General features: G+C 63.5%; 40 protein-coding genes. 21 read left to right on the plus strand and 19 right to left on the minus strand.

The annotated features are described in order from the left end of the window. On the plus strand, positions 1–976 hold a 976-nt coding region (locus AYR66_RS03825; protein ID WP_272938321.1), incomplete at its 5' end, for an acyl-CoA carboxylase subunit beta. After that, positions 976–1536, plus strand: coding sequence for a DNA-3-methyladenine glycosylase (locus AYR66_RS03830; RefSeq protein ID WP_088706426.1), 561 nt, complete (start codon positions 976–978; stop codon positions 1534–1536). The genes AYR66_RS03825 and AYR66_RS03830, both read left to right, overlap by 1 nt. Before the next feature lie 5 nt (positions 1537–1541). Here AYR66_RS03830 and AYR66_RS03835 read toward each other — a convergent pair whose 3' ends face one another. The 6 genes from AYR66_RS03835 to AYR66_RS03860 all read right to left on the minus strand — a co-directional run bounded on the left by AYR66_RS03835 (position 1542) and on the right by AYR66_RS03860 (position 7388). After that, positions 1542–2759, minus strand: a complete 1218-nt coding sequence (locus tag AYR66_RS03835; protein WP_088706427.1) for an MFS transporter — start codon at positions 2757–2759, stop codon at positions 1542–1544. Positions 2760–2826: 67 nt separating this feature from the next. After that, positions 2827–3531 carry an ABC transporter ATP-binding protein gene (locus tag AYR66_RS03840; RefSeq protein ID WP_088706428.1) on the minus strand — a complete coding sequence of 235 codons (705 nt, stop codon included), beginning with the start codon at positions 3529–3531 and terminating at the stop codon, positions 2827–2829. Between the two features lie 10 nt (positions 3532–3541). Then, positions 3542–4285, minus strand: coding sequence for an ABC transporter ATP-binding protein (locus tag AYR66_RS03845; RefSeq protein WP_088706429.1), 744 nt, complete (start codon positions 4283–4285; stop codon positions 3542–3544). Further along, complete coding sequence (locus tag AYR66_RS03850; RefSeq protein WP_088706430.1) at positions 4275–5255, minus strand: branched-chain amino acid ABC transporter permease; 981 nt, start codon at positions 5253–5255, stop codon at positions 4275–4277. Before AYR66_RS03850 ends, AYR66_RS03845 begins: the two co-directional genes overlap by 11 nt. Before the next feature lie 4 nt (positions 5256–5259). Then, positions 5260–6144, minus strand: coding sequence for a branched-chain amino acid ABC transporter permease (locus AYR66_RS03855; protein WP_088706431.1), 885 nt, complete (start codon positions 6142–6144; stop codon positions 5260–5262). A 29-nt stretch (positions 6145–6173) separates the two neighbouring features. Next, positions 6174–7388 carry an ABC transporter substrate-binding protein gene (locus AYR66_RS03860; RefSeq protein ID WP_088706432.1) on the minus strand — a complete coding sequence of 405 codons (1215 nt, stop codon included), beginning with the start codon at positions 7386–7388 and terminating at the stop codon, positions 6174–6176. Positions 7389–7569: 181 nt separating this feature from the next. Here AYR66_RS03860 and AYR66_RS03865 point away from each other — a divergent pair, with 181 nt between their 5' ends. From AYR66_RS03865 to AYR66_RS03880, 4 genes are all read left to right on the plus strand, one after another. Continuing rightward, positions 7570–8238, plus strand: coding sequence for a TetR/AcrR family transcriptional regulator (locus tag AYR66_RS03865; protein ID WP_088706433.1), 669 nt, complete (start codon positions 7570–7572; stop codon positions 8236–8238). 103 nt (positions 8239–8341) lie between these two features. Next, positions 8342–8803: a VOC family protein gene (locus tag AYR66_RS03870; RefSeq protein WP_088706434.1), complete on the plus strand. Its 462-nt coding sequence runs from the start codon at positions 8342–8344 to the stop codon at positions 8801–8803. A gap of 11 nt (positions 8804–8814) precedes the next feature. Continuing rightward, positions 8815–10017, plus strand: a complete 1203-nt coding sequence (locus tag AYR66_RS03875) for an FAD binding domain-containing protein (RefSeq protein WP_088706435.1) — start codon at positions 8815–8817, stop codon at positions 10015–10017. A gap of 30 nt (positions 10018–10047) precedes the next feature. Further along, on the plus strand, positions 10048–10641 hold the full coding sequence (locus tag AYR66_RS03880; protein ID WP_088706436.1) for a hemerythrin domain-containing protein: 594 nt from the start codon (positions 10048–10050) through the stop codon (positions 10639–10641). Positions 10642–10646: 5 nt separating this feature from the next. Here AYR66_RS03880 and AYR66_RS03885 read toward each other — a convergent pair whose 3' ends face one another. Continuing rightward, complete coding sequence (locus tag AYR66_RS03885) at positions 10647–11975, minus strand: MFS transporter (RefSeq protein WP_088706437.1); 1329 nt, start codon at positions 11973–11975, stop codon at positions 10647–10649. 141 nt (positions 11976–12116) lie between these two features. Between AYR66_RS03885 and cyoA the strand changes: the two genes are divergently transcribed. From cyoA to AYR66_RS03920, 7 genes are read left to right on the plus strand one after another with little or no spacing between them, the layout of a single operon-like run. Continuing rightward, the gene (gene cyoA / locus AYR66_RS03890) at positions 12117–13145 is read left to right on the plus strand and encodes a ubiquinol oxidase subunit II (protein ID WP_088706438.1); all 1029 of its coding nucleotides are present in this window, start codon (positions 12117–12119) and stop codon (positions 13143–13145) included. Between the two features lie 2 nt (positions 13146–13147). Further along, on the plus strand, positions 13148–15157 hold the full coding sequence (gene cyoB / locus AYR66_RS03895) for a cytochrome o ubiquinol oxidase subunit I (RefSeq protein ID WP_088706439.1): 2010 nt from the start codon (positions 13148–13150) through the stop codon (positions 15155–15157). Between the two features lie 22 nt (positions 15158–15179). Beyond that, positions 15180–15785, plus strand: a complete 606-nt coding sequence (cyoC, locus tag AYR66_RS03900) for a cytochrome o ubiquinol oxidase subunit III (RefSeq protein WP_234815006.1) — start codon at positions 15180–15182, stop codon at positions 15783–15785. Further along, entirely contained in the window at positions 15782–16165 is a 384-nt protein-coding gene (gene cyoD / locus AYR66_RS03905; protein ID WP_088706441.1) for a cytochrome o ubiquinol oxidase subunit IV, read from the plus strand. The genes cyoC and cyoD overlap by 4 nt, the downstream gene beginning before the upstream one ends. A 17-nt stretch (positions 16166–16182) precedes the next feature. After that, positions 16183–16947 carry an SURF1 family protein gene (locus AYR66_RS03910; RefSeq protein ID WP_088706442.1) on the plus strand — a complete coding sequence of 255 codons (765 nt, stop codon included), beginning with the start codon at positions 16183–16185 and terminating at the stop codon, positions 16945–16947. Between the two features lie 28 nt (positions 16948–16975). After that, positions 16976–18319, plus strand: coding sequence for an ATP-binding protein (locus tag AYR66_RS03915; RefSeq protein ID WP_088706443.1), 1344 nt, complete (start codon positions 16976–16978; stop codon positions 18317–18319). Next, entirely contained in the window at positions 18309–18845 is a 537-nt protein-coding gene (locus tag AYR66_RS03920) for a response regulator transcription factor (RefSeq protein ID WP_088706444.1), read from the plus strand. Before AYR66_RS03915 ends, AYR66_RS03920 begins: the two co-directional genes overlap by 11 nt. An 11-nt stretch (positions 18846–18856) precedes the next feature. On the opposite strand, the gene AYR66_RS03925 is transcribed toward AYR66_RS03920, so the two are convergent. The 7 genes from AYR66_RS03925 to AYR66_RS03955 all read right to left on the minus strand — a co-directional run bounded on the left by AYR66_RS03925 (position 18857) and on the right by AYR66_RS03955 (position 25462). Next, positions 18857–19651, minus strand: a complete 795-nt coding sequence (locus AYR66_RS03925) for an IclR family transcriptional regulator (RefSeq protein ID WP_088706445.1) — start codon at positions 19649–19651, stop codon at positions 18857–18859. Positions 19652–19725: 74 nt separating this feature from the next. Then, positions 19726–20586 (minus strand): shikimate dehydrogenase, encoded by an 861-nt coding sequence (locus AYR66_RS03930; protein WP_088706446.1) that lies wholly within the window; start codon positions 20584–20586, stop codon positions 19726–19728. 8 nt (positions 20587–20594) lie between these two features. Then, on the minus strand, positions 20595–21422 hold the full coding sequence (locus AYR66_RS03935; RefSeq protein WP_088706447.1) for a sugar phosphate isomerase/epimerase family protein: 828 nt from the start codon (positions 21420–21422) through the stop codon (positions 20595–20597). Between the two features lie 151 nt (positions 21423–21573). Next, positions 21574–22077 (minus strand): acyl-CoA thioesterase, encoded by a 504-nt coding sequence (locus tag AYR66_RS03940; protein ID WP_206047045.1) that lies wholly within the window; start codon positions 22075–22077, stop codon positions 21574–21576. A gap of 82 nt (positions 22078–22159) precedes the next feature. Further along, entirely contained in the window at positions 22160–23215 is a 1056-nt protein-coding gene (locus AYR66_RS03945) for a porin (protein WP_088706449.1), read from the minus strand. 124 nt (positions 23216–23339) lie between these two features. Then, positions 23340–24089 (minus strand): SDR family NAD(P)-dependent oxidoreductase, encoded by a 750-nt coding sequence (locus tag AYR66_RS03950; RefSeq protein WP_234814730.1) that lies wholly within the window; start codon positions 24087–24089, stop codon positions 23340–23342. A gap of 116 nt (positions 24090–24205) precedes the next feature. Then, complete coding sequence (locus tag AYR66_RS03955) at positions 24206–25462, minus strand: ABC transporter substrate-binding protein (protein WP_088706451.1); 1257 nt, start codon at positions 25460–25462, stop codon at positions 24206–24208. 210 nt (positions 25463–25672) lie between these two features. Between AYR66_RS03955 and AYR66_RS03960 the strand changes: the two genes are divergently transcribed. From AYR66_RS03960 to AYR66_RS03975, 4 genes are all read left to right on the plus strand, one after another. Then, a complete protein-coding gene (locus tag AYR66_RS03960) occupies positions 25673–26710 on the plus strand; it encodes a Gfo/Idh/MocA family protein (protein ID WP_088706452.1) in 1038 nt (345 codons plus the stop codon). A 25-nt stretch (positions 26711–26735) separates the two neighbouring features. Next, on the plus strand, positions 26736–27548 hold the full coding sequence (locus AYR66_RS03965) for a sugar phosphate isomerase/epimerase family protein (RefSeq protein WP_088706453.1): 813 nt from the start codon (positions 26736–26738) through the stop codon (positions 27546–27548). Next, positions 27545–28351: an SDR family NAD(P)-dependent oxidoreductase gene (locus AYR66_RS03970; RefSeq protein ID WP_088706454.1), complete on the plus strand. Its 807-nt coding sequence runs from the start codon at positions 27545–27547 to the stop codon at positions 28349–28351. Before AYR66_RS03965 ends, AYR66_RS03970 begins: the two co-directional genes overlap by 4 nt. A gap of 71 nt (positions 28352–28422) precedes the next feature. Then, complete coding sequence (locus AYR66_RS03975; protein ID WP_088706455.1) at positions 28423–29748, plus strand: MFS transporter; 1326 nt, start codon at positions 28423–28425, stop codon at positions 29746–29748. A gap of 257 nt (positions 29749–30005) precedes the next feature. On the opposite strand, the gene AYR66_RS03980 is transcribed toward AYR66_RS03975, so the two are convergent. The 5 genes from AYR66_RS03980 to AYR66_RS03995 all read right to left on the minus strand — a co-directional run bounded on the left by AYR66_RS03980 (position 30006) and on the right by AYR66_RS03995 (position 34716). After that, positions 30006–30935: an electron transfer flavoprotein subunit alpha/FixB family protein gene (locus AYR66_RS03980; protein WP_088706456.1), complete on the minus strand. Its 930-nt coding sequence runs from the start codon at positions 30933–30935 to the stop codon at positions 30006–30008. A gap of 38 nt (positions 30936–30973) precedes the next feature. Then, entirely contained in the window at positions 30974–31138 is a 165-nt protein-coding gene (locus tag AYR66_RS28710) for a hypothetical protein (protein WP_170942008.1), read from the minus strand. Positions 31139–31160: 22 nt separating this feature from the next. Further along, positions 31161–31922, minus strand: a complete 762-nt coding sequence (locus tag AYR66_RS03985) for an electron transfer flavoprotein subunit beta/FixA family protein (RefSeq protein WP_088706457.1) — start codon at positions 31920–31922, stop codon at positions 31161–31163. A 96-nt stretch (positions 31923–32018) separates the two neighbouring features. Continuing rightward, a complete protein-coding gene (gene pcaF / locus AYR66_RS03990; RefSeq protein ID WP_088706458.1) occupies positions 32019–33218 on the minus strand; it encodes a 3-oxoadipyl-CoA thiolase in 1200 nt (399 codons plus the stop codon). 19 nt (positions 33219–33237) lie between these two features. After that, entirely contained in the window at positions 33238–34716 is a 1479-nt protein-coding gene (locus AYR66_RS03995; RefSeq protein WP_088706459.1) for an aldehyde dehydrogenase, read from the minus strand. A 163-nt stretch (positions 34717–34879) separates the two neighbouring features. Between AYR66_RS03995 and AYR66_RS04000 the strand changes: the two genes are divergently transcribed. The 4 genes from AYR66_RS04000 to AYR66_RS04015 form a co-directional block, all read left to right on the plus strand. After that, positions 34880–36112, plus strand: a complete 1233-nt coding sequence (locus AYR66_RS04000) for an MFS transporter (protein WP_170942054.1) — start codon at positions 34880–34882, stop codon at positions 36110–36112. Positions 36113–36199: 87 nt separating this feature from the next. Beyond that, positions 36200–37354, plus strand: coding sequence for an acyl-CoA dehydrogenase family protein (locus tag AYR66_RS04005; protein WP_088706461.1), 1155 nt, complete (start codon positions 36200–36202; stop codon positions 37352–37354). 7 nt (positions 37355–37361) lie between these two features. Further along, on the plus strand, positions 37362–39458 hold the full coding sequence (locus AYR66_RS04010) for an acetate--CoA ligase family protein (RefSeq protein ID WP_234814737.1): 2097 nt from the start codon (positions 37362–37364) through the stop codon (positions 39456–39458). A 20-nt stretch (positions 39459–39478) separates the two neighbouring features. Next, positions 39479–41052, plus strand: a 1574-nt coding sequence (locus AYR66_RS04015) for a 3-hydroxyacyl-CoA dehydrogenase NAD-binding domain-containing protein (protein WP_141104149.1), incomplete at its 3' end; no start/stop codon positions are given.

The following is a 41052-nucleotide window of genomic DNA, read 5'->3' on the forward strand; positions in this document are numbered from 1 at the left end:
CGCGACCGAAAACGCGACCATCGGCATGGGCGGGCCGGCGATGATCGAAGGCGGCGGGCTGGGCGTGTTCGAGCCGGAACAGGTGGGCCCGGTGAGCATGCAGGCGCCGAACGGCGTGATCGATATCGTGGTGAAGGACGAGGCCGAAGCGGTGCGCGTGGCGAAGCAGTACCTGTCCTATTTCCAGGGTCCGCTGGCGCAATGGGAATGCGCGGACCAGCGCGAACTGCGCCGGCTGGTGCCGGAAAACCGGCTGCGTTCCTACGATGTGCGCACGGTGATCGATGCCATCGCCGATACCGGTTCCGTGCTGGAACTGCGCCGCAGCTTCGGCACCGGCATCATTACCGCACTGGTGCGCATCGAGGGCCGGCCCTTCGGCCTGATGGCGAACAATCCGATGCATCTCGGCGGCGCGATCGATACGGATGCGGCAGACAAGGCGGCGCGCTTCATGCAGCTGTGCGATGCCTTCGACCTGCCCATCCTGTCGCTGTGCGACACGCCGGGATTCATGGTCGGGCCGGATGCCGAGAAGACCGCGATGGTGCGGCATGTGTCGCGCATGTTCGTCACTGCCGGCAGCATCAGTGTGCCCTTCTTCACCGTGGTGCTGCGCAAGGGCTACGGGCTGGGCGCGCAGGCGATGGCGGGCGGCAGCTTCCATGCGCCCCTCTTCACCGTCGCCTGGCCGAGCGGCGAATTCGGCGCGATGGGACTGGAAGGAGCGGTGCGGCTCGGCTACCGCAAGGAATTGGAAGCGATCGAGGACCCGGTGCAGCGCGCCGAGATGTTCAACAAGATGGTGGCCGAGTCCTACCAGAAGGGCAAGGCGATCAACATGGCGTCTTTCCTCGAGATCGACGATGTGATCGATCCGGCCGAGACACGGCGCTGGGTGGTGCGCGGGTTGCGTTCGGCGCCACCGGTCGCGCCGCGCAGCGGCAAGAAACGTCCCTGCATCGATACCTGGTGATGAAGACGCGCAACAGGCTGCCCCGAAAATTCTATGCGCGTGCGACCGAGGAAGTCGCGCGCGATCTGCTGGGCAAGCACCTGGTGCATGTGGACGGTGGCATCGAACGCCGTGCGCGCATCGTCGAGGTCGAAGCCTACATCGGTGCGCACGACCTGGCGTCGCATTCGTCGAAGGGCGTCACGCCGCGCACCTCGATCATGTACGGCCCGCCCGGCCACGCCTATGTCTACCTGATCTACGGCATGCATCACTGCATGAACGTGGTGACGGAACCGGAAGGCAATGGCGCCGCCGTGCTGCTGCGCGCGGTCGAACCCGTTGCGAACATCGAGGGCAATACGCGCGGTCCGGGCCTGCTCTGCCGCGCGCTGGGCATCGACAAGCGGTTCAATGGACACGATCTCCTGAGCGAGGATTTCTACATCGCCGCGCCCCCGCGCGAAGAAGCATTTTCCATCGTCACCCGCCCGCGCATTGGCGTCGCCTATGCGGGAGCATGGGCGGAGGCGCCGCTGCGCTTCTACATCGAGGGGAACGGGTTCGTGTCGAAGAAGTGACAGGCTTACGCCGTCTCGCAGCAGTCCGCTGCCTGCCCAAGGTACTCGGTGACCCAATACGCCAGTGCGAGCGCGGGGAACGCCATGCCGACCAGCAGCGCCGCCGTCCAGCCGTAACTTGCAAACACCCAGGCACCCAGCGCCGAACCAAGCGCGCCGCCTGCGAAGAACAACGCGAAATAGATGCCGTTCAACCGGCTGCGCGCTTCGGCGCCGAGGGAAAAAATCGCACGCTGCCCGAGCACCAGGTTCGCCGCCACACCCATGTCGAGCAGGATGGATGCGATCACCAGCAGCGCCAGGGCGATGGTCCGTGACTCGGGCGCGATCATGGGCAGGGCGAAGCCGGCGATGCCGAGGACAAGCGCGGCAGCTGTAGCAGGCAAGGTATGGCCGCTGTCGGCGAGGCGCCCGGCGACGGGTGATGCGACTGCGCCCGCCATGCCGACCAGCGCGAAGATAGCGATGCCGGTTTGGGACAGGTGGAACTCCGGCCCCGCAAGCATCAACGGCACAACCGTCCAGAACAGGCTGAAGGCGCCGAACATGCCTGCATGGTAGACGGTGCGACGGCGCAGCACCGGCGTCGTTGCAAACAAGGTCCACAGCGAGCCGATCAGCACGGGATAGGACAGGCGCGAGGTCGGCACGCGCACAGGCAGCTTGCCGCGCAATACGAGCGCAAGCACGGCGATCATGAGCGCGGCACCGCCGAACACTGCATGCCAGCTGCTGAAATCCGCGATGAGGCTGGCCGCCGGCCGCGACAGCATGATGCCGATGAGCAGGCCGCTGACAACCTTGCCGACCGTCTGGCCTCGTGTCGATTCCTTCGACAGATGGGCAGCGAACGGCACCAGTATCTGCGCCGCGACTGAAGTGATGCCGATCGCCAGCGATGCCGCGAGGAACAGCCAGGCGCTGGAACTGACGGCGGCAATGGCCAGCGCGCCCGCCGCGAACAAGAGTGCGCCAACCACAAGGCGGCGGTTCTCCAGCAGGTCGCCGAGCGGCACCACGAACAGCAGGCCGAGGGTATAGCCGATTTGCGTGAGCGTTACCACCAGGCCGGCCGCTTGCGGCGGCAGGCCGGTGGCTTCACTGATCGGGCCGACCAGCGTCTGGGCATAGTAGAGGTTCGCGACAATCAGGCCGGCGGCGATGGCAAGCAGCGACACCATGCCGGGGGAGATGTCCGGTTGGCTTTCGTGTTGGGTATTCATGCGTTTTCCTCAGAAGATCAATGGTTTGGTGTGGCGAGCAGCCGAAACAGGTGCTTACTGCGCCCCATCACACCGCGCAGTAACGCTCCTGGATCACCGGATCCCTGAGCAGCGCCGACGCGGAATCGGCGTGCACCACCTCCCCCTGGTCGAGGATGTACGCACGGTCGGAAATGCGCAGCGCGGCTTCAACGTTCTGCTCCACGAGCAGGATGGTCTTGCCTGCCTTCCTGAGCCGCGAGAACAGCTCGAACATCTCCTGCACGAGCAGCGGCATGATGCCTTCCGACGGCTCGTCGAGCAGGATCATGTCGGGGTCCGACGCGAGCGCCCGCGCGATCGCCAGCATCTGCTGCTCGCCGCCGGACATGGTCACTGCGGTCTGGTGCAGGCGTTCCTTCAGGCGCGGGAAGGTCTCGGCGATCTGCTCGACGACTTCCTTTTCCCGCGCGCGCTTGTCGGACGCGACGATACCGAGCCGGATGTTTTCCAGCACGCTCAGGCCCGGCACGATGCGCCGCTCTTCCGGCACGTAGGCAAGGCCGAGCCCGAAGCGCTTGTGCGCCGGCAATCCCAGCAAGTCCCGGTCCTTGAACCGGACGCTGCCGTTCGCCTTGCGCAGCAGGCCCATCACGGTCTTGATGGTGGTCGTCTTGCCGGCGCCGTTGCGGCCGAGCAGGGAGACCACCTCGCCGCGTCTGACCTCGAGATTGATGCCCTGCAGGATGTGGCTGGAGCCGTACCAGGCATTGAGATTTTGGATGGACAGCATGGTTCGCTCCTTAGTGTTGTCCGAGGTAGACACGCTTCACCTCATCGTTGTTGCGGATCTCGTCCGGTGTGCCGGCCGCAAGGAATTCGCCGTGATGCAGCACGACGAGGCGGTCGCTGATGCCCATCACCATCTTCATCTTGTGCTCGACCAGGATCACCGTCCTGTCGGCGACGAGCCTGACGATGAGGTCCATCATGGCGCTGGTTTCTTCCGGGCTCATGCCTGCGGTCGGTTCGTCCATCAGCAGCAGCTTCGGGTCGCCGGCGAGCGCGACCGCGATTTCCAGCGCGCGTTGCTGCCCGTGCGCGAGTTCCTTCGCGAGCCTGGCGGCATGCCGTTCAAGGCCCACCATTTGCAGCAGGGAATGCGCCTTGTCTTCCAGTCCCAGTCGGCTGCGCGGGCTCCAGAAGTTGAAGCGCGAACAATGGGCCTGCAGTGCGATGCGTACGTTTTCGAGGACGGTGAAGGCCGGGAAGATGTTCGTGATCTGGAACGACTTCGATATCCCGATGCGCGGATACACATGCGGCTTGAGTCCGGTGATGTCGGCATCGCCGAAGACCACGCGCCCTTCCGACGGCGGAAACGCGCCCGACAGGATGTTGAAGAAGGTGCTCTTCCCTGCCCCGTTGGGTCCGATGATCGATGTCAGCTTGCCCTTTTCGAAGCCGACCGACACATTCTTCAGGGCCGTGAAGCCGCCGAAGCGACGGGTGACGGCTTCCGTGCGGATGATGATTTCACCGGACATGGCATTTCTCCAGGATGGTTCCCCAGACACCCTTCGGGAAGAAGAGGACGAAGATGATGAAGACGGCGCCGACATAGATCTGCCAGTGCTCGGTCCACAGCGAGAAGGTGTCCTGCACCAGGAGGAACAGTGCCGCGCCGATGAAGGGGCCGAAGAACGTGCCCATCCCGCCGAGCAGGCAGATCATCACGACCAGGCCGGACATTTCATAGTGCAGCGTTTCGATCGCCACGCTGGACAGGTGGATGGCATTGAGCGCGCCGGCCAGGCCGCAGATCGCACCGGACAGCACGAAGACGGCGAGCTTGGTCTGTTCGACGTTGTACCCGCATGCCCGCGTGCGCGCCTCGTTCTCGCGTATCGCTTCCACCACGGCCCCAAAGGGTGAATCGAGCAGGCGTGACAGCAGGAGCAGGACGAGCGCGGCGAAACCCAGGAAGAAGTAGTAGCGATTGGCCGGGTTCAGCAGGTCCACGTTTGCGCCGAACAGCGTCACCTGCGCCACGTTGACCCCGCGCAGGCCGTTCTCGCCGCCGGAAAGCGGAAACTGGTAGACGAGAAAGTACACGCACTGCGACAGCGCCAGCGTGACCATCGCGAAGTAGATGCCCCGCGTGCGGATCGCAAGCGCGCCGATGATGGCTGCGGCGAGCGCGGCTGCCACCACGGCCGCCGGGATCGCGATCCACCACGGCGCCCATCCTTGCGACACCAGGATGCCGGCGGTGTAGGCGCCCATCCCAAGGAATGCGGCATGCCCGAACGAAAGCATCCCCATGTAGCCGAAGAGCAGGTTGAAGCCGACCGCATACAGGCCGTAGACCAGGATATTGATCGCCACCGACTGGTTCGGCACGATCCAGGGAAAGACCAGCAGCAGGAGCACGACCGAGACCGCGCGGTGCGCGCGTATCCACTGGACGGGTGCCGGGCGCGACGGCGTGGCGAGAAGTTGGACTTGAGTATTCATGGCATCAGCTCAGCAGGCCGGAACGGCCGAAGAGTCCCTGGGGACGGATGAGAAGGACGAGTGCCATGATGACGAACATGGACACTTTCGCGGCTTCGGGATAAAAAAGGGCGGCAAGGCTTTCGGCGACGCCCACCAGGATGCCGGCTGCGATCGCTCCCGGCAGCGAACCCATGCCGCCGACCACGGTGACGACGAAGGCAACCGTCAGCACCGTCCCGCCCATTTCCGGACTGATGCCCTGCAGCGGCGCCGAAAGCATGCCAGCCAGTCCGGCGATGGCCGTTCCCGCACCGAATACCGCGAGCCATACCTTGGAGACATCGACACCGAGGATTTGCACGATCTGCGGATCGCGCGCGCCGGCACGGATGATCAGGCCGAACGAGGTCTTTTCGATGAAGAACCAGAGCACCGCCAGCACCGCCGCAGTCACTGCGATGACAAACAGCCGGTATGCGGGGAAATAGCCGATGCCGATATCCACCGCCCCCTGCAACACTTCTGGCGTTTCCATCGGCAGCCCTTGCTTGCCGAATACGATGCGCACCAGTTCGACGAGGACGTAAGCCAGGCCGAAGGTCAGCAGCAACGGGTAGTCGATGCCGCGGCCGTACAGGCGCCGCACCAGGAAGCGCTCGACGGCCATGCCCAGCGCGGCGGTGGCGAGCGGCGTGGCGACCAGTCCGATCCAGAAGCTGCCGGAATACTGGTACACCGAGTAACCGGCATACGCGCCCAGCATGAAGAACGCGCCGTGCGCGAAGTTGACGATGGTCAGCATCCCGAAAATCAGGGACAGCCCGACCGCCAGCAAGACATAGACAGCGCCCAGCGCCAGCCCGGTAAAGAGCTGCAACGCGAAGAGCTGCGGCGTGATTGCATCCATGATGATGTCTCCTCGTGAATGGAAGGTCTTCAGGACGCGTAGCCGAGTTCGCTGCAGCTGCGCAGCAAACCATCGGAGCCGGGCACGACGTAGGGAACCTTGAAGACATCGAAGGGATTGCGGGATTCCTTCGACTTCGATTCGATGATCAGCACCGACTGCACCGACTGGTGGTCGCAAGCGCGGTAAAACTGCGGGCCCTTGTAGGTGTCGTACTTGAGGCCGGTCAGCGTGTCGATCACCTTTTCGGTGTCGGTCGTGCCGGCGTTCTTGACGGCGAGCAGCAGGGACTTCACCGCCGAATACGCCATCGAGCCGTAATCGGACGGGTAGCTGCCGTCATGTGTGGACTTGTACTGCTCGTTGAAGCGCTTGGCGCTCGGCACCTGCGATTCGATTTCCCAGTAATACGAGGTGCCGCCGATGACGCCTTCGTAGACGGCGGGGCCGGCTGCGACGCGCGAGGTGTAGGTGAGGACTGGCGTGACGAACTTCATCGACTTCTTCATGCCGAAGTCGTTCGCCTGCTTGATCGAGATCTGGTTGTCGCGGCCGAAGTTGTTGAAGACGATCACGTCCGGCTTGAGCGACTGCAGGCGCGGCAGGAACGTCGAGTAGTCGGTCGCGCCGAGCGGATGCTTGAGTTCGCCGACAATTTCTGCGCCGACCTCCTTGGCGACACGGGTGAAGCCGCGCGTCATTTCATGGCCGTAGGCGTAGTCGGCGGTCAGGAACGCAATCCGCATTCCTTTCTTGAACGCGTACTTGCCCACTGCCTGGGTGGTCATGTGCGGATTCAGCGCTTCGTGGAAGGTATAGCGCGAGAAATCGGCCGGCTCGTTGATCGCGTCCGACTGGCTGATCGAAATGTAGATGGTCTTGCGCTGCTTGGTGACGTTGTTGATGGCCAGCTGCGTCGCTGCCGAGAGACCGCCGACGATGAAATTCACCTTGTCCTTTTCGATCAGTTCGAGCGCGCGCGTCGCCGCTTCGCCCGGGTTCAGGCGGTCGTCACGCACCAGCAGCTCGGCCTTGCGGCCGTTCAGTCCGCCCGCATCGTTGAATTCCTTCACCGCGAGTTCGGCGTTCCTGACCTGGTCCTTGGCCTCGGCACCATACGGGCCGGTCAGCGGCACCGGCAGGCCGATACGAATCGGCTGCGCGGTTTGCGCGAAGGCAGCAGGCGCGCCTGCGGCGAAGGCGAATGCCGCTGCGGCGCCAAGCAAGAGGACGGGGTTCTTCATGGTTGTCTCCTTTTCGGAAGTTGAACGCGGCTTTCCGGGCCGCGTATTGGAAATGCTTAATGATCGTGTGATAAATATTCGGATACGACTTCTTATTTGTCAAGTGATAAATTGAGGGTTATACTGCATGCATGGGTAATACGCTACCTGGCGCATAACTGGATTTCAGCAAGGAAATACGATGAAGAAAAAGACCGCGGAAACAGCCGCCCCGGCCCCGGCACGCCGGCTCAACCCCGAGGAGCGCGAGGAGCAGATCGTGCAAAAGGCGATCCGCTATTTCGCGGCGCACGGTTTTTCCGCCAGCACGCGTGAGCTCGCCAAGGAAATCGGCGTCACCCAGCCCTTGCTCTACCGCTACTTTCCCAGCAAGGAGGCATTGGTCGACCGCGTGTTCGACGAAGTCTATTTGTCACGCTGGAATCCGGACTGGGAAGACTGGCTGAAGGACCGCTCGCTACCCTTGAAGCAGCGCATGTTCCTGTATTACAAGGACTACGCCAGGATCATCCTGAAGAACGAGTGGATCCGGATCTTCATCTTCGCCGGCCTGACGCGGGAAGGCATCAACAACCGCTACCTGACGCGGATGCGCGAAAAGATCTTCGACCTCGTGCTGCAGGAATTGCGGCATGAATTCGGCATCGCCACGCCAACGCCGGAACAGAACGAACTGGAAGTCGAACTCGTCTGGTCCCTGCACGCGAGCATTTTCTATATCGGCGTCCGGAAGTGGGTGTACGGCTTGCCGGTACCGAAAGACATCGATGCGCTGATTGAACTCAAGGTTGCCTCGTTCCTGGACGGTGCCCCCGTCACGATGCGCGCCATGCGCAAACAATCCACCTGAATTAATGATCGACAGCCTGCTCCGGCAGGCGTCAATTTTCGCCTTGCTATTTATCGTTCGATAATCTATATTCGCCTTACGGCGCAACCATCGGGAGACTGGCATGACCATACGCAAGCTCGGGCATTATTCGATCCGCACCGCAGACCTTGAGAGTTCGAGGCACTTCTACACCGACGTCCTCGGCTTGACGGAAGGCTTCCGCCCGCCCTTTCCCTTTCCGGGGATCTGGCTCTACCTGCCCGGGGACCAGAGCGACTACGGGGTCGTCCACATCATCGGCATCGATCCCCACGACCAGCAAGGCCTGGTCGATTACCTTGGCGACCGCGATCCCGCCTCCCTGGCAGGCACCGGCACCCTGGACCACGTCGCCTTCATGGCGACCGGCCTGCGCGGCATGCACAAGAAACTGGCCGAACTGAAGTTGCCGTTCACTGAAAGAACCGTGCCCTCGCTTGGCCTGCACCAGGTGTTCCTGACCGATCCGAGCGGCGTCACCGTCGAATTGAACTATCCGGCCGAAGAGGCCCAGAGCCTGGCCGTGGCCGGCACAACCCACTGAAGGAGACACACATGAAAAAGGCAATCGTGATCGGCGGATCGCTGGGCGGCCTGCTGGCTGCCAACCTGCTGCAGAAAGCCGGATGGGACGTTCACGTCTACGAACGGGTCGCGGATGAGCTGGCCGAGCGCGGCGCGGGCATCGTCACGCATCCCGAACTATTTGCCGCCTTCGAACGCATCGGCATATCGAGCGAACAGATCGGCGTCGACGTCCCCGCGCGCGTCACGATTGACCAGGCGGGGGAAAGGATTTGCTGCCGGCCGCATCCGCAGACGCTCACCGCCTGGGGACGGCTTTATGTATTGCTGAAGAATGCCTTCCCCGCCGAGCGCTACACCTCGGGCAAGCAGCTGGCCCAGGTCGTGCAGACGCCGCACGCGGTCAACGCACGCTTTAACGACGGCACGGTTGTCCAGGCAGACCTGCTCATCGGCGCCGACGGCATACGCTCGACGGTGCGCGCGCAGTTCGCACCGGAAGCCAGGCCGCAGTACGCCGGTTATGTTGCCTGGCGCGGCCTGGTCGAGGAAAAGGACCTGTCGGCGCGGACACATCGCGACATCTTTTCGTATTTCGGATTCTGCCTGCCCTTGCGCGAGCAGATTCTCGGCTACCCGGTGGCGGGCGCGCACAACGCGATGGAACCCGGCATGCGCCGCTACAACTTTGTCTGGTACCGGCCGGCCGACGAGGATGAGCTGCGCCGCCTGTCGACCGACGACAGCGGCAAGGTGCACGAGAACGGCATTCCGCCGCCGCTGATCAGCAAGCGGGTGCTGGATGAAATACGCCGCACCGCTGCGGACATCCTGTCGCCGCAATTCGCCGAGATCGTTGAAAAGACACCGCAGCTGTTTTTCCAGCCCATCTTCGACCTCGAGTCATCCCGCATCGCCTTCGGGCGCGTCGCACTGCTCGGCGATGCGGCGTTCGTCGCCCGCCCCCACTGCGGCATGGGCGTGACGAAGGCGGCCGGCGACGCGATGGCGCTGGTCGATGCCATCAGCCGGCACGGCATCGAGGAAGGGCTGCTGCAGTATTCGGACGCGCGGGTCGACTTCGGGCGCCGGATCGTTGCCCATGCACGGCACCTGGGCGCCTACATGCAGGCGCAGTTGCGTACTGACCATGAGCGCGAAATGGCTGAGCGCTACCGCACCCCGGAAGCAGTGATGCAGGAAACCGCGGTGCCGCCGGCTTTCGCATCCTGAATTTCCAGCAACCGAACGGAGGAACACCAGATGAGCGCCAATGCCCAGAACAACGCAGTCAACACCATGCTCAACGAACATGGAAAGCTGTCCGCCATCATCCATGGCATGACCCACTTCGCGCGCCTGATCGGGCAGCCCGGCGCCAACGTCGACTTGAGGGTCTTCCGTGCGATGCTGTTCTACATCAGCGAGTACCCCGAAAAAGTGCACCACCCGAAAGAGGATGCCTTCCTCTTTCGCCTGGTACGGACGCGGTCGCCGGAAATCAACGCTACTCTCGCCGCCCTGGAAGAACAGCACCATGCCGGCGAGGCGATGGTTCGTGAACTGGAGCATGCGCTGCTCCGCGTCGAATTCGCCGGTCAGTCAGCGGTGCCGGTCTTCCAGCAGCAGGTGGAGCGCTATTCCCAGCTCTATCTGCAGCACATGCGGATGGAGGAAGACATCGTCTTTCCCACTGCAGACAAGCTGCTGACGCCGGAAGACTGGATAGAAATCGATGCAGCCTTCCGTGTCAACGTCGACCCGCTGGACGGCCATGATGCGAAGAGCGGTTTCGACAAGTTGTACTCAACCATCGTCAACATCACGCCGGCGCCGTACGGACTCGGACCGGCGTAGACGACTCAGTCCCGGATCTCCAGCGCCCGGTTCAGACTGAGCGCCGCGAGTGAACCGGCGGCGCCGGACAACAGGTAGAGGCTGACGTACGCCAGGCCGAAATGCGCGGAAAGACCGAGCGCGACCAGCGGCGCGAAGCCGGCACCGGCCAGCCAGGCGAGGTCGGACGTCAGTGCGGCGCCGGTGTAACGGAACCGTGTCTGGAAATTCGCGGTCACCGCCCCCGCCGCCTGGCCGTACGACAGGCCCAGCAGCGCAAAGCCGAGCAGGATGAAGACCGTCTGGCCGAAGTCACCGCCATCCATCATGAGCGGCACGAAACCGCTGAACACGGCGACGAAGCAGGCGAGCACCCCGAGCGTGGTACGCCGGCCGAAGCGGTCGGCGATCAGGCCCGAGACGACGATGCCGACCGCCGCGATTGCAGCGCCGACAATCTGGATCACGAGGAATTCACTCATCGAGCGTTCCGAATACAGGCTGATCCACGACAGCGGGAACACGGTGACCACATGGAACAGCGCATAACTCGCGAGTGCCGCCAGCGCGCCGATGAGCACATTGCGGCCCTGCGAGCGGATCAGCTCGGTGACGTCGGTCGGCTGCAGTTCGCGCTCTTCCAGCAATCGCGCATATTCATTGGTTGATACCAGGCGCAGGCGCGCGAATAGCGCAACAACGTTGATCGCGAACGCAACGTAGAATGGATAACGCCAGCCCCATTCGAGGAAGTCCGTCGATGACAGGTTGGCCAGCAGGAAGGCGAACAGGCCGGCGGCGATGCTGAAGCCGAGCGGCGCACCCAGTTGCCCGAGCATCGCATACCAGCCGCGCTTGCTCTCCGGCGCGTTCAGGGCCAGCAAGGAGGGCAAGCCGTCCCAGGAACCGCCAAGCGCGATGCCTTGCCCAATACGCAACAGCGACAACAGCACGATCGCCGTAAAGCCGAGGTGCTCATAGGTTGGAAGAAACGCGATGCCAGCGGTCGACAGGCCGAGCAGGAACAGCGCGGTCGTCAGCTTCGCTTCCCGGCCGAAATGGCGCTGGATGGCCATGAAGGCAACAGTGCCGAATGGCCTTGCAATAAATGCAAAGGAAAAAACCAGGAAAGCGTACAGCGTGCCTTCCAGCTTTTGCTCGAATGGAAAGAACACGGACGGGAACACCAGTACCGACGCGATCGCATACACGAAAAAGTCGAAATACTCGGAAGCACGGCCGATCACCACGCCGGTCGCTATCTCGCCCGGGGCAATGCTTGTATCGTCATGCTCGTTCCGCCCCGGATTTACTCCTACAGAATCATTTCCTGCGTAGACATAGCTGCTTGTCATATAGTCTGTCTCCTCTGATTGACACGCCAAACCCTGTTTTTTCCATATTCTGCCCATGGGTAGGACAATATGTCCAATCGCGCGAGGCCCTGGAGCGCTATAAAGTGCGGATTCCTTGATCTGGGATATTGACTTCCGCCCATGCTTTCACTCCAGAATCGCCGCACGCGGCTTTCTTTTCACTGGCTGGCCCTGCTGATTGTTGTCTTTCTGGCAGGTTGCGATACCGTGGTAATGAATCCTTCCGGGGACATTGCCCGGCAGCAGGCCAAGCTTGTCTGGGTTTCGACCCTGTTGATGCTGGTCATCATCGTTCCGGTCATCGCCCTCACCCTGTTCTTCGCGTGGCGTTATCGAAAGAGCAACACCAAGGCGACCTACACGCCCGACTGGGACCACTCGACCCAGCTCGAACTGGTGATCTGGGGCGCGCCGTTGCTGATCATCATCGCGCTCGGGCTGCTGACCTGGATCAGCACCCACCAGCTCGATCCCTACCGTCCGCTGCAGCGCCTCGACGCCGAGCGCCCGATTCCCGCCGATACCAAGCCGCTGACGGTGCAGGTGGTGGCAATGGACTGGAAATGGTTGTTCATCTATCCGGAGCAGGGCATTGCCACGGTCAATGAACTGGTCACGCCGGTCGATGTGCCGATCCGCTTCAAGCTCACGGCGTCCACGGTGATGAATTCCTTCTACATCCCCGCGCTGGCCGGCCAGATCTATGCGATGCCGGGAATGGACACGACCTTGAATGCTGTCCTCAACAAGCCCGGCCAATACGAAGGTTTTTCGGCGAACTACAGCGGCGCAGGCTTTTCGCACATGCGCTTCAAGTATCACGGTGTGTCCGCCGGCGAGTTCGACGAGTGGGTGAAGAAGATGAAGGCAGGCGCCGGCACGTTGGACCGCGCTGCATACCTCGCGCTGGAAAAGCCCAGCGAGCGTGAACCGGTACGCCGCTATGCCAAGGTCGCGCCCGCGCTCTATGACGCCGTCATCAACCGTTGCGTCGCACCGGGTAGCACCTGCATGAAAGACATGATGGCAGCCGATGCCAGCCGCGTCCGCAGCGACCTGGTGAGCAAGGAAATGACGACCCAGACCTGCACCGCGTCGAATGCCGGCCTCGTGACCGCCTCCCTCTATTCCAATACCCGCAACAACTGACCATGCAAGATCACACTGACCTGAAACAGTTGCTTTTCGGCCGCCTCGGCTGGGATGCAATTCCCTTGCACGAGCCGATCCTGATCGTCACCTTCGCGATGGTGGCGCTGGGCGGGCTCGCCGTCGCCGCCGGCGTTACGCGCTACCGGTTGTGGGGCCCGCTGTGGCGCGACTGGATTACCAGCATCGACCACAAGAAGATAGGCATCATGTACATGGTGCTCGGCCTCGTGATGCTGCTGCGCGGCTTTGCCGACGCGCTGATGATGCGCGCGCAGCAGGCGATCGCTTTCGGTGAGCACGCCGGCTACCTGCCGCCGCACCATTACGACCAGATCTTCACCGCGCACGGCGTGATCATGATCTTCTTCGTCGCGATGCCCTTCGTTACCGGCCTGATGAACTACGTCGTGCCGCTGCAGATCGGCGCGCGCGACGTCGCCTTCCCCTTCCTGAACAACTTCAGCTTCTGGATGACGACCTTCGGCGCCGCGCTGACGATGGTGTCGCTGTTCGTCGGCGAATACGCGAAGACCGGCTGGCTCGCCTATCCGCCGCTGTCGGGCATTCTCGCGAGTCCCGACGTCGGTGTCGATTACTACATCTGGTCGCTGCAGATAGCAGGCGTCGGCACGTTGCTGTCAGGGGTCAACCTGATCGCCACCATCGTGAAGATGCGCGCGCCCGGGATGACTCTGATGAAGATGCCGGTGTTCACCTGGACATCGCTGTGCACCAACGTGCTGATCGTGGTGACCTTCCCGGTGCTGACCGCGGTGCTCGCGATGCTGTCGATGGACCGCATGTTCGGCGCGCACTTCTTCACGAATGAGCTGGGCGGCAATTCCATGCTGTACGTGAACCTGATCTGGATCTGGGGCCACCCCGAGGTCTACATCCTGGTGCTGCCGGTGTTCGGCGTGTTCTCGGAAATCGTGTCGACCTTCTCCGGCAAGCGCCTGTTCGGCTACACCTCGATGGTGTACGCGACGGTGGTGATCACCATCCTGTCCTACCTGGTGTGGCTGCACCACTTCTTCACCATGGGCTCGGGTGCGAGCGTGAATTCCTTCTTCGGCATCACGACGATGATCATCTCGATCCCGACCGGCGCGAAGATCTTCAACTGGCTGTTCACGATGTACCGCGGCCGCATCCGCTTTGAAGTGCCGATGCTGTGGACCATCGGCTTCATGGTGACCTTCGTCATCGGCGGCATGACGGGCGTGCTGCTGGCGGTGCCGCCGGCCGACTTCGTGCTGCACAACAGCCTGTTCCTGATTGCGCACTTCCATAACGTGATCATCGGCGGCGTGGTGTTTGGCGTCTTCGCGGCGATCAACTACTGGTTCCCGAAAGCCTTCGGCTTCAAGCTCGATGCATTCTGGGGCAAGTGCTCGTTCTGGTTCTGGCTGGTGGGCTTCTACCTCGCCTTCATGCCGCTGTACGTGCTCGGCCTGATGGGCGTGACGCGCCGCATGAGCCACTTCGACGATCCTTCGCTGCAGATCTGGTTCCAGATCGCCGCGCTGGGTGCGGTGCTGATCGCCCTCGGCATTGGCTCCACGCTCGTCCAGTTCTATGTCAGCTTCAAGCGCCGCGAGGAACTGCGCGATGTCAGCGGCGACCCGTGGGATGGCCGCACGCTGGAGTGGTCGACCTCGTCGCCGCCGCCGGATTACAACTTCGCGTTCACGCCGCGCGTGTACGACAACGACACCTGGACCGACATGAAGCGCCGCAGCTATAGCCGTCCGCGCGAAGGCTTCATCGCGATCCACATGCCGAAGAACACGGCGGCCGGTTTCGTGATTTCCGCGCTGTCCGCAGTAACCGCCTTCGCCCTGATCTGGCAGATGTGGCTGGTGGCTGCCGTCGGCTTCGCCGCGACCGTCATCGCCACCATCGTCCATACCTTCAACTACAAGCGCGACTACTACATCCCGGCCAACGAAGTCGACCAGACCGAGAAAACGCGCACCCGCCTGCTGGAGGGCCACGCCCATGCTTGAGACGACCATTGATCCCCGCGCCATGGGCGCGACCGGCGGCGACATGCCCTTCCACGTGCGCGAGCACCATCCGGAAAACGGCACGCTGCTCGGTTTCTGGCTCTATCTGATGAGCGACTGCCTGATCTTCGCCTGCCTGTTCCTGGCGTACGCGGTGCTCGGCCGCAGCTATGCCGGCGGCCCCTCGGGCGCCGAGCTGTTCGACCTGCCGCTGGTGGCGCTGAACACCGGCTTCCTGCTGCTGTCGTCGATCACCTACGGCTTCGCGATGCTGGCCTCCCAGCAGAAAAAGCTCGGCTCGACGCTGCGCTGGCTGGCCGTCACCGGTCTGTTCGGCGCCGCGTTCATCGGCCTCGAACTGTACGAGTTCGCGCACCTGATCCACGAAGGTGCGGGCCCGCAGCGCAGCGCCTTCCTGACCTCGTTCTTCGCGCTGGTCGGCACGCACGGCCTGCACGTGTTCTTCGGCATCGTCTGGCTCGTGACCCTGCTGTTCCAGCTGAACCGCCACGGACTGATCCCGGAAAACCGCCGCCGCCTGATGTGCCTGTCGATGTTCTGGCACTTCCTGGACGTGATCTGGATCGGTGTCTTCACCTTTGTCTACCTGATGGGAGTCTTGCCGTGAGCGAGCATCACCATAACGCCGGGCATGGCCACGATGCCCACCATGACGACCATGCCGACCACGGCAGCCTGAAAAGCTATCTGATCGGCTTCCTGCTGTCTGTGATCCTGACCGCGATTCCGTTCTGGCTGGTGATGGACAACGTCATCGCCAGGCCGCAGGTTGCCGCCATGGTGCTGCTGGTCTTCGCCGCGATCCAGATCGTGGTGCACATGATCTACTTCCTGCACATGAACACGCGCTCGGAAGGCGGATGGTCGATGCTGGCGCTGATCTTCACCGTGGTGCTGGTGGTGATCGTGCTGAGCGGTTCGATCTGGGTGATGTACCACCTGAACCACAACATGATGCCGGGCATGAACCACGGCGCGCCGATGTGACCATAGGGACACTTGCCATGACCCCGGCCACCTCCGATGCGCCTGCGCCCCGACGCTCGCGCATCGCGTTGCTCGCGCTGGCCGCATGCGCGCTGCTGCTGTTTGCCGCCTTTGCCGCGCTCGGCACCTGGCAGCTGTTCCGCCTGCAATGGAAGCTCGACCTGATCGACCGCGTCGAGCATCGCGTGCATGCGCCGCCGGTGCCGGCGCCCGCTTCGAAGCAGTGGTCGCGGATAAATGCCACCGATGACGAGTACAAGCATGTGCAACTCGCCGGCACCTTCCTTCACGACCGCACCACACCGGTCCAGGCCACCACCGAACTCGGCTTCGGCTACTGGCTGCTGACGCCGCTCCGCGTCGAAGACGGCAGCCTCGTGCTCGTCAACCGCGGCTTCATTCCCGCCAACCGCCTGCGCGAAGCGCTGTCCCCGAAGCCGGACGAATCTGCTTCGATTACCGGGCTGCTCAGGATGACCGAACCCGGCGGCGTCTTCCCGCGCCGCAACGACCCGGCGGCCAACCGCTGGTATTCCCGTGATGTGCAGGGGATTGCCGCCAGCCGCGGCCTGTCCCGGGTCGCGCCGTATTTCGTCGATGCCGATGGCGCGGCGGAAAGCGCGGTCGCCCCAGGTCCGGTTGGCGGGCTGACAGTCGTCTCTTTCCACAATAATCACCTCGCCTACGCCCTGACTTGGTATGCTCTCGCATTGATGGTGGCTGGCGCCGCTTTCTGGGCGGTGCGCAAAGAAAGGCGCATGCATCCGCAAGCGGCAGCCTGAGCAACCGGCGGCAACCGGGACATGATGCATGGCGATCGAAAACGACACTGTTGAACAGCAGGACGGCATGAAGGAAGTCAATGCCGAGCGCGTCGGCTACGCCGCCGGGCACAAGAACATGCTGTACCTGATCCGGTTGCGCTGGATCGCGGTGGTCGGACAGATCACGACCATCACCGTGGTGTCGCTGGTCCTCGGCATCCATCTCCCGCTTCCGCAAATGATCGCGGTGCTGGCCTGCCTGATCGCCTTCAACATCGGCAGCCACCTGCGCTGGCACGAAAACGCCATCGTCACCAACCGCGAAATGTTCTTCGCGTTGCTGGTTGATGTCGCCACCCTGACCGCGCAATTGTATTTCAGCGGCGGCACGACGAATCCGTTCGCCTTCCTCTACCTGCTGCAGGTCATCCTTTCCGCCGTGCTTCTCGAAGCCTGGGCAACCTGGAGCATCGTGGCCATCTCCTGCCTCTGCCTCGCAGGCCTGTCGCTGTTTTCGCGGCCGCTGCAGATGATCGCCGAGCACAGGGAAACCTTCCCCACGCTATATGTGCAGGGCATGCTGATCTGCTTCCTGCTGGTCGCAGGCATCCTGGTCATCCTCATCATGCGCATCACCGGCAACCTGCGCACCCGGGACGAACAACTGGCGCGCCTGCGCCAGCGTGCGGTGGAAGAAGAGCATATCGTGCGCATGGGCTTGCTGGCGTCGGGCGCGGCGCACGAACTCGGCACGCCGATGGCGACGATGTCGGTGATCCTCGGCGACTGGCGGCGCATGCCGGAATTCGCCGGCAACGCGATGCTGCAGGAAGAGATCGCCGAGATGCAGGCGCAATTGCAGCGCTGCAAACGCATCGTCACCGGCATCCTGATGTCCGCCGGCGAAACGCGCGGCGAATCGTCGGCCAGGACCACGATCCGCACCTTTCTCAGCGACATGGCAAAGGAATGGCGCACCAGCCGGCCGGTGCTTGAATTCGTCTACGATGACCATATCGTGCAAGACATGCCGGTGGTGTTCGACTCGGCGCTCAAGCAAACCATCTTCAACCTGCTCGACAATGCGCTCGAAGCCTCGCCGCAGTGGATCAGGCTGGAGGCAGTCCGCGAAGACAGCACGCTGCGGCTGAGCGTGGCGGATGCCGGACCCGGATTCTCGCCGGCCATGCTGGCGAACTTCGGCAAGCCTTACAATTCAAGCAAGGGGCGGCCGGGCGGCGGCCTGGGATTGTTCCTGGTCGTCAATGTTGTGCGCACGCTCGGGGGCACCGCGGCGGCACGCAACCGCCCGGAAGGCGGCGCAATCGTCGAGATCACGCTGCCGCTGGCCGCCATCGCGCTGGAAGAGGAAAAGAACGATGTCACCTGACCGACTGCTGCTGATCGTGGAAGACGACGCCGCGTTCGCGCGGACGCTGGCGCGCTCGTTCGAGCGCCGCGGCTACAAGGTATTGTCTGCGTCCGGGCTCGAGGACGTTTCCGCCCTGCTCCAGCAGCACACGCCGACCCATGCAGTGGTCGACCTGAAGCTGGAGGGCAACGCCTCCGGTCTCGCTTGCGTGCAGGCGCTGCATCAACACGCTCCCGACATGCTGATCGTGGTGCTGACCGGCTTCGCCAGCATCAACACCGCAGTCGAAGCGATCAAGCTGGGCGCCTGCCAGTACCTGGCCAAACCCTCGAACACCGACGACATCGAAGCGGCCTTCGGCCATGTCGCCGGCACCACGGAGCTGGAACTCACCAACCGCTCGACTTCCATCAAGACGCTCGAATGGGAGCGCATCCATCAGACGCTGGCGGAGACCGGGTTCAATATTTCGGAGACGGCGCGGCGGCTAGGGATGCATCGCAGGACGCTGGCGCGGAAGCTGGAGAAGCAGCGGGTGAAGTAGCTGCAAAGACGCTACGCCCGCTTGAGATTACTCGTAAACGACGGCGACCCCAGGCACGCCACCGACAGCTGCCCTGCAGCATCCTGCAGCATCGCCGCCAGTTCCAGCATGCGCTGTTCAGTCAACCGGCTGGAAGGTCCGGCAATGCTCACCACGCCGATCGGCGCGTTGGTGGACGGATGACGGATCGGCGCTGCCATCGCCGACATGCCCGGCGAGGAGGATTCGATCACCATGCCGTAGCCGCGTTTGCGCGCGGCCTGCAGCGCCTTGAGTACCTGCGCCACGGTCTGCGGCGCATTCGGGCCGAACTCACCCTTCTTGCCGAAGCCCTGGCGCGAGAGGATTACCATCGCGTCTTCATCGCTGAGGCAGGACAGCCACGCATGGCCGCTGGCAGTGCAGAACAGTGCCGCTTCTTTCCCCATGTCCGGGTCATAGCGCAGGCCGGAACGCGCGCCCTGTGCCTTGGTAACGAAGATCAGCTTCTCGCCATCGATCACGCCGAGGCGGACCAGTTCGCCCGAGGCTACCGCCAGGCGGTCGAGGACGGGCTGGGCGACATCGACGACGCCGCTGGCCGACAGGTAGATCAATGCGATCGATGCCAGCTTCAGCGTCAGCTGGTATTCACCGTGATCGGCGTGCTGGCGGACGTAGCCCTGCTCGCTCAGCATCGCCAGCAGGCGGTGAGCGCCGCTGCGCGGGATGTTCAACCGGTCCGCGATTGCGTGCAGCGGAAGCGGGCCGCCGGTCATCGCGAGCAGTTCCATGATGGCGAGGCCGCGGTCGAGGTTACCGCTCATTTGCTTATCTCCGTGTCAATATCAAGGCAGCATGAGAACACGATTCCAATTTGGAATGCAACCTCACTTTTTGATCAACGTCCGAGCATAACCTGCAAGTGCCGGCCCATGCGCGCCGCATCGGGCTTCACGCCGGTGAACAATTCGAATCCGCGCGCCGCCTGCAGCACGACCATGTCGCCGCCGGTCGCATAACGGCAGCCCGCGCTCTTTGCGGCGAGGATCAATTCGGTCTCGAGCGGGAAATAGACGACGTCGGCTACCCACATCGCGGGACGCAGGTGCTGCAGCGGAACAGCCGAGCCCGGCACGCCCTGCATGCCGAGCGGGGTGGCATTGATCACGCCGTCCACGTTTGTCATGACCGCGGCGCCGTCCGTCACCGGCACGCATTCGCCCATGCCCAAGGCATTCAGGCGGGCGGCCAGGTCGGCGGCGCGGGCGGACTGTTCGTCGACGATGTACAGGCGCTTCGTGCCCATCTTGACCATCGCATAGGCAACCGCCGCACCTGCCCCGCCGGCGCCAAACAGCGCGACTTCGCTCAAGGGCACGCCGGGGCATTGCAGCTTGAGGCTTTCGGCAAAGCCGATCCAGTCGGTGTTGTGGCCGATTGCCTTGCCGTCCTTGAACACCACGGTGTTGACGGCCTGGATCACCTGCGCATCTTCCGACACGACATCGAGGAGCGGCATCACCGACAGCTTGTGGGGCACGGTGACGTTGCAGCCGGCATAGCCGAGCAGCTTCATCGCCTTCAGCACATCGGCCAGCGCGCCGCCATCCAGCCCGAGGTCGTTGAAATCGAGGAGCTGGTAACGGTATTGCAGGCCGAGCGCCCTGCCCTCTTCTTCGTGCAGCGCCGGCGACTTGGAGCCGCCGATTCCCGCGCCGATGAGGCCGACGATGATGCGTGCATTGGATGGTGTGGCCATGACGATTCCTATTGCTGGTTGATGCGGTTGAGCAGTGCGAGTGTCGCTTCCCGCGCGCGACGCGCGCGTTCGAAGGCATTGGCGGTTTTGGCCATTTCTTCCATCGGGATTTCGAGGCTGAGCGGAATGCCGTCCGGCATCGCGTTCAACAGCGCGGCCAGGTCCAATCCGCCCTCGCCGGGAATCTTGCGCTCGCAGCGCGCCTGGAACAGCAGTCCCGGCACATCCGTCGGCCGCTCGGCCGGCGCGTCGCAGAATTGCATGTAGCCGAACAGTTCCGGCGGCAGGGCCGCGATGTCTTCCACCGTGCTGCAGCTGCGGTCGAAATGGATGGGGTCGATGATAATGCCGCCGTTGGCACGGGCAGCCGCCTGCACGATACGGCCGGCCTGCTTGACATCCTTCGCGTCGGTCCACGGCATCGGTTCGATGCACGGCTTGAGGCCCAAAGGACGCGCAAGGTCGCACAGCGCGCCGAAGCTGTCGATCAGGCGAGCTTCGTCCGGATCGTTGCCCGCGACCAGCACATAAGTTGCCCCCAGGCGTGCGCCGGTTTCCAGCGCGGGCAGGTAGGTGTTCACGTCGGTGTCCGGTTTCAGGCGCAGGATCTCGATATCCAGCACCTTGATGCCGAGGTCCCGCAGACGCGCCTCCGTCTCGCGCACCAGTGGCGTATCGCCAACCACGTCGTGGCGCACTTCGGTGTCGGTGGCCGGCACCGGGCGAAGGCCGATATGCGTGTAGCCGGCCTGGGCCGCGCATTCAACCTGTTGCGGCGGAGTCAGCTCCAGCACGGTGAGGGCGGCAAGCGAGAGGGGACGGGTCGGAGCGGTCATGTCTGGTCAGTCTTGTTCAAGGGTGGCAAGGTACGATTGCCAATATCTTTGTAAGACGATTCTGTTATGGAATCCTATTCCAACTCTTGAATCGTTACAACGGGTTTGTGGGAAAAACCTGATCCGGATCGCCGGCGGCGCGGTGCGTATGTCAGCCCTTCCGCGGGCCGTCGATGGCGATCAATTCTTCGTCCTGGGCCTTGCGCATGGTCGCCATGCGCACCGCGTATTGTTCGAGACGTTTGTCTTCTTCCGTTTCCGGTTTCCACGGCGGGACGGGAACCGTGTCACCGCCGCCATCCACCGCGACAAAGACGATCAGGCAGCGCGTCGTCTTTTTCACTGCGCCCGTCATCGGGTCGGCGGCCGACACATCGATCGCGACATGCATGCTGGAGCGGCCGGTATGGATCAGCGTCGCTTTCACTTCGACGATCTGGCCGATGAAGATCGGTTTGTAAAACCGGATGCCGCCCACGAATACCGTGACGCAGTAATATCCGCTCCAGCCGACCGCGCAGGCATAGCCGGCCTGGTCGATCCATTTCATCACGGCGCCGCCGTGCACCTTGCCGCCAAAGTTGACGTCGGTGGGTTCGGCGAGGAATCGCAGTGTGATTTCGCGGCGGGGTCGGACGGGTTCCATTGGATTCATAAAAAATTTCGGGCGCATGCACGCCCGGGGATCACGAAAGCTTGCCTGGCGGATGCGCCAGGACGCATCCGCCTTCACACCATCAGAACTTGTGCCGCACACCCACCATCAGGCCGGCACGGTTGTCGTTGCCGAAGGTGTTGGCCCCGCCCAGGCCGGCATTGTTGTTCAGGGCGATCCAGCCGTCCTTCAGCTTGGTGTAGTCGACTTCGACGTATACGTCGGTGCGCTTGCTCAGGTAGTAGTCGAGCATGAGCGCCGAGGTATAACGCTTGCCGTCGCCGGAAGGGCGATCGAGCTTGTCGTAGTGCAGCGTGCCCAGCAATTGCAAGGCCGGGGTCAGCTGGTAGTTGAAGCTGCCGTAGTACACGTCGTTGCGGATATCGGCCACATCGAGCTTGCTGTTGGTATAGCCGAAGTAGACCTTGGCCGGTGCGAACTGGTAGGTGCCGCCCAGGCCCCACACGGTCTGCTTGCTCGCTTGCGCGGCGGACAGCGCATTGAAGAACGCGGTGGTCACGTTATTGGTGGTCTGGTACACCGCGCCCAGGTAAAGCGGACCATTGTTGTACGCCGCGCTCACTGCCTTGGCCGAGTTCGCCGACGTATTGCCCGCGACTTCGCCGAAGGTGTACGCGGCATTCACGGTCACGCCGCCGAAGCCCTTGGTGTACTTGATCATGTTGTCGTGGCGCAGGCCGGTGTAGTTGCCGCCCTGGTAACCGACGATCCCGTTGTTTGCCAATGCAAACGCTTCAAAGCTGGCAATCGCATCATGGCCGAGTGTGTACTGGCGGCCGAGCAGCACGCGGCCGAAATCGCTTTCCAGCCCGACGAAGCCCTGGCGGCCGAACAGGCGGCCCCCCTGCAGCATGCCGCCGGTATCCGGCGCAAAGCCGGATTCGAGGGTGACCAGCGCCTTCATGCCGCCGCCGAGGTCTTCCACGCCGCGCACGCCCCAGCGGCTGCCGGTCAGCACGCCGTCGGTCATCTGGAACCGGTTGTCGCCGGCAGCGTTTTCATTGGTGCTGTAGCGGATGGTGGTATCCACCAGGCCGTACAGGGTTACGTTGCTTTGAGCCTGCGCCGCGGCCGAGCACGCGGCGAATGCGGCCAATGCAATAAGTTTCTTCTTCATTCCAACTCCCTTGTTTTAGTTTGTTATTGCTTCTCTTGCATTCGAATGGAAAAGAAGCAGCCTCACCCCTGTACATCGACGCCCCGCGCATCCTGGGGAAGAAATCCGCGGAAAACTTCAATCCTTACGTGGCAAGGAAACCGCCATCGACCGGCATCACAACGCCGTTCACATAGGCCGCCATATCGGAAGCGAGGAACACGATGGGCCCCACGACCTCGTCCGCCCTGCCGCAGCGCGCCATCGGCACGCGATTCATGTACCAGGCGATCGCTTCGGGACGCGACCGCAGGTCTGCCGTCATTTCCGTTTCCATCACGCCCGGCGCAACGGCATTGACGCGGATACCGTGCGGTCCCATTTCACGCGCGAGCGTCTGCGTCAGCGACCGGATTGCCCCCTTCGACACCACGTAAGCCGCCGTGGACGACGTGCTCACATAGGAAGCGACGGATGCCAGGTTGATGATCGAACCGCGTGTTTCCTTCAGCGCAGGCACGAAGGCATGGGTCACGTTGAAGACGCCATGCAGGTTCACCGCCATCACGCGGTCCCAGGTCTCGGGCATTTGCGGATCGTCGAACTTGGTCCTTGCCGTCATCCCGGCGTTGTTGACGAGAATGTCGATCACGCCATGCGTGGCCTTCATGCTTTCCGCAAACGCAGCGCATGCCGCGCGGTCGGTGACGTCAAGGCAGGCACTCCACGCCTGGCCGCCATTTGCGATGATGCTTTCCGCCACGCGCGATGCACGACCGCCGTCGAGGTCCGCAACGATCACCCGGGCACCCTGCACCGCAAATCCTTCGGCGATGGCCGAGCCCAGCCCGCCACCACCGCCCGTCACCAGGGCCAATCTGTCTTTCAGCAGCACGTCTTTTCCCTTCCGCTGACACATCGTCAGGACGAGACAATCCCTGCCGGCAGGCATGGACTATCTGATTGGTTGATTGGCGCGCCAGGCCGCAGGACGGGCCCGGCGCATCGGGATCAGGCGGATTCCATCTTGCAGCCGATCTCGCCCTGGTTGCCAAAGAGCTTGTCGAGTTCGCTCGGGACCTTCGGCTCCTGCGCGATTGCATCGAGCCAGTCCCACTTGTCGGTGATCTTGTCCTTCACCTTGAACACCATGCAGCGACGCAGCATCTGGTGGTCCCATGAGCGGTAGTAGGCGGGCACCGCGCCGTCCTGGAGACGCGCCAGTTCGAGGCCGCCCACGATGTCGTTACCCTTGACCGACTTCGCCTGCTCGATGCCCGCCATCAGCGAGCGCATCGAGAACCAGCCCAGCCACACCTTGTCCGCCGGCGGCTTGCCATGCTTGGCGATGTAATCCTTGACGAAAGCCTTGTCCGCCGCCGGGTTGTCAGACGACGAGAAGTGCCACGGCTTGCCGTAGTAACCGGTCGCGACTTCAGGCGTCAGGTCCCACAGGTCGGAGTCGCCGATGATCGGGCAGGCGACCGGGATGCGGCCCTTCATGCCCATCTCGTTGTATTGCTTGAGGAAGTTCGACAGATCGCCGCCCGGCAGGCCGAGCACGACGACGTCCGGCTTCGCCTGGCGGATCTTCAGGATGAAGGAGCTGAAATCGGTGGTGCCGAGCGGCGTCGCATCGTTGCCGACTTCAGTGCCGCCCGCTTCGTTGAGCATCGCCTTCATCGATGCATACACATCCTGGCCGTATGCATAGTTGGCGCACATGAAGTACCACTTCTTGCCCACGCCCAGCAGCGACGGCGCAAGCGCGCGTGCAGCCACCGGCGTGGTGGTCAGCACGCGGAAGGTATAGGGATTGCATTCCTTGCCGGTGATGTCGCGGCTTGCGGCATTCGGCGCGATGTACGGGACCTTCGAGCGGCGTGCGACGGATGCCATCGCCAGCGATGTTGCACTGTTGGTGCCGCCGATCACGGCCACCACCTTGTCGGAGTCGATCAGCTTCTGCATGTTCTGCTGTGCCGACTGCGGGTTCGGCTCGTCGTACCACACCAGCTCGACCTTCTTGCCGAGGATGGTGCCGCCCGCCTGGTCGAGCGCCATCTTGATGCCCGTTGCAAGATGCTCGCCCTGCGCGGTCCAGACGCCCTGCTTGGCGAATACGAGGCCGATCTTGGTCGTCTGCGAGGTCTGTGCGCGCAGGATGGCGGGTGCGCCGAGCGCGAGGGTGCCGCCGACGGCTGCCTTGCCGGCGAGCGCGAGGACATCGCGGCGGGAGAAGTGCTTCTTGCTGGATTCGTCGTTCATGGTGTGGTCTCCGTAATATCGGTTTTTACTGCGATCGATCCGAGTTGTGTGCAACTTGCGAGCAGATAGTAGCCGATGGTTTTCTGGCGTAGGTTTCGCAAAATTCATGGGGTCATGAGTTATCGGAAAACATCCGGATTTGGAATCGTGTTCAACTCCTGAATACCGAAAAAGAACAAAAAAATGCCAATTCCGGATAGAGGAAGACACATGTCAAAAATGAACGTGGCAGTCATCGGCGCAGGCGCCATCGGCCGCACGCATATCGATCTCGCGCTGCGCCACGACGCCGTACAGCTGGCAGCCATTGCCGATCCCACCGACGCCGCTCGCGAACTTGCGCAGACGCGCGGCGTGCGCTGGTTTCCCGATTACCGCGAAATGCTGGACACCGTGCGGCCGCAGGCGGCGATCGTCGCGACCCCGAACGCGACCCATGTTTCCGTCGGCGTCGATTGCATGGAACGCGGCGTGCCCGTGCTCGTCGAGAAGCCCATCGCCGACACCGTGGAAGAAGCACAGCATTTGTGCGACGCAGCGGAGCGCAGCGGCCTGCCCCTGCTGGTCGGCCACCACCGCCGCCACAATCCCATCATCCGCAAGGCGCGCGAAATCATCGCCAGCGGCCGCCTCGGAATGCCGGTCAGCGCCAACGTGATGGCGACCTGGCTGAAGCCGGATTCCTACTTCGACGTCGAATGGCGCCGCAAACCGGGTGGTGGCCCGATCCTGATCAACCTGATCCATGAAATCGACCTGCTGCGCGTGCTGCTGGGCGAAATCGACAGCCTGCAAGCGATGCGCTCGAGCGCGGCGCGCGGTTTTGAAGTCGAAGATACGGCCGCAATCATGCTGCGCTTTCGCAATGGCGCGCTGGCCACGATCACGCTGTCCGATGCGACCGTTGCGCCGTGGATCTGGGACCTGGCCAGCGGCGAGTCCACGCATTATTGCCGGCAGCACGTGAATTCGCATTTCCTGTGCGGGACGGACGCCTCACTGACGCTCCCTTCGCTGGATATCTGGAGCTACCGCGACAGGCGCGGCTGGCAGGATCCGCTGACGCTGGAGCGCACCACCCCGCATGAAGGCAATCCCTACGTCGAACAGCTGCGCCACCTGCGCGCCGTGGTCGAATGCAAGGAGCCGCCGGTCTGCTCGGGCATCGATGCGATGCGCACGCTGGAAGCGACGCTCGCGGTGCACGCGTCCGCCGATTCCGGCAAGCGGGTAATGCTGCACATATAGAATTTTTCACCACCTGGGACGTAACATGAAACCCGTCTTTTCTCTCGCCCAACTGACCGCACTGGACGTGCCGCCGCCGGACATGGTGTCGCTCGCGCACCGCACCGGTTATGACTATGCCGGCGTGCGCCTGTTGCCGGCTGCGCCCGGCGGCGCGGCCTATCCGCTGATGAACGATCCCGCCATGCTGCGCGAAACGATCGCGCGCATGGAAGACACCGGCACCCGCATTTTCGACCTGGAAATGATTCGCGTCGGCGAAGGTTTCAAGGCGGAGGCATTCCTGCCCTTCCTCGAAACCGGTGCAAAACTCGGTGCGAAGGCGATGCTGGTCGCGGGAGATGACGCCAATGAAGAGCGCATGACCGAATCCTATGCGTCGCTGTGCGACCTCGCATGGAAGTACGGCATTACGTCCGACCTGGAATTCATGCCGTGGACCGCGGTGAAGGACCTCGCCAGCGCGCTGCGTATTGTGCGCGGCGCCAACCGCCCGGGCTGCGGGATCCTGGTCGACGTGCTCCACTTCGCGCGCTCCGGCAGCAAGCTGGAAGATCTCGACGGCATCCCGCGCGAATGGCTGCACTACGCGCAAATGTGCGACGGCCCGGCCAAGGGCCCGGATACCGTGCAGGGCCTGATCGACGCCGCGCGCGGCGACCGCTTGCTGCCGGGCGAAGGCGAACTGGACATCGCGGCCATCTTCAGCCGCCTCCCCGCCGACCTGCCGATCAGCATGGAAATCCCGAGCGACCGCCGCTATCCGGTTCTCGGCGCCGACCGCTGGGCCGCCGACGTGCTGGCAGCCGGCCAGGCCACGGCGAGGACCTTCCGATGAGCGCGGCCGGCAACACAACGCGCGTGCTCGTCACCGGCGCGACCGGCGGCATCGGCCGCGCGACCTGCGTGGAACTCATCCGGCAAGCAAAATCCGAAGGGAAAGCCGTTTCCATCGCCGCCGTCGCATCGCGCAGCGGCGCAGCGCTGGAAGCGCTGACAGCGGAACTGAATTCGCTCGGCGCCCGTGCAATCGGCCTGCATGCGAATCTCGCCGATGCCGCATCCTGCGTGCAACTGATCGATGATGCGACCGCCTTCTGCGGCGGCCTGGACGCACTGGTATCAAACGCCGGCATCACGCGCCCCGCCCCTCTTGCCGACCAGACCGTTGAAGACTGGGACACCGTCTTTTCGGTAAATACCCGCGCAACCTGGCTGCTGGCACGCGCGGCACGCAAGGCCCTGGCCGAGAGCCGCGGCGCCATCGTCGCCGTCGCATCGATGTCCGGCATGTACCCGCATCCCGGCTATGGCGCGTATTCGGCATCCAAGGCAGCGCTGCTCATGCTGTGCCGCCAGCTTGCACAGGAATGGGCGGCTGACGGAATCCGGGTCAACACGGTGTCGCCAGGCATGATCCGCACGCCGCTGACCGAGCGCGTGTACCAGAACGAAGAAGTGGCCGCGCGGCGTGAAGCAATGGTTCCGCTCGGACGCATCGGCCGTCCGGAAGACATCGCGCGCGCCGTCGCCTATCTGCTGGGTGACCATGCCGCCTACGTCACGGGTGAAAACCTGCGCGTGGACGGCGGGCTTTGCGACCGCTTCCTCGGCACGATTCCGGGAGTGGCGCGCGCCTGACCATGTATCCTTGCCGGAGCCTTGGGACAGGCGCCGGCAGCTCAACTGCAACAGAACGAGAGAAAAGAACAATGAACCGCTTCACCGCAACCACGGTCGGCAACCAGCCGTCCGGTACCGCATTCGAAAAACTCCGGAATGCTTTTGCCATCGGCAAGGTCCGCTGGACCATGCTCGCGATGGTATTTTTTGCAACCACGCTCAACTACATCGACCGCGCCGCGCTGGGCATCATGCAACCGGTCCTTGCCAAGGCGATGAGCTGGACCGCGCAGGACTACGCCAATATCAATTTCTGGTTCCAGGCAGGCTATGCGATCGGCTATGTGCTGCAGGGCCGCCTGATCGACCGCATCGGCGTCAAGACCGGATTTGCGATGGCCGTGCTGGTCTGGAGCGCCGCCGCTGCCGCTCACGGCATGGTGGCGTCGGTGGTCGGATTCATGGTGTGCCGCTTCGTGCTCGGCCTGGCCGAGGCGGGCAACTACCCATCTTGCATCAAGACCATTCGGCAGTGGTTCCCGGTCGGTGAACGCGCGATTGCGACCGGCGTCTTCAACGCCGGCACCAATGTCGGCGCGATGGTGACCCCGCTGCTGATTCCGTTCGTCATGACAGTGTGGGGCTGGCAGGCGGCGTTCTTCCTCATCGGTGCCGTCGGCCTGGTATGGCTTGCGATCTGGCTGAAGTCTTACTACAACCCCGAAAATCATCCGAGCGTGCGCCGCTCCGAACTGGACTACATCCAGCACGGCCATGAACCGGTGCAGCCGCAAGTGTCGATGGCCAGGGTGCTGCGCCTGCGCGCGACCTGGGCCTACGCGCTGGGCAATGCACTCACTGCGCCGGTGTTCTGGTTCTACCTCTACTGGCTGCCGCCCTACCTCAACAAGCAGTACAACCTCGGCATCAGCGTCGTGCAGATGGGCCTGCCGCTGATCGTGATCTTCCTCGCCGCCGATTTCGGCAGCGTGTTCGGTGGCGTGTTGTCATCCTCGATGATCGGCCGCCGCATGAAGCCGATCACCGCCCGCCTGCTGTCGATGTTCCTCTGCGCGCTGTGCATTACGCCGGTCGTGCTCGCCTCGTCCGCCAGCGGCGTCTGGACCGCGGTGTTCTACATTTCGCTGGCCATTGCCGCACACCAGGCATGGACGGTGAACCTGTGGAGCCTGGCGATGGACATGGCGCCGAAGAATGCGGTCAGTTCCGCATTCGGCGTCGGCGGGACTTGCGGCGCGATCGGCGGCATGTTCATGACGCAGCTGGTGGGGTATGTGCTGACGACGACGGACAACAACTATTCGGTGCTGTTCATGATGGTGCCGGCGGCTTACTTCATTGCGCTGGTGTGGGTGTACCTGGTGGCGCCGCGGAAGGTTGAAGTGGTGGCTTGAGTGTTTCGTCATTGACGGACTGGCGCCCGCAAGCGAAATGCGTTGTTCGCTTGCGGGCGTTTTTGCGTCATGTCTCGTCTTCCGTCCCCCGTCATCCCTGCGAAGGCGGGGATGACGGGGGACGAGAATGACAACGCCGCAGAACTCTCCCGCCTGCAAGCAACACAGAAATCAAGTATTAGCTGCCGCATCAAACCCACCCTCGTTGCAAGGGCGCGGCAAAAGAAAAAGGCCGGCGATGCCGGCCCCTCAATCAATCAGGCCAGTGCGGCCACGAGCTGCGGGACAGCCTCGAAAAGATCACCCACCAGCCCATAATCCGCCACCGAGAAAATCGGCGCTTCCGGGTCCTTGTTGATGGCCACGATCACCTTCGAATCCTTCATGCCGGCGAGATGCTGGATCGCACCGGAGATACCGACGGCGACATACAGTTGCGGCGCGACGATTTTGCCGGTCTGGCCGACCTGCCAGTCATTCGGCACGAAGCCGGCATCGACTGCAGCGCGCGATGCGCCCATTGCCGCGTTGAACTTGTCAGCCAGGGGTTCGAGGATCTTGAAGTTTTCCGCCGAACCCAGGCCGCGGCCGCCGGACACGACGACCTTGGCCGATGCGAGGTCGGGACGGTCGGACTTGGCGACGGCGCGCGACACGAAAGCGGATTGGCCGCTGTCCTCAACCGCCTCGACCTTCACGATGTCAGCGGAGCCGCCAGCCGGCGCCGCATCAAACGCCGTCGTGCGCACGGTGATGACCTTCACTGAATCGGCCGTCTGCGCAGTGGCAATCGCATTGCCCGCATAGATCGGTCGCTCGAACGTATCGGCCGAGACGACCCGTGTGATCTCGGATACCTGCGCGACATCGAGCAGGGCCGCGACGCGCGGAAGGACGTTCTTGCCGCCTGCGGCTGCGGGCGCAAGGATGTGTGAATAGCCGCCGGCCACGGCCAGCACTTGGGCGGCCACGTTTTCAGCGAGCCCGTCCGCAAATTGCGGCGCATCGGCCACGAGCACTTCGGCGACACCGGCAATGCGTGCCACCGCTTCGGCGACGGCACCGCAGTTGTGGCCGGCGACCAGGACATGGACATCGCCCGCGCACTGGCGGGCGGCGGTGATGGTGTTGAGGGTGCCCGCATTCAGCGAAGCATTGTCGTGTTCAGCAATGACGAGTGCGACCATAATCTTCTTCGGGTAGTGAGGTATGTTGAGAGGGGGGATCAGCTGGCGGGAGCGAGGAAGGCATCCTGTTCGTTTTCGTCCGTCGTTTCCGGCGCCCAGCCCACCTTGCGGCGAATCTGTTCGGGGGAAGGCGGCGGTTCCGGGTGCGCCTGGCGTTGCTGCAGCCAGTTGCGAATGAGTTGCCGGGTCAATTGATTGTCCATCGTGTGCTCCCTTGCAGGTTGCTCAGATCACCTTTGCTTCGTTCTTCAGCTTGTCGACCAGCGCGGCGACATCCGGCACCTTGATGCCGGCGGAACGCTTCGGCGGCTCGCTAACCTTCAATGTCTTCAGGCGCGGCGTGACATCGACGCCGAGGTCGGCCGGCTTGAGGGTATCGAGCTGCTTCTTCTTGGCCTTCATGATGTTGGGCAGCGTCACATAGCGCGGCTCGTTCAGGCGCAGGTCGGTGGTCACCACGGCCGGCAGTGCCAGCGACACGGTTTCCAGGCCACCGTCCACTTCGCGCGTCACGACGGCCTTGTCGCCTTCGATGCTGACCTTCGAGGCGAAGGTCGCTTGCGGCCAGCCCAGCAGCGCGGCCAGCATCTGGCCGGTCTGGTTGCAGTCGTCGTCAATCGCCTGCTTGCCCAAGATGATCAGTTGCGGCTGTTCCTTGTCGGCGACGGCTTTCAACAGCTTGGCCACGGCCAGCGGTTGCAGTTCAAAATTTGAGTCGGTTGCGGTCTCGACCAGCACGCCGCGGTCGGCGCCGATCGCCATCGCGGTACGCAGGGTTTCCTGGCATTGCGTCAGGCCGCAGGACACCGCCACCACTTCGGTCACCTTGCCGGCTTCCTTGAGCCGGGTCGCTTCTTCAACGGCGATTTCATCGAACGGGTTCATCGACATCTTGACGTTGGCGATGTCGACACCGCTGCCGTCGGACTTGACCATCACCTTCACGTTCGCATCGATCACGCGCTTGACGGGAACGAGCACTTTCATGTGTTACCTCGTAAGTTGGGAATAAAAAATGCCGGATCCGCTCGGCGGATCCGGCCAAGCAGCCTTGGAGGAGACGAGGCTGAGAGACATTCTTCGTTACACGCGCTCGATCACGAGCGCGATGCCCTGGCCGACACCGATGCACATGGTGCACAGTGCATAACGGCCGCCGGTGCGTTCAAGCTGGTACAGCGCGGCCGTCACCAGGCGCGCGCCGGACATGCCGAGCGGATGGCCGAGTGCGATCGCGCCGCCGTTCGGATTGACGCGTTCGTCGTCGTCGGCAATGCCGAGCTGGCGCAATACCGCAAGCCCCTGGCTGGCGAAAGCTTCATTCAGTTCGATCACATCCATCTGGTTGAGCGACATGCCGAGCTGCGCCATCAGCTTTTGCGTGGCCGGCGCCGGGCCGATGCCCATGATGCGCGGCGCAACGCCTGCCGTTGCCATGCCCACGATGCGGGCGCGCGGCTTCAGGCCATGCTTGTCGGCGCCAGCGGCACTGGCCAGCAGCAATGCACAGGCACCGTCGTTGACACTGCTAGCATTGCCGGCGGTGACGCTGCCATCCGGACGAACGACGCCCTTCAGTTTCGCGAGGCCTTCCAGCGTGCTGATGCGCGGCTGCTCGTCCTGGTCGATGCGCAGCGGGTCGCCCTTCTTCTGCGGGATATTCACCGCGACGATTTCCGCGGCAAACACACCGTTGGCCTGCGCACGCGCCGCCTTTTCCTGGCTGCGCAGTGCGAATGCATCCTGGTCGGCGCGACTGATGCCGAAGTCCACGGCGACGTTCTCGGCGGTTTCCGGCATCGAATCGACGCCGTACTTTTCCTTCATCAGCTTGTTGATGAAACGCCAGCCAATGGTGGTGTCCTGGATCGAATTGACGCGCGAGAACGCGGAATCCGCCTTCGGCACCACGAAAGGCGCGCGGCTCATCGACTCGACGCCGCCGGCGATCATCAGGCTGGTTTCACCGGATTTCAGCGCGCGCGCCGCCGTGCCGACCGCGTCCATGCCGGAACCGCACAAGCGGTTGATGGTGCTGCCGGGCACGTCGACCGGCAAGCCCGCCAGCAGCGAAGCCATGCGCGCGACATTGCGGTTGTCCTCGCCGGCCTGGTTGGCGCAGCCGAAGATCACGTCGTCGATCGCACTCCAGTTCACCGACGGATTGCGCTCCATGAGTGCCTTGATCGGCACTGCGCCGAGATCATCGGCGCGCACCGAAGACAATGCGCCGCCGTAACGGCCGATGGGGGTGCGAATCGCGTCGCAAATGTAGGCGTCCATTCTTATCTTCCGTATTTGTTTAGCCCAGCGCGAACGGATTCGCGCGGTTGGGTTGCGTGGTGATCCACACGCTCTTGGTTTGCAGGTATTCCTTGATCGCTTCGGCGCCGCCTTCGCGGCCGATACCGCTGCGCTTGTAGCCGCCGAACGGCGTCGCGAACGAGGTCGCGCGGTAGTTGTTGACCCAGACGGTGCCCGCGCGGATGCGCTCGACGCAATACAGCGCGCGGTGCAGGTCCCGCGTCCACACGGCGCCTGCCAGGCCATAGTTGGTGTCGTTGGCGATTTCCAGCGCTTCTTCCATGGTCTTGAAGCGGATCACCGACAGTACCGGGCCGAATACTTCTTCCTGCGCGATGCGCATGGAATTGTTGACGCCGGTGAAGATGGTCGGCGCCACGAACTGCCCCTGGCCATAGCCGGGACCCGTAATCGCATGGCCGCCGAGCACGCAGTTCGCGCCTTCATTCTTCGCGATGTCGATATACGACAGCACCTTCTCGAAATGCGGGCGGTTGGAGATCGGGCCGATCTGGGTGTCCGGGTCGGACGGGTCGCCGATGCGTGCCTTCTTCACCTCAGCGACCAGCTTGTCGACGAATGCGTCGTGGATGGTGTCCTGCAGCAGCAGGCGCGAACCCGCCATGCAAGTCTGGCCGGCAGCACTGAAGATGCCGGCAATCGCGCCCTTCACTGCCTGGTCGATGTCCGCATCGTCGAACACGATGTTGGCCGACTTGCCGCCGAGTTCCATCGTCACATGCTTGAAGTCCTTCGCGGCGGCGATGTTCACATGCTTGCCGCCGATCTCGCCGCCGGTGAACGCGATCTTTGCCACCAGCGGATGGCTCGACAGCGGCTCGCCGACTTCGGCGCCGTAGCCCGACACGACATTGACCACGCCCGGCGGGAAGCCGGCCTCGACGCACAGGCGGCCGAGTTCGTAGGTCGATGCGGAAGTGAATTCCGACGGTTTGAGCACCATGGTGTTGCCCGCGGCCAGTGCCGGCGCAAGCTTCCAGATAGTCAGCGCGATCGGCGAATTCCACGGTGTGATCGCCAGCACCACACCCAGCGGTTCGTGGCGGGTGAAGTTGAACACGCCCGGCTTGGGCATCGGGATCACGTTGCCCATCACCTTGTCGGCGAGGCCGGCGTAGTAGTACACCCACTGCGCGGCGTGGCGCATCTGGCCCGCGACTTCGACGATCAGCTTGCCGTTGCTGCGCTGTTCGATGTGGCCGAGTTTTTCCGCATCGCGCTCGATCAGTGACGCCAGCTTGCGCAGCAGCGCGCCGCGATCGGTGGCGCTGAGGCTGGTCCAGGCCGTCGAATTGAACGCCTTGTGCGCGGCACGCACCGCGCGGTCGGCATCCTCGGCATTGCTGCGCGGGACGCGCGCCCAGACCTCGCCCGAAAATGGCTCGACCTGGTCGATCCATGCGTCCGACGCCGGGTCGCACCATTCGTTGCCGATCAATTGTTGATAAGTGTTCATCTTGGATTCCAATGCAAGGAAGAGGGGGCAGTCCGTATGCAGCGCATCTTAGCGGAGCATGTATGGCAACAGTGTTCCGATAAGTCATGACCCTATGATGTTTGCGAAACCCGCGCATTGGCACGCTCGCATAAGATGCATTCACCCTGATTGCACATCGACCGTGACCCCATCCACTCCCGCTTTCCGCAACGCGCTGCCCGTCACCGCCATCCTGGTGCTCCTGTTCGGGACGCAACCGGTCGCGATGGATCTCTACCTGCCCGCGCTGCCGGAAATCGCCGGCCGCTTTGGCGGCAGGATGGGCCAGGCGCAATGGACGCTGACCGCCTACCTTCTCGCATTCGGCATTTCGCAGCTGTTCGTGGGCGCATTGTCCGACCGCTTCGGGCGCCGGAAAACACTGCTGTGCGGACTCGCCTGCTACATCGCCGCCGCAGCGATCGGCGCACTGGCACCAAGTCTCGGCGTGCTGGTCGCCAGCCGCGCGCTGCTTGGCGCGGCCACCGCCGCCTGTGTGACCTCGGCGCGCGCCGTGATTCGCGACTGCTATTCCGGGCAGGATGGCATGGGCATCATGGCGCGCAGCATGACGGGCATGAGTGCAATCGCGCTGGTCAGCCCCGTGATCGGCGGCGTCGCGACCAGCTTGCTGGGCTGGACCAGCACCATTGCCATGATCGCCGTGTTCGGCGTCGCGGCGTGGATTGCCGTCTACACAACGTTTACGGAAACGGCAACCACCACCGGCGGCAGCGCACGCATCGGTATAGGCGTGCTGCTGTGCCATCCGCAATTCCTGGCGTCGTCCTTCCTCGCCGGCTGCAGCTTCAGCGGCGCGGTGTCCTTCCTGCTGCTGTCGCCCTTCATCTTCATCGGCAAATTCGGCATGTCACGCATCGCCTACGGCCTCGTGCCCGCGATTTGCTCGCTCGCCTTCCTGAGCGGGACGGTGTTTTGCCGCCATTACCTTGCGCGCGTACCGGTGCCCGAGGTGATCCGGCTGGCCGCCATGCTGTCCGTGGCCGGCGGCATCGGCCAACTGCTGCTGTGGCATGCCGGCATCCTGACGCCCTGGTCGATTCTCGCCAGCCAGTGCCTCTACATGTTTGGCCACGGCATCCACCAGCCCTGCGGACAGGCAGGATCGGTGGCGCCATTTCCGCAGTTCGCCGGGCGAGCCGCCGCGGTTTCCGGATTCATCATCATTGCGACCGCGTTCGCAGTCGGACAAGCCGTATCGCACAGCAGCCTGCCGCCGGCGCAGACGCTGATGACGGTACTGGCGCTGGCAGCATGCGCAATCGCCTGCCTCGGCTGGCTTGCGATTCCGCGCGCCTACCGCCTCGCCGAAGCCGGGCAGGCGCGCGCGGCAATGTGTTCCGATAACTCATGACCCCATGATGTTTGCGAAACCTACTGCGCAAATGCTTCCGATATGATGAATCTCACTTTCGTCACTCCTTAAACGAGCCTGCTTACTATGGATTTCCACCTCAATGAAGACCAGCGCGCATTCGCTGATTCCGTGCGCCGCTTTGCCACCCAAGAGCTGGCGGCTGGCGCCCTCGAACGCGCGCATTCGAACGAATATCCCTGGGACGTCGCACGCAAGCTGAGCGAACAGGGCCTGCTCGGCATCACCATGAAGGAAGAAGACGGCGGCATCGGCGGTTCGCTGATGGATGCGGTGATCGCGATCCAGGAACTGGCACTCGTCTGCCCGAAGAGCGCGGACGTGGTCCAGGCCGGCAACTTCGGTCCGATCCGCACCTTCGCCGAATACGCATCGCCTTACTTGAAGGAACGCTTCCTCGGCGACCTGCTCGCGGGCAAATCCCTGATCGCGCTCGGCATGAGCGAACCCGACGCCGGCTCCGCCGTCACCGAACTGAAGACCAGCGCCGTGGAAGACGGCGACCATTTCATCATCAACGGCTCCAAGGTGTTTTCCACGCACAGCCCGCACGCCAACATCTTCCTGGTCTATGTGCGTTTCGGCCCGGGCCTGAACGGCATCGGCTCGGTCATCGTCGAACGCGGCACGCCGGGTTTCGAAGTGGGCCAGCCGTCGCCGTTCATGAGCGGCGAGGAATGGTCGCAGCTTTACTTCACCGACTGCCGCATCCCGAAGGAAAACGTGCTGCTCGGTCCGGGCGGATTCAAGAAGCAGATCTCCGGCTTCAATGTCGAGCGCATCGGCAATGCCTCGCGCGCGCTGGCGGTCGGACGGCATGCCTTCAACGTCGCCCGTGAACACTGCCTCAACCGCAAACAGTTCGGCCGCTTGCTGTGCGAATTCCAGGGCCTGCAATGGAAGTTCGCCGAAATGGCGCTCAAGCTCGAATCCGCGCAGATGCTCTTGTACCGCGCCGCGACCAATGCCGACGGCGCCCTGCCCTCCGCCTATGAAACCGCGATTGCCAAGCTGGCGTGCAACCAGGCCGGCTGGGAAGTTTCCAACGACGCGCTGCAGGCGATGGGCGGCTACGGTTACTCGACCGAATCGCTGGTCGAGTACTGTGTCAAGCGTACCCGCGGCTGGATGATTGCCGGCGGCTCGATCGAAATCCTGAAGAACCGCATCGCGGAAGATGTATTCGAGCGCCGCTTCGACCAGCGTCCGGCAAAGGTCTGAAATGAAAATGAACGAACTCATGCACGGATTGCGCGGCCCGGCCCTCGGTCAAGCGCTGCTGAACCCGAAGAAGATCGCGCTCGTCGGCGTGTCCGACGACCTGTCCAAGACCACCGCCCGCCCGCTGCGCTTCCTGCGCACCGCGGGTTACGGCGGCACGATCTACACCATCAACCCCACACGCAAGGTGGTGCAGGGCGAGCCGGCCTACCCTTCGCTGTCAGCGCTGCCGGAAGTACCGGACCACGCCTTCATCCTGACCAACTCCGAACTCGCTATCGATGCGGTCGAGGAATGCGGCAAGCTCGGCATCCCGGTTGCCACCATCATGGCCGCCGGCTTCTCGGAATCCGGTCATGAAGGCGTCAAGCGCGAACAGCGCCTGAAAGCAATTGCAAAGGACATGGGCGTACGCGTGCTGGGCCCGTCCAGCCTCGGCGTGATCAATGTGCGCGAAAAACTCGTGCTCACCGCCAACGCTGCGTTCGCCGAAGCCGACCTGCCTGCCGGCGGCATCTTCTGCGCATCGCAGAGCGGCAGCATGCTGGGCGCGCTGACCTCGCGCGGCCGTGCGCGCAACATCGGCTTTGCCGGCCTGGTGTCCGTGGGCGGGGAAAGCGACCTGTGCATCGGCGAAATCTGCGAAGCAACGCTGGATGATCCGAACGTCACCGGCTACATGCTGTTCCTCGAATCGATGCGTCATGCGGATGCGCTGCACCGCTTCGCGCTTGGCGCCGCTGCGCGCGGCAAGCCGGTCGTGGCGTTCAAGCTCGGCCGCTCCGAAGTCGCCGCCGAACTCGCGGTATCGCACACCGGCGCGCTGGCCGGCGAAGACAGCGTAGCCGACACCTTCTTCAGCGACTGCGGCATCGCCCGCGTCGAGACGCTGGATGGCTTGCTCGAAGCAATGCCGCTGCTGGCGCGCATCCCGGCGAGCGCGTCACATCACGGCGGTCGCAAGCCGACTGTCGGCGTGGTGACCACGACAGGCGGCGGCGCGGCGATGGCCGTCGACCAGCTCGGCATCCGTGGCGTCAACGTGATCCCGCCATCGAAAGAAACGCTGAAACGCCTTGCCGAGCGCGGCATCGAAGCCTCCGGCGCCGCCATCGTCGACCTGACGCTGGCCGGCACCAAGTACGAGGTGATGAAAGCCACGCTCGAAGTGATGCAATCCGCACCGGAATTCGACATGGTGCTCGCCACCGTCGGTTCATCCGCGCGCTACCAGCCAGACCTCGCCGTGGCACCGGTGATCGACAGCGCGCATGCCGGCAAGCCGCTCGCCTGCTTCGTGGTGCCTGAAGCGCCCGACGCATTGAAGCGCCTGACCGAGGCCGGCGTGCCGAGCTTCCGCACGCCGGAAGCCTGCGGCGATGTGATCGCGGCAGCCTTCCGCCGCCGCGCACCGGTTCCGCAACTGCCGCCGCCGCCCGCAGCCAAGGGCGAACGCATGCTGGACGAAGCGAGCGCCTACAAGATGCTCACGCCGCTGGGCGTGCCGCACGCGGCGTACGCCGTGCTGGCAGTGGATGCGCCTGTCCCGGCGCTGCCCTTCCCCTTCCCGGTCGTGGTCAAGGTGCTGCATGAAGAGATCGCGCACAAGACCGATGTCGGCGGCGTGATCCTGAACGTGGACAGCACGGCGTCGCTGGCCGAGGCAATGGCCCGCATCAAGCTGAACGTCGAGAAGAATCGTCCCGGCACCGTCGTCAGGCAGGTGCTCGTGCAAGCGATGAGCAAGGGCCTCGGCGAAGTGCTGGTCGGCTTCCGCCGCGATGCCGACGTCGGCCCGGTGGTGATGCTGGCCGCTGGCGGCGTGCTGACCGAGATCTACCGCGACCGCGCGCTGCGCCTGGCGCCGGTCACCGTGGAAGTTGCTCGCGAGATGGTCAAGGAAGTGCGCGCCCTGGAAGCGCTCGCCGGTTATCGCGGCCGACAGGAAGGCGACCTGGAAGCCGTTGCGCAGGCAGTGGCTGCTTTCTCGCAACTTGCCTTGCTCAAGGACGAGGTCGTGCTCGAAGCGGAAATGAACCCGCTGATCGTGCGGCCCAAGGGTGACGGCGCGCTGGCTGTCGATGCGCTGGTTCGACTGGGATGACTGAATTGGGGACTGTATCGATGAACTCGCTCGTGCGCATGGAAAGGGACGGCGACATTGCCGTCATCGTGATCGACAATCCGCCCGTGAATGCCGGCTCGCTCGGCGTGCGCCAGGGCATCCTCGCCTGCATCCGCCAGATCGACACCGATCCCGCGGTGGCCGGCGCGGTCATCATCGGCGGCGGCAAGACCTTCATCGCCGGTTCGGACCTGAAGGAATTCGGCAAGCCGATCGAAGAGCCGCAACTCCCCGTCGTCATCGCAGCGATTGAACAGTGCAGCAAGCCGGTCGTCGCCGCGCTGCACGGGGCGGCGCTCGGCGGCGGCTATGAATTGTCGCTCGGCTGCGATGCGCGGGTGGCAGCGCCCGGCACCGTGGTCGGCCTGCCCGAAGTCACGCTCGGCATGATTCCTGGCGCGGGCGGTACGCAGCGCCTGCCGCGCCTGACCGGCATCGCGAAAGCCATCGGGCTCATCTGCGCCGGCACCCGCGTCGAAGCAGCGAAAGCGCAACAGCTGGGCATGGTCGATGCCGTGGCGGAAGGCGACCTGCGGGAATTCGCGGTGAAGTATGCGCGCCGCATGGAAGCCCGGAAGCGCCCGGTGCGCGACCGCCTGCCGCCGGCGGACGACGCCACTGCCATCCAGGAAGCCGCCGAAGCAGCACTGAAAGCCGGCCGCAACCGGCCGCAGGTAGCAGCCGCGATCGCTGCCGTCATGTCCGTTGCGACAACGCCGATCGATGAAGCGCTCGCCGCGGAGCGTGAAGTGTTCCAGAAAATGCGCGTCGGCAATGAAGCCTTCGCATTGCGCCACCTCTTCTTCTCCGAGCGTGAATCGCACAAGCACCCGGAACTCGAAGGCGCGTCCGCACGCTCCGTGCACAAGATAGCGGTCATTGGCGCCGGCACGATGGGCACCGGCATCGCACTCGCGGCGCTGGCCGGCGGATTCGAAGTGGTGCTGCTTGAACAGGAAGCCGACGCATTGCAGCGCGGCCTGGCGCGGATCGAAGAACATTATGCGCAGCGCATTGCCGCCGGCAAGATGAAGATGGCAGAAGCGCAGGAGCAACAGGCAAGGCTGTCCGCCGGTATCGAGGACACCCTGCTCGACGGCGTGCAGCTGGTGATCGAAGCAGTGTTCGAAGACCTCTCGGTAAAGCGCATCGTGATGCGCCGCATCGAATCGCTCCTGCCGCCCGGCGTCATCCTCGCATCGAATACCTCTTACCTCGACCTCGACGCCATCGCCGAAGCGACGCACCGCCCGCAAGATGTGGTCGGCCTGCATTTCTTCAGCCCGGCCAATGTAATGCGCCTGCTGGAGGTGGTGCGTGGCGCATACACCTCGCCGGATGTGCTCGCGACCTGCTTCGACGTCGCGCGCCGCCTCGGCAAGTTGCCGATTTTGACCGGCAACGCCTTCGGCTTCATCGGCAACCGCATCTATGCGGCCTACCGCCGCCAGTGCGAGTTCATGCTGGAAGAAGGCGCGCTGCCGGAACAGGTCGATGCGGCGGTGGAAGCCTTCGGCTTCGCGATGGGCCCGTTCGCGGTCGCCGACTTGTCCGGCCTCGACATTGCGTGGCG

The sequence above is a fragment of the Noviherbaspirillum denitrificans genome, assembly GCF_002211445.1.
Taxonomy (GTDB): domain Bacteria; phylum Pseudomonadota; class Gammaproteobacteria; order Burkholderiales; family Burkholderiaceae_D; genus Noviherbaspirillum; species Noviherbaspirillum denitrificans.

Excerpts from the sequence above, each read along its gene's own strand:
- AYR66_RS03945 (WP_088706449.1), bottom strand. The coding sequence starts at position 23,215 with ATGAAGAAGAAACTTATTGCATTGGCCGCATTCGCCGCGTGCTCGGCC.
- AYR66_RS03960 (WP_088706452.1), top strand. The coding sequence starts at position 25,673 with ATGTCAAAAATGAACGTGGCAGTCATCGGCGCAGGCGCCATCGGCCGC.
- AYR66_RS03995 (WP_088706459.1), bottom strand. The coding sequence starts at position 34,716 with ATGAACACTTATCAACAATTGATCGGCAACGAATGGTGCGACCCGGCG.
- AYR66_RS03975 (WP_088706455.1), top strand. The coding sequence starts at position 28,423 with ATGAACCGCTTCACCGCAACCACGGTCGGCAACCAGCCGTCCGGTACC.
- cyoA (WP_088706438.1), top strand. The coding sequence starts at position 12,117 with ATGCTTTCACTCCAGAATCGCCGCACGCGGCTTTCTTTTCACTGGCTG.
- AYR66_RS03940 (WP_206047045.1), bottom strand. The coding sequence starts at position 22,077 with ATGAATCCAATGGAACCCGTCCGACCCCGCCGCGAAATCACACTGCGA.
- AYR66_RS03875 (WP_088706435.1), top strand. The coding sequence starts at position 8,815 with ATGAAAAAGGCAATCGTGATCGGCGGATCGCTGGGCGGCCTGCTGGCT.
- AYR66_RS03980 (WP_088706456.1), bottom strand. The coding sequence starts at position 30,935 with ATGGTCGCACTCGTCATTGCTGAACACGACAATGCTTCGCTGAATGCG.
- AYR66_RS04010 (WP_234814737.1), top strand. The coding sequence starts at position 37,362 with ATGAACGAACTCATGCACGGATTGCGCGGCCCGGCCCTCGGTCAAGCG.
- AYR66_RS03880 (WP_088706436.1), top strand. The coding sequence starts at position 10,048 with ATGAGCGCCAATGCCCAGAACAACGCAGTCAACACCATGCTCAACGAA.
- AYR66_RS03955 (WP_088706451.1), bottom strand. The coding sequence starts at position 25,462 with ATGAACGACGAATCCAGCAAGAAGCACTTCTCCCGCCGCGATGTCCTC.
- AYR66_RS03985 (WP_088706457.1), bottom strand. The coding sequence starts at position 31,922 with ATGAAAGTGCTCGTTCCCGTCAAGCGCGTGATCGATGCGAACGTGAAG.
- cyoC (WP_234815006.1), top strand. The coding sequence starts at position 15,180 with ATGGGCGCGACCGGCGGCGACATGCCCTTCCACGTGCGCGAGCACCAT.
- AYR66_RS03885 (WP_088706437.1), bottom strand. The coding sequence starts at position 11,975 with ATGACAAGCAGCTATGTCTACGCAGGAAATGATTCTGTAGGAGTAAAT.
- AYR66_RS03845 (WP_088706429.1), bottom strand. The coding sequence starts at position 4,285 with ATGTCCGGTGAAATCATCATCCGCACGGAAGCCGTCACCCGTCGCTTC.
- AYR66_RS28710 (WP_170942008.1), bottom strand. The coding sequence starts at position 31,138 with ATGGACAATCAATTGACCCGGCAACTCATTCGCAACTGGCTGCAGCAA.
- AYR66_RS03965 (WP_088706453.1), top strand. The coding sequence starts at position 26,736 with ATGAAACCCGTCTTTTCTCTCGCCCAACTGACCGCACTGGACGTGCCG.
- cyoB (WP_088706439.1), top strand. The coding sequence starts at position 13,148 with ATGCAAGATCACACTGACCTGAAACAGTTGCTTTTCGGCCGCCTCGGC.
- AYR66_RS04005 (WP_088706461.1), top strand. The coding sequence starts at position 36,200 with ATGGATTTCCACCTCAATGAAGACCAGCGCGCATTCGCTGATTCCGTG.
- AYR66_RS03935 (WP_088706447.1), bottom strand. The coding sequence starts at position 21,422 with ATGACCGCTCCGACCCGTCCCCTCTCGCTTGCCGCCCTCACCGTGCTG.
- AYR66_RS03840 (WP_088706428.1), bottom strand. The coding sequence starts at position 3,531 with ATGCTGTCCATCCAAAATCTCAATGCCTGGTACGGCTCCAGCCACATC.
- AYR66_RS03970 (WP_088706454.1), top strand. The coding sequence starts at position 27,545 with ATGAGCGCGGCCGGCAACACAACGCGCGTGCTCGTCACCGGCGCGACC.
- pcaF (WP_088706458.1), bottom strand. The coding sequence starts at position 33,218 with ATGGACGCCTACATTTGCGACGCGATTCGCACCCCCATCGGCCGTTAC.
- AYR66_RS03915 (WP_088706443.1), top strand. The coding sequence starts at position 16,976 with ATGGCGATCGAAAACGACACTGTTGAACAGCAGGACGGCATGAAGGAA.
- AYR66_RS03835 (WP_088706427.1), bottom strand. The coding sequence starts at position 2,759 with ATGAATACCCAACACGAAAGCCAACCGGACATCTCCCCCGGCATGGTG.
- AYR66_RS03860 (WP_088706432.1), bottom strand. The coding sequence starts at position 7,388 with ATGAAGAACCCCGTCCTCTTGCTTGGCGCCGCAGCGGCATTCGCCTTC.
- AYR66_RS03865 (WP_088706433.1), top strand. The coding sequence starts at position 7,570 with ATGAAGAAAAAGACCGCGGAAACAGCCGCCCCGGCCCCGGCACGCCGG.
- AYR66_RS03855 (WP_088706431.1), bottom strand. The coding sequence starts at position 6,144 with ATGGATGCAATCACGCCGCAGCTCTTCGCGTTGCAGCTCTTTACCGGG.
- AYR66_RS03910 (WP_088706442.1), top strand. The coding sequence starts at position 16,183 with ATGACCCCGGCCACCTCCGATGCGCCTGCGCCCCGACGCTCGCGCATC.
- AYR66_RS03920 (WP_088706444.1), top strand. The coding sequence starts at position 18,309 with ATGTCACCTGACCGACTGCTGCTGATCGTGGAAGACGACGCCGCGTTC.
- AYR66_RS03830 (WP_088706426.1), top strand. The coding sequence starts at position 976 with ATGAAGACGCGCAACAGGCTGCCCCGAAAATTCTATGCGCGTGCGACC.
- AYR66_RS03870 (WP_088706434.1), top strand. The coding sequence starts at position 8,342 with ATGACCATACGCAAGCTCGGGCATTATTCGATCCGCACCGCAGACCTT.
- AYR66_RS03925 (WP_088706445.1), bottom strand. The coding sequence starts at position 19,651 with ATGAGCGGTAACCTCGACCGCGGCCTCGCCATCATGGAACTGCTCGCG.
- AYR66_RS03850 (WP_088706430.1), bottom strand. The coding sequence starts at position 5,255 with ATGAATACTCAAGTCCAACTTCTCGCCACGCCGTCGCGCCCGGCACCC.
- AYR66_RS03930 (WP_088706446.1), bottom strand. The coding sequence starts at position 20,586 with ATGGCCACACCATCCAATGCACGCATCATCGTCGGCCTCATCGGCGCG.